This window comes from Helicobacter sp. 23-1046, assembly GCF_053654635.1.
In genome coordinates, this window is record NZ_JBSIUS010000001.1 from 171935 (window position 1) to 229605 (window position 57671).

Here is a 57671-nt window from a genome sequence, read left to right on the forward strand (position 1 = left end):
CGCGTAGTTTGCAGATTTGCTAAGTGATACAATGCACTTTTGCATTGTTCATAATTTGGGATATTGAGACGCATTTATATCCTTAACATCACTTCATAAGCGTTATGATTGCACTCATTCCCGCGCGAAATTCCCCGCTATTTTCTAGCGGTTTTGCTTGGATTTCAAAACTTCGCAAATCATATCCTTTAGAATTAGAGGTTGCACGCCAAGTGGCAAAATCACTCATCACTGAAACATAAGTTACTTTAAATTGCATTTCTTTTTGTAATGCTGGCAAAAATGCGCTAAAAGTAGAATCGAGCTTAAAGTCTTGCAAATATTCTTCACTAATTGCCAAACGCAACCACACATCGTTGGTATCAGCGAGCATTACCACAGGGAATCCCGTGGGGCTTAGCTCGCCCTCACTGAGTAAAATATTTGCCACTTCACCATCACTTGGTGCGTAGGCTTGAATGTCTTTAATATAAGCCTCCACTTCGCTAAGTTGTCCAGCTGCAGCGATTTCTTTTTGTTTGGCTGCTTCTTTTGTTTCTTGTGTCGCGCCGTCCATTGCTATTTTGTATTGTTGAAGTGCAGCATTTTCGTTATATTTTGCATTTTGAAATGCCGCATAGGCTTCGTCTCTTCGTTGCAAACTTGCCACGCCATTTTTGTATAAACTTTCAATGCGTTTATAGGTGTTTTCTGTGAGCTCACGCATTGCTTTGGCACTTTGATAAATATCCCTAGCCGAAATAATAGTCTCTAGCCTAGCACCTTTGTGCGTTTCCTCTGAGAGGGCTTTGGCAGCTTCGTAGCCAGCTTTTGCTTGGGTGAGTTTAGCCTCTAGCTCGGGAGATTCTATGGTGAAAATCAAATCTCCCTTTTTGACATTATCACCTCTTTTTACCAGCACCGAGCCAATACGCCCAGCGACTTTAGAGCTCACTTTGTATTCACGGGTTGCAATCTGTCCTTGAATCTGATGGGGTTTGGGCGCGTATGCTTTATAAAAGCTAATAATAAGCCAGATGCATAAAATCGCACTTATTACGACCACAAAGGCAATCTCAAATTGTTTTTTCATTTTTACTCCTTATTGTTGGTATTGCCAAAAACTCTCAATTTCATCACTTAGGGCAAGTAATTTTGCAAGCGCGACAATGGCTTTATAGGCAATCATTTTTTGCTCTATAAGCGCGCTTTGTAAGCTATTTTGCGCATCAATTACTTGCGTGCTCGTGGCTAAACCTTGTTTAAAAGCGATTTGTTGGAGTTTTAGATTCTCTCTTGCAAGCGCGACTGAGGAGGCAAGGCTTTCGTATTCCTCCCGTGCGTATATTGCTTCTTTGTAAGTGCGCCTCACAAGTAGGCTTAAATCCTTAGTGGCTTGGGTTTTGAGTGATTGCACTTCAAGTTCGCCTAACTTGGCAGCTTGATACTTTTGCAATCTTCCCTTTGGTGTGATGATTGGCACGCTTATGCCAATGCCTACATACCACGAGGGAAGTGATTTCATCATTAGAGAATCTTTATGATTTGTCCAAATATAACTTCCCATTCCAACCACTTGGGGCATAAACTTTGAAAACTCAATGCTTGTGAGTTGTTGCGCACTTTGGAGCTTTAAATCAAGTGATTGGAGGGCTGGATAGCTCGCAAGTGTTTTTTGCACATAATATTCCTCATTTTGAAGTTTTTTGTTTGAGAGTTCAAGCGTTGAGGTGGGCGTAACTTCATCTTTGCCTAGCGCAGTTTGCAAGGCTAAGTCCGCGCTTTCATACGAGTTTTTGGCTTCTTTTAGGCGATTGGCGTTTCTATCACTCGCTACTTGGCTTGCAAGCACTTCTAAGCGAGCTATTTGCCCGCTTTTTTGTAATCCTAGCGCATTTTGATAATGCAAATTTGAGGCTTCATAATTTTGAGCTAACACATCGACTAAATCCTTTGCTAACACATCGCCATAATAGACACTTATAAGCTCCTCAAAAGTTGCGAGCTTTTTTAATCGTAACATTTCATTGGCGTCTTTTTTGGTGATTTGTGCGAGTTTCACACCAGAATGACGCAAACCGCCCGTATAAATGGGATAGATGATATTTAGTGCGCCTAGCATTACATCGCGTTCTAATAGTGTAACAGGCTTGGTAAGACCACTAAGGGCTTGTGCGAGTTGTCCTGCGTTTGCTAGAGAATCTGGAGAGATAAATTGGTGCTTTTTGACATCATCAAAGTAAAAATAAGCAGCCGTAAAGTTGATTTCAGGGAGGTAGCTTAATTTCGCGCCAAGAGCAAGTTCATCGGCGCGTTGTAGTCCATAACGCTGTGCTTTTAATCCATCGTTATTTTGCACTACGATGTCCCAAGCACTCTTTATACTAAGGGCATTTGGCGCATTTTGATGGGAATTTGTTTTTGACAAAGAATCTCCATCTCCACCATCTTGTCCTAAAGCCACCGCACAAAAAACTGCATTGAGAAAAAACGCCATTAAGTAGCGAAACATTTGCACTCCTTGTTTATTTCTTTTATTTTACTTAAAGTTTTATAAAACTTTTAGAAATACGCCCTTATTCCTATATTTAAAGCACTTCTTGTTACAAAAGGCAAAAAATTTTGTTCCAAAGAAGCAAAGATTCCAAAATTATGGGCGAGATTTGCACTTGCTGTGGCATTGAGATAATGCCCAAAAGTGTGTAGATTGTATGCTTTAAATTTATATTCCGCGCTCAGTTTCCACCACGAATCATTTGAGAGCGAGAATCCAAGCACATTAGAGAGTAAAAAATCTCCTCTATTATACCTATCAAGGTAAAAAGTCGGCTCAAGTAAGTAATATGCAAAGCTGTATTGCGAGATTCCCACGCTTGCTCCACCGCCAAACATAGCGTAGTAACGCAAATTTGGGGATAAAAACTGGCGCGAGAAACCTGTCTCTAATCGATAAGAAAATGGCGCGAAAAATTTACTTATATTTCCAAACGAAGCGAGCGATAAAATTGTTGCATTATGCAGATAGATATTGCTTTGAGGCGCGATTTGTAAATGTGCGTTTGCCTTTAAAAACTCAATTTGGGCAACCTTAAGATAGCCCTTATCATTATCGCTAATATCGTGGTAAGTAAGGCGAAAATCAATCGCAATGCCTTGCGAGAGTGCTTTATGAGAATCTGTGGCATTGGCAAGGTAATAGCTTGGAGAGATTCTTAAGCCCTGATTTGCTTGTAGTGGTGAGGCTGGAGCGGGTGGAGTGAGCGTGGGGCTTTCCCCGATTGTGGCGCGTGCTTTGGCGAGGTTATGGGCGATTTGCGTGTAGTCCTCGTGTTCTAGCTTGCCTTTCATATAGCGATATTCGCTCATTTCGATACTAGATTCTAAAATGTATTGCTTTTGATGGAGGCTTAGTGTATCATTGTCTAGCACTTCGCTAGCTTGCAATGTGCCTTTGGCAAGTTTTTTTGCTTTTCTTACATCGCTTAGAGTCATTTGTTTTTCGTATTCTAAGATTTTAGCGCGCTTTGAAGGACGATAAATCTCATTACGCATAAGCCCTGCATTTGCAATGACAAAGAGTGTCTCAGGGGGATTTACTTGATAGATAAATTTTTTGCGCAATTCTAAACTCGGGCGCGCAACTTCTAAGAGCCATAAAATATTATACGAGCAATTTTCATCAAAGAAATAGTAATACGACCACGAATCGCCAAGCTCCCAAATGTGCCGATACATTTGCGCGACTTCCTCTTTGCTTAAATTTAAATCAAACTCCCAAATATCGCGACTTTCACTATCCACATATTCTTTGACTTTATCATAATAGGGCAAAATAGAGTAGCTTCCCGGATACATTCCAAGCAATCCCTTAAACGCGAATGCAAAGCCATTTTCGACATTTTCATCAGCGTTGGCTTGATAGTTAATCGCAAAGGACAGCAAGCGCGAGTCAAAGCCAGAATTAAGCAATAAAAATGTATGTCCAAATATCGAAGCAGGCGAGTTGATATGCGCAGAGGGGAAAATAAGTGTCGCGCTTATGGGATTGACATATTCTCTCATTGTGTGGAATTCTTCGCATTGAAGTGCGGGGAGATTCTTAAAATGCAAAAGAGAATCTAAATAATAAAAACGCGCTGGGAAGCGACAAATCGCGTGGTAATCCTCTTTGGCACTTGAGCGTTTTGGCAATGAAGTAACAGCGGCATCAAGCAAAGTGTTGGCTTTAGAGACTTTTTCCTCGAAGTCTTTAGGCACTGCTACGGATTCTACACTTTGATAAAAACCCTCAATAGTGGCAAGCAATTCTGCCTTAGCGTCTTTTTTTCCATTTGGTGCGAGGAAAAAATTTGGCGAGTCTATTTCACTTTTGCTCTTACGCCCAAAGCCAAAAAAGTTTCCAAAATGCAGTAAATCAAGCCATTGTTTAGAATTATAAATTTCTAACTCTAAGGCTTTTTGTTTGGCTTTTGTAAGAGAATCTAGCTCATTGGCATTTAAAAGTATAAAAGTGATAAGAGAAAAGAGAAGTGATATAAAAATTCGCATACAATCTATGTGCCTCTAGTTTGCTTTAAGGACAAACTAGAGCACGAAAGTCTTAGAGTGCATTCACACCGCTAAGCACATCTGCCATTTGAGCATCTTTGCTCGCATAGAGTTTATGATAGTTTTCTTGTAAAGCAAGTTTAAACTCCTCTTTTTGCTCGACACCTAAGAGCTCAACTAAAGTATCTAGTGATTCTCCCTTGCCTTGAGCGATTTCTTTAGAGAGAGTATCCATATTTGAAGCGACAAACTCCTGAGTTCTACTATCCATTACAAGACCTTCCCATTTACAGCCAGAAGTCCCTGAAGTGATACCAAAAGTTTGATTCCACAAAGTAGAGTTTGTTGTAAGTTGCAACAGATTCCATACTAACCCTTGCTTATCAATCAAATAGCTTCCAAGACCGCAACCTACATTGCTATTTGCTGCGCCAAACGCACTTGAACTCAAAACCGCCGCTAGAGCGACACTACCTAGAAGTTTTTTCATTAGATTCTCCTTAGAAATAAGATATTTGACAAAATTGTCTTTGCAATCATACCCTAATAAAAACAACAATACAAAAAAACCTTTTTTGTATTGTTGGGGGTTTTTGTTTGAAGTAAGTTTTGGAGCACATTTTGGCAGGGATTACATACATATTGCATTTGGATATATTATTGTTTTGTTGTAGAATCTTTTTTGATTGCATTTAGCCCTATAAGTGCGCCAGAGAGTAGGATTAGGGCGATTCCTATGCTAGGCAGGAGGTTTGGGAAACTATCGCCTAGCAACACGCCCAAAAACACGCTCCACACAATGCGCATATAGGTGATAGGGGCGACTACATTTGGCGAGGCAAACATATAGGATTTTGTCATTAGCCATTGCCCGATTGTCCCCACCACACCTGTCAAAATAAAGAGAATCCACGCAAAAAGCGAGGGAAAAATAAAGCCCCCCATTTTATCGATGCTAACACACATTCCTATGATTCCCACGATACACATCATTATGCCATACCACAGCACGACCGCCTCGCTTGTGTAAAATCGCTTAAGCGTGGGAATGGTAAGAAACGCGATAGCGGCAAAAATCGCGCCGATGATTCCAATCAGTGCATTAAAAAGCGGAATCTCGCTCGCTTCAGGGTTTGCTACCAAAAGCACGCCGATAAAGCCCACGATAGTCGCTATCAGTGCAAACACACTTGGCTTACTACGCGTGAAAAATGAGAGAAACACCACAAAAATGGGCGTGGATTGCAAAAATGCCGTAGCGATTCCTAGTGGGATAGTTGCGAAATTGTAATACGCAATGCTTACCGCCACCCCGCCAAAAAGCCCGCGCATAAGCAGTGAGGAAAATCCACCTTTTTGCTTTGCTTGCAGTTTGGGCTTTTTTATGCGCGGGGAAATGCGTGAGAGCGCGGGGAAAAAGAGGATTATGCTATAAAGCGTAAGCACCATAAAAAACGCGCGGAAAAAGACATTTTCCATCGATGAGTAGCCAAGCATAGTGAGGTATTTTAAAAGCGCGTTCATAAGGGCTAGGAAAATCGTAGAGAGGAGCATTAGCACAATACCCTTCACAAGAGAACTATGCGCCATTGTGAGAATCCAAAAAGCACAATAAAATATCCACGACAAATCCTTCGCTAAAAAATTTACAGATTCTAAAGTATAGAGAATAAAAATAAACTTCTTAAACTTCAAACATTTATTTACCTTTTTGGAAGTTCTCTTTGATATTTGTATAAAAATGTAACGATATTTGTATTGATTCTATGGTGTAATATGCTCAAAATAGCGTGCGGGGGGGGCAAATAATATATTTTTATAGATATTTGCTAAAAGTAAGCATAATCATTTAAGGAAACTCTAAGGTTACAATCTTTACAATTTACGCTGTATCAACAATTTCAATAAAGGAGGAATTTATGATGAGCAAGGTTGCAAGGGCTTTTATATGCGCTAGCGTAGCATTTGCTAGCATAGCGTTTGCAGAGGTTCTTTATAGCGACAAGGTTGTATCGTTGTATCTCAATGCTAAAGATACGAAGCCTGAGGGTAGGTTGTTGCCAACTAATGCTTTTGAGATTATCAAGCAAGATTCTAAAAAAGTGCTGGTGAGAATCTCAGGCTTTGTCAATCCCAAAGCTCCATCGGTGCTATACACAAATGACAGTCAACGCGTAATGGTGGCTGCGTTTGGTAAAAATACCAAGTTGGAGTTTAAAAGCAGAGTCGCTGGTAGCGGTGGCAAATGGGATAAGGTAAGCATTGAGGTGTGGGCGGATAAAGGCGAGTTTGTCAATGACCGCAAGCCAATGTTTGCAAAAGCAAAAACGCTGTATTCAGAGAATTGCGGAATCTGCCACGCTACGCATAAAGAAAGTGAGTTTGGTGCAAATCAATGGCAAGCAGTCTTTAACTCGATGGTAAATCGCACGGCGATTGACCAAGAGGACAGGTGGCTTGTGATTGAATACCTACAAAAAAATGGCAAAGACTACTACGAAAAGTAAAATAAAAGGAGTGTAAAATGAGTTTAGATAGAAGAAAGTTTTTGAAGGCAAGTGCTGCGATAGGTGTGGGAGCTGGTATTTTAGGGATTGGCTGTGATGACAAGAAAGCCACTTCTATAAAGCCCGGCGGTCTTATCCAAAATGGTAAAGTTACTACTGCTGCTCACTGGGGGATTTTAGACCTCACTATTAAAGATGGCAAGTGTGTGAAATCTGAGCCTTGGGAAAAGGTGCAAGAAACTGATAACCCGCTATGGTATGTAACACCTGATATGATTTATAAATCTCGTGTGCGATTCCCGTATGTGCGAAAGTCTTATTTAGAGAATCCAGATTCTCCAAAGCCAGAGCTTCGTGGCAAAGAAGAGTTTGTGCGTGTGAGCTATGAGGAGGCAATCAAACTCGTAGCAAAAGAGCTAAGAAAAACATACGATGCAAAAGGTCCAAAAGCAATTTGTGGAGGAAGCTATGGGTGGAAATCCACAGGGAACTTCCATAATGCGCGCGTGTTGCTTCATAGATTCTTAAGCGTTACAGGTGGATTTGTGGGCGTGCAAGGAGACTATTCTACAGGTGCTTCTCAAGTGATTATGCCTTATGTTGTGGGCTCTATCGAAGTATATGAGCAACAAACTTCTTGGGAAAATATCTTAAGCGATACAAAAGTTGTAGTATTTTGGGGGACAGACCCACTCTCTACACTACGAATCGCTTGGACAGCAAATGACCAACGCGCAATGCAATACTATGAAAAACTTCGCAAAAGCGGGAAGAAAATTATTGTCATTGATCCTATCCGCACGGAAACTACGAAGTTTTTCAAGGCAGATTGGATAGCACCTAAGCCAAACACTGATGTGGCGATGATGTTAGGAATGGCTCACCACTTAATTTCTGTGGGCAAGGTAAATACTGAATTTTTGGATACTTATACAACAGGCTATGATAAATTTAAAGCCTATGTAGAGGGCAAAGAAGATGGCGTAGCAAAAACTCCTGCGTGGGCAAGCAAGATTTGTGGCATTGAGGCGAGCGTTATAGAATCTTTGGCTGAAACTTTCTATGACAATCCTACAATGTTAATGAGTGGCTGGGCAATGCAAAGAGCTCATCACGGAGAGCAGCCTCACTGGGCACTCGTTACACTTGCGTGTATGATTGGACAAATTGGCACATCAGGCGGTGGATTTGGACTAAGCTATCACTACTCAGGCGGTGGTGTGCCAACTGCAAAAGGTGGCGTTGTGGGCGGTATCAGTGCTGGTAGCGTTGGCATTTGGGAAAATGGTAAGTTTAAAGGACTTGCGAAAAGCGATGGCGGTGAAGATGTGGCAGAATGGTTAAGAGACCCAAGTGTGGCATCATTCCCACTCGCAAGAATCGCCGATGCACTTCTTAATCCGGGCAAGACTATCGACCATAACGGGACAAAAGTAACTTACCCAGATATGGATTTCATTTATTGGTCTGGTGGGAATCCGCTCGTGCATCACCAAGATACAAACACCAACAAAAAAGCGTGGAGAAAGCCTCGCACGGTAGTCGTGAATGAAATCTATTGGACACCAACTGCAAAAATGGCAGACATCGTGCTTCCTGTTACGACTTCTTATGAGCGTGATGATATTACAATGGCAAGCGATTATTCAAATATGTTTATCGTGCCGATGAAGCAAGCCGTAGCACCTATCGATGAAAGCAGAGATGACTATGACATATTCTGTGATTTGTGTAAGGTGTATGGCGATGATGTCTATAAGGCATATAGCGATGGTGGTAAAAGCGCGAAAGATTTTGTAAAAGAATATTATGATGGTGCATACAAGCAAGTGCAAGCCTTTGGTGAAGCATTTACCACACCTATGCCTGTATTTGAGGAGTTTTGGGCGAAAAATGAGCCAATCCAATTTGATGTCCCTGCGGAAAATTATAATTGGGTGCGCTTCGCTGAGTTTATCGAAGACCCTGTGCTTAACGCACTTGGCACAGATTCTGGTTTATTTGAGATTTACTCACAAAAAATCGCAGGCTATAAATACAACGATTGTAAGCCACACGCGACTTGGTTTGAGCCTGCTGAGTGGCTAGGCAATGCAACTGAGAAGTATCCACTTCACTTGCTCACTTCTCACCCAGCAGATAGATTGCACTCTCAGTGTTGCCACACTTCGTTGCGTGAGCAGTATGCAGTAAATGGTAGAGAGCCAATCCTTATCAACAAACAAGACGCAGAAGCACGCGGTATCAAAAATGGCGATGTAGTGCGTGTGTTTAATGATAGAGGTGAGATTCTTGCGGGTGCTGTGGTAAGCGATGATATTCTACCAAGCGTAGTTCGCGTGTGTGAAGGTGGTTGGGTAGACCAAGATGAAAATGGACTATGCAAATATGGTAGTGCAAATGTGCTTACACTTGACATACCAACTTCAAAACTTGCGAATGGTAACTGCGCGCACACAGGGCTTGTGAATGTCGAAAAATACACAGGCACACTCCCTGAAGTTACAGCCTTTACTCCACCAAAAGGTGCAGAGGGCTAAGACAATCTGCCTTAACAGATTCTATAACCTCTAAAAGGTTATAGAATCTCACTTTAATCTTTTTTTCTACTCGTTTGTATTTTCTTTTTGAATTAGAGCAGTTTGACAAACATTTGGCTTTGGGATTTTGGGACATTTTTGGTTGTTGGGAGCGCGAGCACTTCGTATTGCTTTTGACTTTCCAAAAAGTTTATAGTGATAATGTCGCCTATTTTGACTTCTTTGCTACTTTTTGCTTTTGCACCATTTATGAGCACGACACCATTTTCACACATATCTTGCGCGAGTGTGCGTCTTTTAAGCACATTTGTAGCATTTAAAAACTTATCAACACGCAACTTAGATTCTCTTTTATTGGGGATATGCTACATCAAATACAGGATACCATTTTTTATCTACTTGCACGAGTGGCACAGCCATAGGAATCCCCGTCTCGTCATTAAATATCAAAGTTAAATACACAACACATATAGCATTGTCTTGGGGGAGTTTTTCGGCGCATTCATTATCATATACTGATATTTCTTTGATTCCATTGTTTTGCTTTGAAAGGACGCGATACTCCTTGCTGGCATATTGTCTATCTTGGATAAAGAGCTCTTTTTGCGTTTCGTTGAGTGCTTGACCATCTTGTGTTTTGGCATTTTTTGCTATTTGTGCTACATTGCCAGCAAGCATATCATTAGCATAGTCAAAAGCACTTTGTTCTGCGCTTTTATCGCCACAAGCCACAAAGCAAAGCATTAAAAATCCTAACGCGATAAATTTTTTCATTGTATGTCCTTTTTAGTTGTATTGCAGAATCTAACCATTATAATAGAGCAACGCAGAACCCCAAGTCATACCACCACCAAAGGCATCTAAAAGGAGCAAATCTCCATTTTTGAGTTTGTTTTGTGTGTGGAGTTCATCAAGTGCCATTGGTATGCTTGCCGCAGAAGTATTACCAAATTTATTTACCGTAACTACGATTTGATTTTCCTCGAAATCAAGCATATTACCAACAGCTTGGAGAATCCGTAAATTCGCCTGATGAGGGACAAAATAAGTAATGTCTTTAGCATTGAGCTTGTTGTTTTGCAAAATTTCTCTTACATCATTGGCGAGTGTTTTGACTGCGAGTTTAAAGGTTTCGTTGCCTTTCATTTGGAGGCATTGTTTTATTTTGGTGCTATCTTGTCCATTTTGCACTCTTGGCGTGAATAAAAAATCACCATACTTGCCATTTGCACTGATATGCACATCAATGATAGATTTATTTTTGTCCTCCTCCGCGCTTATCACTGCCGCTCCTGCCCCATCGCCAAAAAGCACGCAAGTGCTCCTATCGCTAAAATCAAGCAAAGAGCTTATTTTTTCCGCTCCTATGATTAGGACATTTTTATAGGCTTTTGATTCTATAAAGGATTTCGCTACTTTGAGTAAATACACAAAGCCACTGCACGCTGCACTTATATCAAACGCTGGGACATTTTCTATGCCGAGTTTTGCGCTTAGTAGGCACGCAGTGGAGGGCATTGTAATGAAATCTGGGCTTAATGTCGCTACAATTACAAGTTCAATGTCATTTGGCGTTAATCCTGCGCGTGAAATTGCAAGTTTGCTCGCTTCATAACCCAAATCGCTTGTGCTTTGAGAATCTAGCGCGAAGTAGCGTGTCTTTATCCCTGTGCGCTTACTTATCCATTCATCGCTTGTGTCAAGCGTTTTTTCAAATTCAGCATTACTTACACATTTTTGTGGCACAAAAGAGGCGATTGAGCGCAAGGAAGCATAGACATTACCCACGATTATCCTCCTTGATTTGGGGTAGATTCAAAGACTTTTTGGATTTTTTCACATACTTTAGAATCTAGAGCATTGAGTGCTTGATATACAGCACATTCAATAGCGCGCTCATTAGAGCTCCCGTGGCTTATAATAACGACATTTTGCACCCCTAGAAGTGGTGCGCCACCATATTCAGTGTAATCAACCTTTTTCTTTAATGCCTTAAAGGCTGGCTTTAAAAGCAGTGCGCCAAGTATGCTTAAAGGTGATTTGACATTATTTTTGATGATTTTTGAAATCGCCATCGCCACACCCTCAGCGGTTTTTAACACGAGATTCCCAACAAAACCATCGCATACAATTACTTCTACACTTCCATTGAAAATATCGCGTCCCTCGACATTCCCCTTGAAAAACGAAAATTCTTTCAGCAGTCCAAATGCTTCTTTTGTAAGTTCATTGCCTTTAGTGTCTTCTTCGCCATTGGAGAGTAAGCCTACGCGTGGATTCTCATAGCCCATCACACTTTTAGCATACTCATAGCCCATAATAGCAAAATCCACGAGATATTTCGCCTTGCAATCCGTATTTGCACCTGCATCAAGGATTACGCTTGGTGTGTCATTTACGCTTGGCATAGCTGTGCAAATGGCTGGACGAGACACACCTTTAATGCGTCCTAGTCGCAATGTCGCCAAACTCATAGTCGCTCCGCTATGTCCGGGTGATACGAGTGCGTCTGCCTCGCCGTTTCGCACAAGCTCTGTGGCGATGTAAATGGAGCTTTGTTCGCGCTTTGAGGCACTCGAGGCAGATTCTTCCATTCTTATGTAATCTTGGCAATGGACGATTCGCACACTCTCACGCAAGTTTTGAGGCACAAGCGGGGCTATTTGGGCTTCATCACCCACAATCAAAGCTTTAAACTTCCTATGTTTGAGGGCTTCTAGCACGCCAAGCACAATGGGTTTCACACCATTGTCTGCTCCCATTACATCAACGGCAACGCGTTGCATTGTTTGCTCCATTATTTATATGTGCCACTAAATTTGTTAATGTGGTGGGGCATTTTCCAGCTCCCATCTTTGTCTTTGATAGGCTTTGCCAATGTTACCTTGTAGTGTGTTCTACGCTTTGCTGCGCGTGTTTTACTTACTCTTCTCTTTGGGACAGCCATTTTATTCTCCTTTGATATGGTAATCGTTTTTTATAGATTCTATCTCGCTAAGCAAAATACAATCTAAGTCAATAAAGCCATCAAAAAACTCAATAACCTCAAAGCTACCGAGTTTGCTTTGACTTTGTGTATCCCACAAACCATCTGAGATATACAAAACCAAAGGTTCATTGTATTGCTTTATGAATTCCTCGCCACTTCTATCACAAATAAGCTCTATCGTGCCACTTAAAGTTGCTTCTAGCTTTATTATGTGAGAATCTATGCGTTTTAAACAACCATTTAGCACCATATCGTCATTTTGTAGGTTAAAGGTTTTTTGCGCCGAAGTAATTTTTTTAAACGCAATTTTCACCTTTAGCCCCGCTCGCAGAGATTCTCATTTTGCGTGTTTGGATAGCACCAAAGCAACTTCTAAGCCAAAGTCTAGCAAATTTCACGCGTGCCAAAGAAAAAGGCAACCTCAATCTTGGCATTTTCTATGCTATCACTCCCGTGCACTGCATTTGCATCAATGCTTTGGGCGAAGTCAGCGCGAATTGTCCCTGCTTTGGCTTCTTTGGGGTTTGTTGCTCCCATAAGTTCGCGATTTTTCGCCACAGCATTATCCCCTTCTAAAACCATCACCACCACAGGACCACTCACCATAAAATCTACCAAATCTTTAAAAAACGGACGCTCTTTATGGACTGCGTAGAAGTTTTGCGCATCTTGTCGTGTAAGCTGGATTTTTTTAGCGGCAGCGATTTTTAAGCCATTGCTTTCAAACCTATCAATAATTTTACCAATAACACCCTTTTGGACGGCGTCTGGCTTGATGATAGAGAGAGTTTGCTCCATTGTGTTCTCCTTTGCCTTAATTTTCGTGTTTGTCGTTTATCTTATTAAGAAACCTGCGATTATAACTTAAAATCTCTAAAATCCTTATAAAATTCATATTTTTGCGCGAAAAGCAAAATTTTTAGCAATGTGTTTGAATGATTGTTTGTATTTGCGCAAAGGCTTCTTGTAAATTTTGCGCACTGACTTTATAATCGTAAGGTTGGCGTTTGTAGGCGTTATCATAATATTGTGTGAGGAGAATCTCTGCCGTTTTTACCCTATCTTTATAAAACGCTTCTTTTGCTTCATTCCAAGCATTCTTTGGCATAAAGCGTGAAATATTTTCCATAGCTGTGGTGAAAAACTCCTCGCTAATGTGTTTATAATACTTTAATGTTCGTTCTATGCGCACATCAAGTGGCGTATCGATAAAGATTTTTGGTGCATTTTGGTAAGCGTTATAAAGTGGTGTTGGCAAAATCACATTACCAAGTTTTTTGCTCTCGCCCTCTATAAGCACACATTTATTTTCTAACTCCCTTAAACGCGTAAAGATGAGATTCTCAAACATTGCATTGCTGGGCTGAATGCCACATATCGCGCCAAAAGAAGAGCCAAAGTGTTTTGCAAGAGATTCTATATCTAGTGAATCTTTATACATTTTAATAAGCTCGCTTTTTCCGCTACCTGTGGGACCTATGAGTGTAAAAAACTTCATTTTTGGTGGTTGTTGCAAATATTGCAAAACAGCGTTGCGATAGGCTTTATAACCATTTTGCAGGCGTGTGGTGCGGTAGCCAATGTTTTGTAAAATACTTAGCAATGAGAGACTTCTAAGCCCACCTCTTGCGCAATAAATATGAATGACTTGCGCGGGAGTAATGTTTGAGCGAGCAAGAAAGTCTTGCAAATGCTTTCCCACATTTGCACAAATAATGCTTGCGCCCATAATGCGCGCTTGAAATGGATTTTCTTTATAGAGTGTGCCTATTTGCTCGCGCTCATCATTATTTAGCACGGGGAAGTTTAGCGCACCCACAATATGAGATTTTTCAAACTCACAAGGCGAGCGCACATCAATAATTAAAGCACCTTGTAAAAATACATCTACTTGAGTGTCTTGGCTGTTACGCATATAACTCCTTGCAATGTTTAAGATAAATATAATTATAGAATCTTACTCACTAAAAATGTAATAAAATACAAAAAATCCATAATCTCATAGTAGCGCGTTATTATCTTTGAAAGACTACAATTTTTGTCAAATTTGTCGCATTGGCGATGCGTGATTCTAGCAACAAACAATGTAAAGAGAGAAAATGAGAATAAGCGATAAGATTTTTTGGCTTAATGTGGTATTTTTGATTGCTATCACACTTAATTTGCGCGCCCCTATCACTTCGCTAGGACCAATCATAGAATCTATAAAAGACGCATATAATATAAACTCTGCGTTAGGCGGACTTTTGACTTCATTGCCACTTATTGCTTTTGGGAGTGTGAGTTTTTTGGTAGCGTATTTTTCGCCTATGCGTGCGATAGTTGTTGGGATTGTGCTTATTATCATAGGTGAAGTGTATCGAAGTTTTGGTGGAAGTGTGGGGCTTTTCGTGGGAATGGCGTTGTTAGGGAGTGGTATAGCTATCGCTAATGTGTTGTTGCCAAGTTTTGTCAAAGAAAAATTCCCGCGCAAGATTCCCTTTATGATGGGTGTGTATAGCCTAGTATTAAATCTCTCTGGCATTTTTGGAATCGTATTTGCCCTGCCACTTTTGGCATTTTTGGGATTGCAGTATTCATTGCTTTTTTGGTTGCCTTTTGCGTTACTCGCGTTTTTTGTATATATACCACAAATGCGCAATGGTAGGCTTTTTCGCACGATTAAAAAATCAAAGAGCAATATCAATATTTTTACCCAAATAAGTGCGTGGAAAATCACTCTATTTATGGGGGCTCAAAGTTTTGTGGCGTATGCGATGTTTGCGTGGCTCGCGCTTATAGTGAGTGAGATGGGCTATGGAAGCGAGTTTGGTGCAAATATTTTACTTTTAGCTCAAGCCATAGCCGTGCCCATAGGATTTATAGGTCCTGTGATTTTAGGCAAACTCAAAAATACATATCGCGCTGTGTATATGGCTTGTTTGTGTGGGTTGTATGTGGTGGGGTTCGCGTGCTTGATATGGCTGGATTCTAAAGTTGGTGTAGTGCTTGGAGCGATTTGCATTGGAATCCCAATGGGTGGTGTGTTTGCCATAGCGTTGTTGTTTATTTCTACCAAAAGTGCTAATTCACTTATTGCAAGCAAGCTTTCCTCAATGGCACAGGGCTTTGGCTACCTCATTGCGAGCACCGCACCTTTTATCATAGGGCTTTTGCACGATTATTTTGAGAGCTTTAGCCAAGCATTATATTTGCTCTTAATTGTGGGGGTAATCGTGAGTATTTTAGGGCTTATTGCTTATAGGGCAAAAGTGATAGAGTGATTGTTTTACGCATAAATTATTGTGGTTTTTATAGCTCTATAAAGTTTTGCAAAATTTTTAATCCTACATTATGGCTTTTTTCTGGGTGTGGTTGGATTCCTAGCACATTGTCTCGTCCTACAATGGCTGGAAACTCATAACCATACACACATTTTGCTAAAATATCGCTACTATCCTTGCACTGGGCGTGGAAACTATGCACGAAATAAAGATATAAGCCCTCATTTTTTGGCGAAATTTTAGAATCTGTGTGAAACAAGTTTTTCAGCAATGGATTGTTTTGTCCTTCTTGCGTGAGGAGGCATTCATTCCAGCCTATGTGTGGGACTTTGAGCGTATTTAACCTTGCCTTATCAAAACCCACTACCTCGCCACGCAACAGACTAAGCCCTTTGTGCTCGCCAAACTCGACACTTTTTTCAAAGAGCATTTGCGCACCCAGACAGATTCCAAGCAAGTATTTACCACTTTTAACGAAATCTTTTATGTCCTCTTCAAATCCAAGTGTGCGGAGATTTTGCATAGCATCGCCAAACGCTCCCACACCGGGCAAGATGAGCTTGTCATAATGTGCGATATTTGTTGGGTTAGATTCTATGGATATTGTGAGAGATTTGCTACTTTTGTGGGCGACAAATTCAAGCGCATTTTGCACGCTTGCGAGATTCCCAATGTTGTAATTTAAGATTGCTATATTCATATAAGTCCCTTTGTGTTAAAATTCTAGCACAAATCCTCTATCAAAGCCACTTAAATCAGTATAAAACTCTAGCTTTTTGGGTGAGAGTGGAGCGATAAACTCGCTTAATCGGGTCTTTTGGTCATAGCCCATTTCACAACACATAATAAGTGGTCTTGCTTTTGCGCAAGCGGTGATAAGTGATTCTATGATTTCACTGCCTCTCTCTCCGCCAAACAACGCTCCTTTTGGCTCATAGCATAATGGCAAAGGCAGGGGATAATCATTGGCAATGTAGGGGAGATTTGCCACCACAAGTTCTAAAAAATCAAGCATTTGAGTGGAAAATGGCTCTAGTAGCGAGCCTTGTAAAGTGCTAATGGATTCACACTCAAAGCGAGCGAAATTTTTCCGCGCACACTCAAGCGCAAGAGAATCTATGTCGGTTGCATACATTCGCAAGTGTGGATTGTGTCTAGCGATGATAGTGGAAATCGCACCGCTACCTACGCCAATTTCTGCCATTACGCTAATTTCTCGTTCTTTAATGATTTGAAGTGCCTTTTGCACGAGAATCTCACTCTCTGGGCGTGGGATAAGCACACCTTTTTGGATAAAAAACTCACAAGAATAAAAACTCGCCTTTTGGGTTAAGTATTCAATCGGTGTGCCTAGTGCGCGTTCTTTAACTTGGCTAAAAAATGTATTTTCTTGATTTGTGGGTAAAAAATCATTACTATGAGCGTGCAAAAAGGTGCGGGGCTTTTGCAAAATCTCACAAAGCAAAATCTCGCACTCAAAACGAGGGCGGAATGCCATTAAATGTTTTGATTCTATATTTTGCTCTAGTCGTTCAAAGTCCTTTGCCAAAGGGCTTTGCTCTAAAATTTCGCAACCGTGTGCTATGGCAGTTTGAATTGTGGTTGCCATTTATTTTAGGGCTTCATAATCAAGGGCTTTTAATCGTTCCAATAACGGAGGGTGTGAGTAATAAAAGAAGATATATAAGGAGTGTGAGCTTGGAAATGATTTGTTTTCTTCTACAAGGCGCACAAGTGCATTGGCAAGATGAGATTTAGAGCTTAAAGACGCGCCAAAGGCATCAGCACCATATTCAGCCTTGCGCGAGAAATATCCAATGATTGGCATAAACCAAAACGAAACAATGGGAGAAAGTAAAATAGCGAGGGCTAAAATGCACGCATTTTGCTCTGGGAGATGACTTTGGCTAAAAAAACTTTCAGGCAAATGCGAGGCTAAAAAGAACAACAAAAACAAAAATACGCCCATAATGGCTATATTTTTTATAATGTCTTTATGCTTAAAATGCCCAAGCTCGTGCCCTAAAATTGCCAAAAGTCCATCTTGGCTAATCTTTTCTAACAAGGTGTCAAAGAGCACTACACGCTTGGTTTTCCCAAGCCCACCAAAATACGCATTAAGCCTACCATCGCGCTTGCTGGCATCCATTACAAAAATCCCGCTTGATTGGAATCCTACTTTTTGCATTAGGGATTCTATGCGTTCTTTGAGTTGTGTGTCTTGCAAGGGGGTGAATTTATTAAACATTGGGGCAATAAGCGTGGGGTAGATGGCGTTTGCTAAGATAATAAAACAAAAAAGCAGCACAAAGCCTCCAATCCACCAAAGAGTAAAACTATCCATCACCCACAAAAGCAAAAAGACAATGCTCCCACCAATCATAAGCCCAAGCAGGCTAGATTTAAGTGTATCAAGCAAAAATAAAGCTGGAGTTTGCTTGCAAAATCCATAGCGTTTATCAATACTAAATGTCTCATAAAGTGCGCTAGGTAAGCCAACAAGCGAGCCAACAAGCACGATAAGCACGACAAATGCGACATCGCGGTAATACCCGCTAAGCATATTGAATCCATCATTGTAGAAAAAATCCAAACCAAAGAGAATCCAAAAAGCAAAAAGCGCGGATTCTGTGATTTTTGAGAAAATGTTTAATTTGAGTTTTTCTATGGAGTATGAGCCAGCTTTGATGTATTCTTTGGTATCCAATAGGAGGGCTTTTTGTGTGATAGCTTTTTTGATATGTCGTATTTGCAGACAATCAAGTATAATCACAGGGATAGCATAGGCTAGCAAAAACACGCTAACAAGTAGCATTTCTCTCCTTTGTGGCTTTATTTTAGATTTTTGACATTAAATTTGTTAATAATACCTTGCAAAACAAACGATAAGTAAATGCTTTTTGTATGCGATATATTTTTGCAAAGAAACATTGAATCTTGTGGGTTTATTGCGCCATAGATTCTAAAAAATTATAAAAAATTGCACGAAACATTCTTAAAGGCGATTTAATAAGATTATAATTGCAATTTTTTTGTAATATTGTAATAATTTTAGAGTGAAATTTAGGGATTTTGATAGAGTGAGTTTTAAATGAAAGCTAAACAAACGCGGTATATTTTTGTTACAGGTGGGGTGCTAAGCTCTCTTGGTAAGGGCATTACCTCCTCTTCTATTGCCACACTTTTACAGCACAGTGGATTTGAGGTAGGTATTTTAAAAATCGACCCCTACATCAATGTAGACCCCGGCACGATGAGTCCATTAGAGCACGGAGAAGTTTTTGTAACAAGCGATGGTGCAGAGACAGATTTGGATATTGGGCATTATGAGCGATTTTTAAACAAAAATTTTTATAAAACAAACAACTTTACCACAGGGCAAGTTTATCTTTCCGTGATTGAAAAGGAGCGCAAGGGCAAATATTTAGGCAAGACGATTCAAATTGTCCCGCATATCGTTGATGAAATCAAGCGCAGAATTTACCTTGCCGCGCAAGATAGCGATTTTTTAATCGTGGAGCTTGGTGGCACTGTGGGCGATATGGAGGGTATGTCATATTTAGAAGCAATGCGCCAAATCAAGCACGAGCTAGGGGGAAAAAATGTCCTAAGCGTGCATATAACACTGATTCCATTTGTGCGTGCTGCAGGCGAATTTAAAACCAAACCAACACAACACAGCGTCCAAGAGCTTCGCAGAATTGGAATCTCCCCGCAGATTCTTGTGGTGCGTTGTGAGAGCGCGCTTGATAAAGCACTAAAGAAAAAGCTCTCATTAAGCTGTGATGTTGCGCTTGATAGCGTCATTGTGGCAAAAGATTCTGCAAGTATTTATCAATGTCCGCTTGATTTTTTACAAGAGGGTATTTTAGAACCTATCAAAAGGGAATTCGAGTTGGGTAATTTAGAGCCAGATATGGAGCAATGGGACACTTTAGTTAAAAAGATTATCGCTCCAAAACAAAGCATTACCATTGGCTTTGTGGGGAAATATCTCTCACTTAAAGAATCATATAAATCTCTCACTGAAGCCCTTATACACGGTGGGGCAAATATCAATACGCGCGTAAATATTCGCTGGATTGATAGCGAGGATTTAGAACGCAATAATAGCGAGCTTGATTTGGTAGATTCTATTCTCATACCCGGTGGATTTGGTGAGCGTGGAGTTGAGGGGAAAATCCGCGCAATCACTTACGCGAGGGAAAATCAAATCCCATTGCTTGGAATTTGTCTAGGAATGCAACTTGCCATTATCGAGTTTGCGCGCAATGTGCTAGGGATTAAGGAGGCAAACTCGAGTGAGTTTGATGCGCATTGCAAAGAGCCTGTGATATATCTTATTGAGGATTTTATTGATTCGTGTGGAAAAAAGCAAATCCGCACGCATAATTCTCCAATGGGCGGGACAATGCGACTTGGCGAGTATGAATGCAAAATTACAAAAGATTCTAAACTTTACAAAGCCTATAAGCAAGAAATTATCAAAGAGCGACATAGACATCGCTATGAGGCAAATCCCAAATATAAAGATGCTCTGCAAAAAGCAGGAATGCGTATAAGTGGAGAATCTCAAGGGCTTATTGAAGCTATTGAATTACAAGGACATCCGTGGTTTGTCGCCGTGCAGTTTCACCCTGAATTTACTTCAAGGCTTAAAAACCCAAATCCCATCATCTTAGAATTTTTAAAGCAAACACTCCATCACAAAAGAGTCCAATAAATGAACACCAAACATTATCCAAAAATTACCAAACGCGATTTAGAGCAGATTCTCCAAGCGAGAAATTGTGCGCAAGGTATCCAAAGCCTCAAAGATTTACCACCTCCAAATAAACTTAAATGTGTCAATGAAGCAGGGGAACTCGTGGCAAAAAAAATGAGCGAGGGTGGGAAAATCATTGTTGTTGGGGATTATGACGCTGATGGTGTGTGCTCTAGCTCGCTAATGTTTAGGTTTTTTAAGAGTTTAGGATATACAAATTTTGAGATTTTTATCCCCAATCGTTTTAGCGATGGGTATGGAATCTCACCTAGCATTTTAGAACGCGTAAATGCGGTGCAAAAAAATGCTCTTGTTATCACGGTGGATAATGGCATTAGCGCGTATGAGGCAGCAAATTATTGCAAGGAGCACAATATCGAGCTTATTATCACTGACCATCATACGCCTAGCGAGACATTGCCCGAAGCGAGCTTTATCATCAATCCAAAACAGCAAGATTGTAATTATCCATTTAAGGAGGTTTGTGGCTGTGTGGTCGCGTGGTATTTTTGCGCTGGGATTAAAGTCGCACTTAAAAGCGACATAGATTTAAAGGAATTTTTGCCACTTTTGGCACTTGCCACACTTGGTGATTTGATGCCTTTGGTCGGGGTGAATAGAATCCTTGTGCAAAAGGGATTAGAGGTTTTACAAACGAGCAAATCCCCAGCCTATAAAGTCATTACACAAAAACTTTTGCGCATAAGCTCACAAGAAATTTCTTTTAACATCGTGCCTTTGTTGAATTGTGCAGGGAGAATGGAAAACGCTCAATTAGCGGTGGATTTTTTATGTGCGCAAAATATGCAACGCGCTTATGAAACTTTTAACGCCTTAGAATCGCTTAACAAAGAGCGTAAGGCAATCCAAAAAGAAACTTATGAAAAAGTCCAATTAGCGTGTGTGGAGAAAGATAATCTTGTGTATGCTATCGGTGAGGGTTGGCATATTGGCGTGCTTGGTGTTGTCTGCTCACAACTCGCACGAGAATACAAAAAAACAGCTATCGTGCTTGGCGTAGAGACGAGAAATGGCGTGAAGATTCTCAAAGGTTCGGGTCGGGCTTTTGGCAGTGAGAATCTCATCGGCACAGCACAAAAGGTGCAAGGCATAAAGCCACTAATGCTTGAGTTTGGTGGGCATAATGGTGCGTTAGGGCTAAGTTTGCCTATCGGTAGCGAGGGTGAATTTTTAGAGCTTTTTTCTTTGTATTTGGAATCTATAAATGCCAAACACGATGAAGTGTTAGGAGAGATTAGTGGCGATGAAGTTGATATGGATTTATTACGCCTGATAGAATCTTTTGAGCCCTATGGAGAGGGTAATGTTTTACCACATTTTATTTGCAATGATTTAGAGATTGTTACCTCAAATGTTTTTGGCAAGCAACAAAACCACCTTAAATGTTTGCTAAAAAACTCCAAAGGCAAAAATATCAATGGTGTGGCATTTTTTTGCACTCAATTAAGTAAGAGTTTTATTTTTTGTTTATCACGCGATTTTAGACAAAACCTGTGTTTGCAAATGCGCGTGGTATAAAATGCCATTTGTGAAAGAGACTTTTTGTGTGCCTGCGCCAAAAAAGGCGTATGCGTTTTTGGAGGATTTGGGCTTTAGCACGAAGCAATCCCAAAAAATTATCGATAAGGGGAGGCTACGACATAATGGCAGTGTGGTGAAAAAATCTCAAATTGTGCAAGGAAATGTGGAGCTTACGCATTTTAAAGCACAGCATTTTGGCTTAGAGCCTCTTTTTTATAATGATGATTTTTGTGTGTATGATAAACCCCATAATTTGCTTATTCACCCAAAGGGACTTTTCACTCATCATAGTCTTAATGATTGCCTTAAATCTCGCTTTGGAGCGCAGGCTAATCCTATCCATCGCCTTGATTATGAGACGAGCGGGCTTGTGTTGTGTGCATTGCATAAAAATGCCGAAGCGGAATTAAAACATCTTTTTGCCAAGCGCAATGTTACAAAGACTTATACGGCGATTGTGCGAGGCATTATCGAGCGAGATGAGATTCTCATTGATACGCCTATTTTAACTTGCAATAATGGTAGGGATTTAAGCATTCGTTCGCGTGTCTCATCGCAGGGCAAGGACGCGCTCACACGACTAAAAGTGCTGGCACGCGATAAGAAAACAAATCAAACCCTACTTCATCTCACTCCAATCACAGGACGCACTCATCAGCTACGCGTACATCTAGATTCTATTCATCACCCTATTGTTGGAGATTTGCTCTATGGTGTGAATGATGAGTGTGCGCGGGAATTTTTAGAATCTAAGCGTGTGGCAAGAGATAATCGGGCGCAGATTCTCACTTCGCGTTTATTGCTTAATGCAAGTTCTATCACCTTTAGCTACAAGCATACACATTTTTGTTTTTTTTCAATGTTGCAAAACGATATTTTACACACTTTTTATACAGCACAAAGTGTGGATTGCTAAATGAATGCCCTAAGAGATACGCTTATAGAGCGCACGATTTTACCTCGTAGATATGGCATACCAAGTGGGCGCACATTTGTATATGGTGCGCCAAAGGTTGGCAAGACTTCGCTTGCTCTGCAGTTTGCCCTTAGTTTTAAAAAGCCTTTTTATATTGATTTAGGTGATATGCGTGTGAAAAAAGATGAGGCACAAGCGCATTTGCTAAAAATTTATTTGGAAAAAGAACTTGATGTATTGGTGCTTGATAATTACAAAAAAGATATGTTTGGGAATTTTTTAGGTGTAGATTCTCATCAGTTTTTACCAAATTTGCAAGATATTGTGCTTATTGGAAATAGACAAGAATGCCCAATTGGCTTTGTGCCAAAGTGTATTTTGCCTTTGTGTTTTGAAGAATTTGTGAGTTTTGATACAAAAAATTTTTCACTTAAAAATCTTTTTACACTCTTTTTAAAAGAGGGCAATCTCGCCCAAATGTTTGAGACAAGCGCGTATAAAAGACTTCAAACAAAAAGAGAATTCTTACAAAGTGCTCTGCAATCTCAAGCGGAATTGTTTTTTAAAATCTTACCATTTCAAGCGCAAAATATCGCTCCAAACGCTTTGTATGAGCGACTTAAAAAGCAAATGAGAATCTCAAAAGATACTTTATATGCTACGCTTAGGCAATGGGAAGAAAACGGAGTGATTTTTTATGTGTCAAATGCACTTCATAAAGGAAGCAAAAAATTGTATTTTTTTGATTTTAGTTTGCCATCGCTTGTTTGCTTTGAGAAAAATCTCTCTACACAATTAGAAAATATGCTTTTTTTAGAGTTGTGTAAAATATGCGAGCAAAGTGCGTTAAAAGAATGGAGTAATGAGGTGGTTTGTGGTGCAATGGGGGAGTTTTATATGCGCGATTGTGCGTATATCTTTATTCCTTTTGCTACGCGTGAGCTTATCGCTCAAAAAATACCACACATAGATTGTAAAAATATCGCTATTATTACGCTAAGTTTTGAAGATGAGGGAGTTATAAGTGGCAAAAAATATAGAGCGATGCAATTTGTAGATTTTGCACTTGGAGAGGCATATTGGTAAAAACATTATACAATCTTACAAGACTAACGCTTAAAGTATGAGGAGGGGAAATGCTAGAGCAAGTAAAAGATAAGGAATTTATGGTAGATTTATGTATAAAGGTAGCGCACCATTCAACCGCAATAGAGGGCAATACACTTAGCATTGATGAGGTGGCAAATATCTTGCGTGAAAACTACACACCGCGTCAAATGAGCCAAAAAGAATTTTATGAAATTAAAAATTATGGCAAGGCGTTTGCACTTTTGTCTGATTCGCTTATCGCTAAGCAACCACTTACCCCAGAGTTAATGAAAGAGTTTCACGCACTTTTGCTTGATAATTTGCTCCAAAGTAAAGGCGAGTTTAAAAAATCGCGCAACCCAAAGCCAGATTATGACACGCTTTCGCCATATCAAGCTGATTATATTTTACAAGAATGGTGTGAGAGTTTGTATTTTGTATTTACCAATGCAAGAGACGATGAACACAAACTTGAAATGATTTTGCAATCACATATTCATTTTGAGAGAATGCGTCCATTTAGTGATGGCAATGGTAGGGTAGGGAAGTTACTCATCGTGTATTCGTGTTTAGAGCAGGATTTGCGACCTGTGATTATCCCAAAGGATTGCAAAGAACATTATATTGAAATTTTGCAAAAGCACGATGTAGATGAGTTTTTAAAGATTGTCCAAGCATTGTAAGTTTTGGATTGTAGATTTTCAAGTCTCAATACACAAACACTTAGAATCTATCCCCCTCTTTTGGTTTATAGAATCGTTGAAGTTTATCATCAATAGGTGCGAGGAATCGATAAAACACAGGCACAATCAACAATGATAAAAGCATCGAAACAATAAGCCCGCCAATCATCGCAATGCCTATTGGATTTTTCATAGCTTCTCCCGCACCACTTGCAATCGCTAGAGGCAACATACCAAAAACCATCGCTATGGTTGTCATTAAAATTGGTCGTAAGCGTAACTCGCCCGCAGTGATAATCGCACTATCTATATCCATTCCTTCCTTGCGTTTTTCATTTGCTACATCGATAAGCAAGGTGGCATTTTTCCCCACGATTCCCATTAGGAGCATAAGCCCCATTAGCGAAAACATACTAAATGGCTCTCTTGTGATAAAAAGCGCGAAAAATGCCCCAGAAAAGCTCAATGGCAGGGTAACCATAATAATCAAAGGTTGTAAAAAACTCTCATACAAAGCAGCCAAAATAAGGTAGATAAGCACGATTGCCGTTACAATCGCCGTAACAAATGCCACTAGCGTTTCTACCATATTTTCAGCATCGCCCTGTAAGCGATAGCTTGCTCCTTCTTCGAGCCACTTTGGACGCCCTGTGTCTTTATCTGGTTCAAGCACTGCAGATAGCACTTCACCTAAACTTGTGCTTTCCTCATTTGTCGCATACACCGTGATACTTCGTTGCCTGTTAAAGCGAGTAATAGTGCTAGAGGTTTTTGTTTTGTGGATTTTTACTAAGCCCTCCAAAAACATAAGTTCGCCATTGCTATTTTTCACTTGGAGTTTTTTAATATCCTCTAAAAACTTTCGAGAATCATCGGGCACACGGACGGTAATGTCATATTCCTTGCCAGATTCTTTATAATATCCCACCGTGTATTCTCCAGAAAATGCCGTGCGGATAGTGTTGCCTATTTCTTGTGAGCTTACGCCATACCTATTAGCGTTTGCACGAATAATTTGGAATCGATATTCAGGCTGGTCTTCAGACTTGTCTGTGTGTATATCTCGCACTTTGTCTGCTAGCTCCTCTTTAAAAAACTTATACAGATTCTCTTTGCTTTTTTCTACAAGTTCTCCACTATGGGATAAAATTGCAATTTGCAATGGCGAAGTATCTCCCCCGCCCATATCGCTAATTTCTACTATTGCTATGTTCATTCCCTCAGCTTCTTTGGAGGCTTTGAGTGATTCGCGCATTTGATTCATTATGGCGAATTGACTTTGCGCGCTTTTGCGTTTGTTTTTTGGTATCATTTTGGTGTAAATTTGCGCTTTAAAGATATTTTTACGACTATCATAGCCAATTTGTAAAGTCGCAAATTCTGTGGTCTCATCTTGCAAGATAATATCTTGGAGCACTCCTGTGCGCCGTTTCATCTCTTCCATACTAATGCCCGGAGCAATTTCTATAAACACATTGTATTCGCCCTTATCCTCTTTTTTCATAAAAGCAAACCCAAGCGTAGAGGCAATCACTAATGATAAGATAAAGATTCCCAACACACCAAGCAATACTCTTTTTTTGTTAGCAAGCACAAAAAACAGGGTCTTTTTGTATCGTGCATCAAGCTCGATGAAGTATTTTTCTGTCTTGCGATAAAAGTTTGAATGCTCTGGATTTACCACAATAGCACTAATCATTGGGACAATCGTAACAACGACAATGTAAGATAGCCCAATGGCAAGCGCAACTGTGATACCAAAGCTCTTAAAAAACTGCCCTACAATCCCACTCATCGTCCCAACAGGGATAAACACAGAAAGCAACATAGCAGAAATAGCCACAATAGCAAAGCCAATTTCTCTCACGCCTTCATACGCTGCTTCACGCTTAGGCAATCCAGCCTCAATTTTTTTATGGATATTTTCAATCACCACAATGGCATCATCAATGATGATTCCAATCGCAAGCGTTAAGGCAAGGAGGGTGAGCATATTTATGGTTAAATCAAAATAGTGCATAAGTGCGAAAGTGCCAATGATTGATACAGGCAACGAAAACGCCGCCACCATAGTAATGCTTGTGGAGCGTAAAAATAAAAATACAATACTCACAGCCAAAAGCGCGCCTAAAAAGAGGTCAAACTTCACATCAGCAACAGAATCTTTAATGTATTCTGTGGTGTCTTTAAAGACTTGCACATCGTAATCTTGACTTACTGCTTTAATCTCTTTTTCAAAAATTTCTTTGATAGAATCTGCGATTTTAATATCATTTTGCCCAGAGATTTTTTGCACTTCAAAAATTACGCCCGGCGTCTTGCCATAGCTCGCATAAGTCCTATCTTCCTCAATAGAATCTTCAATAAGAGCAACATCTCTTAATCGCACACCTTCAGCTATGCGTAATTCACCCATTTCCTCAACCGTGTAGCTATTAGCGTCAGTGGTGAGTGCCCACTCTTGCGTTTCGCTCACAAGTCTCCCGCCATCAACTTCCACATTTTCGTTTCCAATAAGTGTGCTTAAGCTAGAAAAAGTAAGTCCATATTTATTCATTAAGGTTGGGTCTGGATAGACTCTAATTTGTCTTTTCCTATATCCACGCACACCCACACTTCCTACACCATCGACTTTTTGAAGCATTGGTTTGATGGTATTATCAGCAAATCTCATCATTTCGCTCGGTGGCACTTTGGTGCTGGTTAAAAAGAGTGAAATCACAGGCGAACTACCCGTATTAAGTTTATATACTGCTGGAGAATCTATACCACTTTGGAGTTGCACCGTGCCTACTTTATCGCGCACATCAGCCACAGCGACATTGACATCTTTTTCAAGTTGAAATTCTATAAATACAATGCTTGTGTTGCGCACGGATTGCGAGGTAACTTTTTTTAGTCCATCGATTCCTAGCACGGCTTCTTCGATTTTATCAGTTACTTTTGTTTCTACCGTTTCAGCACTCGCACCCGGATAGTTTGTAATGACTGTAACAAATGGAAAATCGACATTTGGGAAGAGTGAGACAGGCATTTTATTTACCGATAAAATTCCAAAAAACATTACCGCTAAAGCAAACATTAGTGTGCTTACAGGGCGAGTTATGGCGAATTTATACATATTGTTCCTTATGCCTTAATTGTTGTTACTTTTATGCTTGCTTAGCGCGTTTGGATATATCCATCACCAAAAGTGCCGGGTATGATATTTTCTACCAATGCTTCGGCTTTGACTTTGCGGTTTGTCTCTCCTGCCAAAGGATAAATTTTATAAATAGTAGCTTTTTGCTTTTCGCCATCATCGACACTAAATTCAAATGTATCACCCACACGCACTTTGTTAATGTATTTAATGTCAAATTCAAGCACGATTTTTACTTCTGCACTCACAAGCCTAAAGAGCTTTGTGTTGTTTGCCCCCACACCATCGCCGAGTTCAATGTCTTTTGAGGCGATGATTCCATCAAATGGGGCGAGCAAAATAGTCTTACTAAGCAATGCTTCTTGGTAAGCTAAATCCGCTTCATATCGCTTAAAATCAGCAAAATATCTATCCAGCGAGTTTCTATCTACTGCGCCAGCAGAGCGTTTGTATCGCTCATATTGCTTTTTGTTAAAGTTGTATTGTTGGCGGATAGATTCCACTTGGGCTTGCACATCAAGGTTAAAGAGCGAGAGAAGTTTATCGCCCTTTTTTACCACACTTCCTACATCGACATCAATCTCCGCCACAATCCCACTAGAGCCAAGACTTAAATTCGCATCTTGGATTGCCTTTGCATTAAAGATAGCATAGACTCTTTCTTGTGCATTTACGCTTAAGAGAAGAGCAATGCCAAGCACGCAGATTCTGTTGATTGTTTTCCACAATACCTTCATTGTATGTATCCTTCGATTTCTTGCCCACTATAATAAATATAGCGTGCTTTTTGGATTTCATAATTATCAATGCTTTGTTTATATTTCGCTTCTGCTTCAAATTTGCGTGTTAAAGATTGCAAAAAATCGCTGAAGTTTAGAATCTGTGCGTTGTATTTTTTTTCTACATTATCAAATGACACGGTCGCGCTTTTTAGTGCGGCTTCTGAGCTTTTAATCTGCGCTTGCGCAATCTCTAAACTTTTGCGATAGAGCTTTTCATCTTTTGCTTGTTCGTGTTTTTTGTATGCGAGTTCCTTTTCTCTTTGTAATGCGGTGTAACGAGCGGCTTGTCTTTGTTTCCAAATATTTCCAAAATCAAAGATTCTCATACTGACATTTATGCCGATGACATTTTGGTTTGGTGGGTAGCTCATTTTCATAAAGCTCGACCCACCAAAAGCTCCGCCACCAGCTCCAAGTAAATCATTAAGCGCAGGTTTGCTTGTGCTATCTAGCCCCCAATTCCACCCAAAAGTATCACTAACGCTTATGGTTGGCAAGTAAGTGATTTGTCGTGCTTGGAAAAGCGCGCTTTTTGCTTGCTCGCCTAGCGCGATAATATCCTTTCTATCTTTGACTTCTTGGGTTGGTGTTTTGATTGTTACGCGCTCAAGATTCTCTACTTCTAAGTTTGTAAGCAAAGAGAGTAGAAGTTTGTTGTTTTCAATGTCTAGCAACTTACTAGCCAAATCGTGCTCGGTGGTGAGGTATTCTGCACGCAGAGATTCCACATCGTCAATAGTCGTAAGCCCCGCTCTAAAGAGCTTTTCAACGCGCGCGATATTGACTTCTAGCTGTTTTTTCTTTTGCTCTAGGGCATCTTTTAGTGCAAGATTAGAAAAGTATCCATAATATTGCTCGATGACATTCAAAAAGAGCTGTTCTTTTGTATTTTCTCTATCAGCGACACTCGCGCGGTATAATGAACGCTGTGAGCGGAGCTTATTGGTCGTTTTAAGCCCACTAAACACTTCCCACTCAGCTTTTAGCTGTGCGGCATTAGAAATCGTTTTCCTATAAGTGTTATCTGCATTTTGATAGGAGTAGTTTCCATCAAGAGTTGGGAGAAACTCTGCAAACGCAGCGAATCTGCTTGCTTTTGCTTGGAGGATTGCAATGTCTTTTGCCTCTAAGTTATAGTTGTTTTTTGCTCCCTCTAAAAGCTCAAGTAGAGTGAGACCATTTTGCTTAGAATCTTTATTAGATTGATTTTGGTTTGATTGCGTGGTATTCACTTCTAGCGCACTATAATCATATACATTTGCACTGAGATTAAAGACTAACACACCAAGCATTATCAAAAAACGCATCTTTTCTCCTTAATTTTAAAATGGATTGGAATTATAGTATATTTTTATTACTATCTCATTTACTTTATTATATTTTTTAAGGATTTATAAAAATTTACAAATCTATCATTGCTAATAAAGAATGAAAAAATGTCTTGCAAAATATATGCCACAATTTCACAATGAACTAACCCCATCGCGCCCATTGTATCCAAGCATTCTTTAATCACATAACAATACTTGATAAAAGATACATTTTATTTTTTACTCTATTAGTCGATAGCTTATTTATGGGTGTTTTTTTTTACTAATAATTCATTAAGCCTTATTTTGTCTTATTGCCTTAGTTTCTTAGTTTTTGGATTTTTGATGTTGTTTGTGAGGAGTGGGAATGTTTAAGAGTGTTTGTTTTAAAATTTTGGGGATTGTTGTTGGCATTTTTGTTGTCGTAATTGGCATTACGAGCTTTATGAATTACAAGCGCACAGCAAGTGAGACCATTGAAGTCTATGAGGGTTTGCAGCAGCTCGCGCTCAACTCCTCTTATACCACCATAAACATCACAATGGGAATCGAAGCAAAGCAACATTTAACCGAGTTGCAAAAATTCCTAGCAAATGTTGATAGAAACGATATTATCGCCCATCGTAGAATCTTAGGACATTTAACCAAATTTGTCCAATATGATGCGGCATTTATCGTGTATGACGATATGGGCGGGAAAATGATTTCAGAGACTTTACGAAGCGGTATCACGCATTATACAAATGCCCCTGATGATACGAATTTTGACTTTAGCACGCGAGGGTATTATGAAGTAGCAAAATCCACGCAAGACTTTTATGTAACCACTCCGTATGAAAGCGCGGTGGTAGGAATGGAAAAAACCATTTCAGCGACTGCGGCAATGCCCTTTTATCGCAATGATAAATTTGCAGGCGTGATTGCGGTGGATATTTCAGTAGGTGGATTTCAAGATAGGTTTAAAAATTTCGAGCGCAAAGAGTTGCCAAGCTTGCAAATCTTTTTAACCGATTCAAATGGTGAGGTGTTTTCTCACAATGACTTAGAAAAGCTCGGTAAAGAAAGGCTAAAACCGCTAGGTGAAGCAGTAGCAAAAGCTGTCCAAACAAAGCCAAATGGGAGAATGGAGTTTAATTTTGAGGGCAAACACAAGGTGATTTATTATCGACAAATGCCATTTGGCTGGATAATCGCAGCAGAAGCGAATGACGAGGATTTCACAAAAGCAGTCAATGAAAGCCTTTTTGCGTCTATGAGCATTGCATTGATACTGCTAGCACTTGGTAGTGTGGGATTGTTTTTTGTTATTGTGCATTTCTTTAAACCGCTAAATGCCATTCAGCGACAACTGAATGATTTTTTTGCTTTTTTAAATCACAAAGTTTCTCAAGCTCCTAAATTGTTGCAACTTAAGAGTAAAGATGAGTTTGGGCTAATGAGTAAAGTCATTGATGAAAACATAGTGCAAACCGAAGAGATGCTCAAGCAAGATTCTAAGCTTGTAGTAGAAGTGGTAGGTGTGGTTGATGAAGCAAAGCAAGGGCGGTTTGGCAAGTCAATCACACACGATAGCCCAAATCCGCAGACAAACGAACTAAAAAACGCACTCAACGAAATGGGTAATGCACTCTGTCATTTGGTTGGAAATGATTTGGCTAGGGCTTCAAAAGTCTTTGCCTCTTATCAGAGAAACGACTTCACACAAAGAATCGACAATCCTCAAGGATTAGAAAAAGGTGTGAATCAATTAGGAGATTCTATCGTGCAAATGCTCCAAGATTCAGCGGCGTTTGCCAAAGAACTCGGCGAACAAAGCAAAGTGCTCGAAGAATCAATGCAATCGCTTATGGAGCGTTCGCAAAAACAAGCTACTGCATTAGAGCAATCGGCTTCTGCTGTGGAGCAAATCAACTCCTCTATGCACGCTGTAAGTGAAAAAACCAATGATTATGCCCACCAAGCCCAAGATATTAAAAATATCGTAGGAATGATTAAAGACATCGCAGACCAAACAAACTTGCTGGCATTAAATGCCGCCATTGAAGCCGCACGAGCGGGTGAGCACGGGCGAGGATTTGCTGTGGTGGCTGATGAAGTGCGAAAACTCGCAGAAAAAACCACAAAATCATTAGGAGAAATCGAGGCAAATATCAATATTTTGGTGCAATCTGTCAATGAAATGAGTGAATCTATCAAAGAGCAAACTGATGGATTAGGACAAATCAATGAAGCTATAACACAACTAGAGAGCGTAACGCAAGAAAATGTCGAAGTGGCGAATACTACTAATGAAATCACCAAGCGCGTAAATGGTATCGCTAATGAAATTTTAGAAGATGTCAATAAAAAGAAGTTTTAGGCAATCTTACACAAATTTAGAAGTCCCAAAAGGAACTTCTAAACAAAAATTATAAGAGTGTGATTAAAAGGCTGGGACGATTTCACCCTCGAATTTTTCCTTGATAAAATCACGCATTTTTTCACTTTGTAATGCCTTTTTGAGTTTGAGAAGTTTCTCATCGTTTGCGTTGGCACTCTTTGTAGCGATGATATTGGCATAAGGAGACTTTTCATCTTCGATGAAAAGCGCGTCTTTTGCGCGTTTGCCAGCTTGCAATGCAAAGTTTCCATTGATGACTGCTCCCTCATAATCTCCAATCACGCGTGGCAACAAAGCAGCCTCCACAGGCACGATTTTGAAATTATGTGGATTCTCAACAATGTCAGTTTCATTGCTTGAGAGATTATTGACATCTTTAATTTTTAATAATCCTTGATTGTGTAGCAAAATTAGCGCGCGCCCACCATTTGTAGGGTCGTTTGGAATCGCTATGCTATCGCCATCTTTTAGCTCATCAATGCTTGCAATCTTATCAGAATAAAAGCCGATAGGCTCGATATGCACCTGTCCGATTGAAACCAAATCAAGTCCGCGCTCTTTGACAATAGAATCTAAAAATGGCTTATGTTGCAAGAAATTTGCATCTAAGCTTCCATCATTTAGGCTTAAGTTTGGTGTTACATAATCGCTAAACTCTACAATTTTAAGTTCCACGCCATCGTTTGCCAAATCTTGCTTGATAAATTCAAGCATTTGAGCGTGTGGGACAGCAGTCGCACCCACGACAATGAGATTGCCATTTTTTTCTTCGCCTTGCGCATTTGCCTGAGAATCTTTAGGCTTATCGCCACACGCACTAAAAAAGCACAGCGCACTAAAAAGCGCACCAAAAATAAACAACTTAGACATTTTCATACGAAATCCTTTATAATGAATTTTAAACGCGACATTCTAACCAAAAAATTCTAATTCTTAGCGATTCTTTCGTAACATTTTTACCCATAAATCCCCGCCACTTTGCAGGGCTTGCACGAGCACGATGATGACAAGCACTGAATACACCAAAATATCATCGCGAAATGAGTTAAATCCTAAACGATAAGCCAAGTCCCCAAGACCTCCACCACCTACGATTCCAGCCATTGCAGAGTAGCCTACAAGGCTAATGGCAGTGATAGTGATTGCATTAGCAAGAGCTGGTTTCGCCTCGCCAATCATTGCTTTAGTAATATCCCAATAGTTCGCTCCACACGCTTGCATAGCCTCGATTAAGTCTTTTGAGACTTCAAGTAATGCCCCCTCAAAAAGGCGTGCGATAAAAGGAATTGCCGCGATTGAGAGTGCGATAATCGCTGCGCTTGAGCCTGTGCTCACGCCAATGAGCGCACCACAAAGTGGCAAAAGAGCGATGATAAGCACCATAAATGGAAATGAACGCACGATATTAACCAACCAGCTAAGGGTGGCGTTAAATTTTGGTAAAGGTTTAATGGAATCTGGACGACTAAAAACTAAAAGCACACCCAAAGGCAAACCAAACACACAGGCAAAAACAAGGCTAAAGCCCACCATATACAGCGTCTCTATAAGCCCACGAATAAGTAAAAATGCCACATCATTGCCGACAAGTGATTGTAAAATATCGATAAACGCTCTATCTGCATTGCGTAAAAATTCTTTCATTGAAGCCTCCAAATGCAAAAGTGTGAAAGCATTATAACAGGGTTGTTTAAATGGGAATCTCCCTTAAAGATTCCCAAAGATAATCCTTAAAATTTCCAATCAAGGCTTACAAACAATCTTCGTCCGGGTAATCCTCCAGCAGTGGCGTTAGTCGTGCTGTAATTGTAGTTTTTATCAAGTAAATTATACGCACCCAAAGAGAGTCGCAAAGAATCTGTGATGAAGTAGTTCCCCGCAATGTCAAAAAATACCACGCTTGGTAGCCACGCATAATCATATATTGGGGTTTGTTGTGAGCCTACATTGATTTGAGCATAGCGTGAAGTTTGCACGCTTCCATTAAAACTTATATTCCATTCTTTTTGCGGAGCAAAGAGAACATTGAAGTTGATAAGCTGGCGGGGGTGTGTGATAAATTCACTTGTATATGTGAGACTCCCATCAGGGTTTCTGTTGAAACTTTTTCTTTGCACATAGCTCCAATTAAGTCCTAAAGTGAGTATATCATCAAACAAACTCTTTTTAGCATAGATTTCACCACCGATTGAATGCCCGCTTGCAGCATTTTTATAAATTAAGCAATAAGTGGATTGCCCCAAGATTCCCTTTTCGCACAAACTTGTATCGGCTGTTTGCACGCTAATAAGCATAGCATTTATATCGTTGTAAAATACATTTGCACCCACTTGTGCGCTTACCCAAGTAAAGTCTGCGCCGAGTTCATAATTTATCGCAGATTCTGGGCTGATGTTAGAGCTTGGTGCGTTAAACCCCCAACCTGCGTTATGAGAATGGATTGTCGCCATATTGGGTATATTTGTCTTTTTGCCGATATTTGCGTGCAATAGAGTGTGTTCGCCCAAAGTCGCATAGAGGATTCCTTGTAGGCTAAAGCCTTGCATATGGAGTTTTGCTTCGCGTCTTGGCTCGCTCCAAGTTGTAGGTTGCCCCTGATTTCTCATTTTTGCCATTGCGTAGAGCTCATCGCTTCTATCATAGCTTGCAGAGAGAGCGAAACGAAACACAGAATTAAGTCTTAGCGCATATTCAGCAAAAGCGGAGGCATTTAGGGTTTTAAATGCTCCTCGCAAATCATTCTCTCCATTATCTTGGCGTTTGTGGTCGTTGTATTTGAGATTTAGCCCAATTTTTAGGTTTTGATTCTCACTGAAGTTGAATTTACCCGTTTCAATAAGTCCTGCGGTGAAGTCATCATATTTCGCAGAATCTATGGTTTGATTAAGGTTGCTATGATAATACACGCGTGAGTTGAGTGAGAATAGTTTGCTAAATTTTGTATCTCCTAAAGCATAAAGTGTGGTCGCATCATAATCCACAAAATTCCATCCACCATTAAAAGATTGATTTTGGTAGTGGAAGTTTAGGCTGTATTCATTGTTTTCATCTGGCTGGTAGCCGTATTTTCCGCGTAATACCTGCGAGCGTCTAGCGGTATTTGGTATATCCCTTGAGTTCATCGCACCATAATCATACGAGTATTGTAGGGATTTTCGTTCCATTTGAGAGTAGGTAAGCTGATAATAAGTCTTGCCAAGATTGCGTCCTATTGCAGCATCTGCGCGGTTTTCGTTATCCGTGATAAACTGATAGCGCAAGGCGATTTCTAAGTCATCTTTTGGTTTTGAAGTTACCATATTTATCGCTCCACCGAGCATATCTGCACCAAATGACGGCGAAATATAGCCTTTTGATACAGAGATTTCGCTTAGTCCAAAAGTGGTAAATGCGCTTGTATCGGTGTAACTACTTGCATTCCCGCGAAAGGTATCATTCACAGGAATCCCATCAAGATAGTAGCCGATTTCGTATTCACTAAATCCGCGTATATATATCGTATCTTTTGTCGTAGCATTAGGCATATAAAACACACCCGGTGTGAAGCGCAAAGCTCGTCCCATATCGTTTGAAAGAGTGTTTTGCATATCTTGGGAATCAACGATAGATGTCGTAGCATTATAATCAGCCGAGTTTGCCTCCGCTGTGGCTTCGATTTGCCCTAAGTCATAAATCACAGAGCTTTTAGAATCAGTGTTTTGTTTTTTGCCAAGTAATTTTTCTAAAACAGAGGGTTGAGATTCTATGTTTTGAGGACTTTGTGCGTTTTGTATGCGAGAATCTACACGAGATTCCAAGTCCTTAGCACTTATTACCCCACACCCTAATAGAAAAACGCCTAATGCAATCGCACAACGACCATTAAACAATATGTTTGTATCCATTCTAATCCTCCTTAAGACTACAAAGTAGTGTGAGGATTATAATAAACTTTATATAATATGTCAATATTTATATAGAGTTAGAATCTATCGCATTTACACTTAATCCCTGTGTTTGAAGCCACGCGATTGAATCTGCAATCGCATCTTGTTTGCCTACAAATTTTAATACCAAATGCCCGATTTCTCTGCTTTGCACAGCTTCGATATTTCCACTTATGATATTTACATCAATATTAAATTTTTTAACCATTTGGCTAATAAGCGGGTTTTGGACATTTGCACCTGTGAAAAGCACGCGATAGACATTGGTGGTATCTTGCAAATGTAAGAGTGCTTCTTTTGTATCCTCTGGTAAAAAGGCGATAAGCTCTTTTGTGATTGCCTCTTTAGGATTAGCGAATATTTCCTCCACGCTTCCACGCTCTACAATTTTTCCATTGCTAATCACGCAGACTTTATCGCAGATTTGTTGCACCACTTGCATTTGGTGAGTGATAAGCACCACGCTAAGAGAGAGCTTGCTTTGAATATCTTTAATAAGAGCGAGGATAGATTCTGTTGTCTTGGTATCAAGTGCGCTTGTGGCTTCATCGCAAAGTAGGACTTTTGGGTGGTTTGCTAATGCGCGCGCGATTGCTACGCGTTGTTTTTGCCCACCGCTAAGCTGACTTGGGTAGAAATGTGCTTTATCCTCTAAACCTACGAGAGCTAAAAGCTCTAGCACGCGTGGCTTAATATCGTTTTTTTTCCAATGCGCCACTTCTAGCGCATACGCCACATTGCCAAAAACATCACGCGCGCTTAGTAGGTTAAAATGCTGAAAAATCATACCAATTTTACGGCGCATTTTTTGGAGCTCTCTATCGCTAAGCGCGAGCATATCCACACCATCAATATGCACACTCCCGCTTGTGGGTTCTTCTAAGCGATTTATCGTGCGGATAAGCGTGCTTTTCCCCGCTCCAGAGTAGCCAATGACGCCCATAATCTCGCCTTTTGCCACCGCCAAATCAATATCTTTAATCGCACAAAATCCATTTGGATAGACTTTAGTAACCTTTTGTAAATGTATCAAACTCTGTCCTTTATGCTTTGTATAAATGTGGAATCTTAGCAAGTTTTTGGGGATTTTTTGAAAGATTTAGGATTTGTGTGTTTTATTGTGCGATGAGTGCGCGGATTGTGTGGGTCTTTGTGTTTTTGCAAATGATTAAAATACTAAAATCTTAGCTGGTTTTTCTAAAATACCCAAGTGCAAGTAGCAAAAACGCGCTTGCACTTGCGATGATAACAGGAAAAAATAGCCCAAATTCTAGCCACGATTTTGCAAACTCCTCCAAAAATGCAATGTATTTCAACGCCACAAATGGTAGAATTGCCAGCACAAGAAATACCCCAAAAAATAGCGGCACAAAGACTTTTGCAACGCGCTTTAGTTTATCTTGGCTCTCTTGGTGCAATTTATATTCATTATACACGCCTCCAAGCCCCAAAAAAACGCCCATAAAAAGCGCACTACTAACAAGCGAACCCCTGCGCTCTCCTTGTCTCATAAGAAAGTCAATCTCAAAGATTCTGCCCACAAACGCCTCCAAATAGGACAAAATAAGCATACCGATAAAAGCAAAGATAAACACAGGAAAAAACGCTTTTGCAAAAATTTTAACTGATTGTTTATTCATCTTAAAACCCCTTTAATATACTTCCACCTTTCCAAATTCCGCCGAGTATAAGCCCATCCATTGCGCCTTCTATACCAGCATCAAAAGCACCGTTCCAATCAAAAGTCGCGTAAGGGTCAGCAATCCAATCCTCATAAGTATAGGCAGCATATTTTCCAAATCCCAACACAAAACCTCCAGCTACACCATAAACAAACTGCGCCCACATTCCCTTTGTTTCCTCTAGCTCCTCTTTAGATAAAACTCGCATATTGAGATTCCCTGTGCTGCTCGTGCCAAAGAGAAACTCTATATCGTTTTACGAGAGAGTTTGTGCTGTGCTGGATTTTGGATTCACAGATTCAATGTCAATGCTATTTGCAAAAATCCCGCCAATGCTAACAACGCCACATAAAGTAAATATTACAACAAGTTTATTCATTGCCCATCCTTAATTTTAAGTAAAATATAAGATTTCGCTATTTTTAAGAGCATTGATAAGAATACCTTTTAAAATTAACTTTTTAATACTAGCAGTATTTCTTGCTATTATCAAGTAAAATGATTATATTTTTCATAATTTGGATAGAGTTTTTATGTGGTAGTTTTGGGAGGATTTTGCGTGGGTTTATGTAGGATTTTGCGGGCAAAAATTGTGATTTAAGAGAATCTAAACGCATAAAAATTGCCACGCAAAAAAAGTGCATTTAGATTTTGGTTTTTGCTTTTTATGTGGCTTTAAATTTTAAAATTTAAAGTTTTTTTACCAAAAAACTAACTTAATTAAGAATTTCTTTTAGTTTTTTAATTAACAATACTTTTCTTGTCTCAAAAAATTCATTGAAATTTTCTAATGATAAATCAAGATCTGGGATTAAATGTCTTTCCAAAAACCCTTTTCTATCGTTTTTACAATTTTCTTGCACCCACAGTTCTAATGATTTATCTTGCTTTGACATATTTTCATTGGCATCAAGCATTTGTAAATTTAGTAAAGAATCATACAATTTTATATCTAACCCAAAATCTTTGCATAATATCTCTGGGTGTAAATGGTCTTTATGAAAATCATTGTTTTTGTAGTCCAAATTTGGATATAAAAATGAGAGGATTGCAAATGCTTCTGCACTGTCTTTTCTGCGCCACATTATTTCATTTTCTAAAAACTCATCATCAACTACTTGGCTATATTTTGCTTCTTTTTCGATTGCTTCAAGCGGAAAAGTATCTGTGCTTTCATCAAAATACTTTTCGCCATTTTGCTTAAAGTCTTTTACAAATGCTTTTCGCATATTTGTTAGCACTGTATCGCCACTGCCACCAAATGGTCTTAAAATCAATGCCCGCAAAAGCCACTTTTTAATCAGCTCTCTATTTTGTTTTTGAGATACAGAATCCACAATTTGTTCTGTTAAATTTTTATGATAGATAAAATACAAAATAGGCAGGATAGCGTTATTTGATGATAGTGTTTTTGCTTCTAGTCCAAAAGTTCTTAATAATCTAAATGTTTCAATAAAACAATTCCTAATGCTCTCCCATTTCGTTTCAATAGACTTTATAAAATCTTTATCAAAACTATTGATTTGAAATTTTACACTATTGTGAAAGAGATATAAAAATCCTTTAAGTATCAAATCTTTTTTTACATTAAAATCTTGGTTGATTCTATCAACCAAATCATTGATTTCTGTTCTTGCATCAAGTTTTTCCCAATTTGCAATCGCTATACTAAACAAAATGTCTGAATAATCCAAAGGCTCGCCATTTGAATTTACGCGAATAAAAATATTTACTGCTTTATCGGGCTTTTGCTCTGTCTCAAGGTAGAAATTGATTTTAGATTCATCTTTTGTGTTAAAAATTAGAGTATGAAAATCACACAATCTTTTTCTCTCATCATCTGTAAAATTGTTCTTTTGAGAAAAATTTATTATCTCATTTATATCGCCTATGCTATAAATCGCACTACATTTAAACCACTTTTGCTCTTGTTTTTGCTTATTTCTATCCTCATATTTTTCTATGTGTATGTCTTTTTCTTCGGTCTCTCTTTTGTCTAACCACAAAAATTCGTATTCTACATTTGGGTTTTCAGGCTCTCTGCTTTGAGTAAGATTAAAATATAGATTAGAAACATAAAACCATCTCTCATCATTTTCGCTCTGCCATTTTGTTTTTCTTATGCCCTCATCATAGTGTCCAAATAATGCTATATATAAAGAAGTTAAGCGTTGCTGTCCGTCCAAAACAGCCTTAAAATCTTTATGTTGTCTTGTATCGACTAATTCATTATGGGTATTATGCTTTTCTCTATAAAATTTTAAAAAGCGATAAAATCTCCAAGCTGTCTTGCTCTCATCTCTAACCTCCCAAAAAAGCATAGAGCTAATGGGATAGCCTCTCATCAAAGAATCGAAAAGTTCCTCAATTTGCCAACCCTCCCACACATATTCCCTTTGAAAGGCTGGTAGCAAATACTCGTCATTTCGTATTCTTTGCATTGCCTCGTTGATTGTTATTGCTGGTTGAAATCCTGCCATTTTCTACTCCTTAAATTTGTATTTTTACATTAGTTATATTTACACCAAAAATCATTGCCCTGCATTATAGTCAAACTGCACAAAAACAATCGAAGTATTTGCAGATTTTGCAATACAAAAGTGATTTGGCGCGGAAGTAGTTTTAGGTAATTTTATGAGTTTTCAAGCGCGAATCTATGAAATAAGACAGACAGTCTATCGAATAGTTGAGTGCGCACAAACTCGCAAAATTACCAAAGAAACAACGCGCCTATTTCTTAGCGATTTTTTCGATAATCGCGTTAAATGCCTTGCTTGGGCGCATTATGGCGTTGCATTTGTCGTCATTGAGTTTGTAGTATCCGCCCAAATCCACTTTAACGCCTTGTGCGCCGTTAAATTCTGCGCGGATAGATTCTGCGCTAGATTCTAGCTCATCTGCGATTCCACCAAAAAAGCTAGAAATCACAGAATCTTCACCTTGATTTGCCAACGCGCGTGCGAAATACATCGCTAAATAAAAATGGCTTGTGCGGTTGTCATCCTCGCCTACTTTGCGTGAGGGGGCTTTGTTGTTATCTAGCCATTGCCCGATTGCGCTATCTAGAGCGCGTGAGAGGACTTTTGCTTTAGCGTTAGTATTGCGCTGTGCGTAAAATTCTAGGCTTGCTTGCAATGCCAAAAACTCGCCCAAACTATCCCAGCGCAAGTGATTTTCCTCCACAAGTTGCTCGACTTGCTTTGGCGCACTGCCTCCCGCACCTGTCTCAAACATCGCCCCGCCATTTAGCATAGGCACAACTGAAAGCATTTTCGCACTCGTGCCTAATTCGAGAATCGGGAATAAATCGGTAAGATAATCACGCAACACATTGCCCGTAATGCTTATGGCGTTTTTGCCTGCGCGGATGAGTTTTAGCGATTCTAAGCACGCCTCTTTGGGTGCTAAAATCTCCATAGATTTGCCCTTTTCTTTTAAGCGATTGCGCACAATATCAGCCATTATTTTGTTGCTCGCCCGCTTCTCATCAAGCCAAAAAATCGCTCTATCGCCCGTGAGCTCGGCGCGTTCAATACCTAAATCTATCCAATTTAGCACCGCGTCAATTTTAGCTTGATTAGCACGATAAATATCGCCCTTGCGCACTTTGTGGCTTAAAAGCGCGTTGCCACTCTCATCTACTATGCTAAACTCTCCATCGCTTGGCGCGATGAAAGTTTTATCGTGGCTGCCGTATTCTTGTGCCTTTTTTGCCATTAGCCCGACATTGCTGACACTGCCTAGTTTGCTAGGCTCTAGCGTGCCATTAGCGTGCAAATCCTCTATCACGGCTTCATAAATCGTAGCGTAAGTTTTATCAGGGATTACCGCGTTTGTGTCGCATTCTTTGCCATCTTTGTCCCACAATTTCGCGCCATTTTTTAGCATAGCGGGCATTGAGGCATCGACAATCACATCGCTTGGGATATGCAGATTTGTGATGCCTTTGTCAGAATTTACCATTGAGATTTTGGCGGATTTTGCAAGGATTTCGTTATAAAGCGCAAGGATTTGGGCTTTTTTAGGGCTTGATTCTATCTTGCTTAAAATCTCTGCCACGCCGTTATTTGCATTGACACCAAGCGCGTTTAGCTCATCGCCAAATCGCTCAAAAATCTCGGCAAAATACGCTTTTACCGCGTAGCCAAACAGCACAGGGTCGCTTACTTTCATCATCGTGGCTTTGAGGTGGAGGGAGAATAAAATATCTTGCTTTTTGCAAACCTCAATTTGTGCTTTATAAAAGTCATAGAGCTTCGCGCTATCCATAAATGTGGCGTCCAAAATCTCATCTTTTTCTAATTTGAGATTTTCTTTTAAAGTCGTGGTCGTGCCATTTGCGTCTTTAAAGATGATTTTAGCGTTTGTGGGCTTGGCGATAAGCACCGCTTTTTCGTTGTCGAAAAAATCGCCATCTTTCATATAACTCACAATGGTTTTGGAGCTTTTATCAAAGGGAATCACGCGGTAAGGGTTTTTGCGTGCGTAGTCTTTGACTGCCTTTGTGCTTCGCCTATCGGAGTTGCCTGCGCGAAGCACGGGATTTACCGCGCTTCCTAGCACTTTTTGGTATTTTTCTTTGATTGCTTTTTGGGTGTCATCTTTGGGCTCATCGGGGAATTCTGGGACATTATAGCCTTTATTTTGTAGCTCTTTTATCGTTGCTTTTAATTGCGGAATGGAAGCGGAAATATTGGGCGTTTTTATTAAGTTGCAGTCTTTTTCTTGGACAAGTTTGCCTAGCTCTGCGAGCGTGTCAGCGACTTGTTGATTTGGCTTTAGATTTTGCGGGAATTGCGCTAAAACACGGGCGGAGAGCGAAATATCGCTCGTAGCCACCTCAATATCTGCGTGGTTGCAAAATGCTTTTGCGATAGGCAAAAACGAATAAGTCGCTAGGGCTGGGGATTCATCGGTTAGTGTGTATGTGATTTTCATTGTGTGTCCTTTGGGTTAAATTTTATCTTTAGGATATAACAAAAATTCTAACTCAAGGCAAAATTTGTTTTACTTTTTGTGTGTATTAGTGAGATTTTCTCACATTGGTATGAAGATTGGAGGTCGCTTGGCATATTCTTACAACGCTAGATTCTAAGCATTGCAAGAATATGTCTATACATTAAAAGTCCATTTGCATAGAGACAAAGTATCGCCGACCTTCACGGATAAAGTGGTAGTTGTTTTCATAAGTTGGCGTTTGTGTCGCACCATTAGTGCCACTATAAGTGGTATAAGAGAAATAATCTACAAAGTTAAAATCAAGTAAATTATACGCAGCAAAATTGAGTTTTATATTTTTGTTTGGCTTTATATACAATCCTAAATGTAAGAGATAGTAGGGCTTGTAAAAGTCGCCATTGCCGTTTGTGCGAATGGAATTATTAGTTAAGGTTTGATTTGCATTAGAATCTATTAAGTTGCGATTTATCCCACTTTTTGCCTCCCCTCGAAAATACGCGCCAAAATACCTACTATCATAATGCAGGCTTGCATTAAAGTTATGCAGGGGAATATCTGCTAAGCTTAGTCCTATTTCACTTTTATCCTCTGCTTCTACAATCTCGCTTTTATTAAGTGTATAGGCTGTTTTTAGGCTTATGTCTCCATAACCCACACTTATAGGTTTAAGTTCTGCAGAGATTTCTAGTCCGTAGAGATGGGAGCGTGAGACATTCTCATAGAAATTGCATCGTCCATTATTATTTGTGCCCGGGTGGTTGGCGAGATTACACAACACACCATTTGGCATAAGCACTCCAGCAGTAGTGGCATCAAAGTTTGTAGGGTATCTATCAATGCGGTTTTTAAAGTCAATAAAAAATCCCGTGAGGCTTGTAGCCACATAGTCATTATCGCTAATGAGTGAGAGTTCGTAATTAAGTGAAGTTTCGGGCTTGAGATTCTCATTGCCGTAGTTGTAGTTGCGCCCACGCCCGCTGATATTTACCACACTATTTGAGAGGTAGCTTAAATTTGGCGCACGGTATCCGCTAGATACACCCCCTTTAATTACAAGCCAATCATCGATAGCATTGACACTAAGGTAGATTCTGGGGCTTAGATTTATTCCATAGCGTGAGTTGTAATTCACTCGTGCTCCAGCAGTTAAAAATACTCTATCATAGAGCATTAACTCACCCTCGCCAAAAATCGTGCCTGTGTGCTGGTCTAACAATGCTTCTCGTCCTAGTGCTTGGGCTGCTCTGTCGTTAAAGGCGTTGTAAGTGTAGTTTGTTCCAGCAGTAGCGTTTAGTCCCAAGTTCTGCGTAAAGGCAAAAAACATATTAGTTGTGTGTTGTGCGATTATGTCTGTATTTTTTAACTCTCGGCTATCGCCTTGCACTACGCCATTATTTTGTTTTAACCCATTGGCATTACTTGGTGTGCCAGCAGGAAAGAAAGTTTCTGCTAAATAGCGATTTGGATTTGTTAAAAGATTGTATTGTAAGGAATTATTGATATGCAGGCTTTGCAAGATTCCACTAAAGCGCGAAATATAATGCCCATCGTGGTTAAGCAAGGCATTAAAGCGATGAATATTATAATCTTTGGAATATCCGTTGGTTGTAGGGCTTGGCGTTTGGTTGCCTATCATTCCTAGCGAGTTATCATTAAATAATCCATAATAATCTACATCAACATAAATGCTATTAAGTGGATTACCTTGAGGGGTATATTCAGAATCTTGCATAGATTGTGGGAGTTGTAATGTGTTTTGTGCCCAGCTAAGCCTAGCACCAATGTTATATTGTTCGCCCTCTGTTAGTCCAGCGATTTTTACGCGTGTGCCTTCAGCATTATCAGGGAAACTTGTGAGATTATGTGGGCGCACCAGATTTTTATGTGCTACTCTACCACGCAGAGCTAATCCCCAATTTTTTGCGTCATTTAGCGGTCCTGCAGTGTAGAAATTAACGCCTTGCGTGTCTCCAAAGTATTTAGATTCTTGGAATGTGTAATCTAGTCCTATGCTTGCGCCCCATTTGGTATAGGATCTTTTGGTGATGATATTTACTACGCCACCTAGTGCATCTGAGCCATAGAGCGTAGAAGCGGGACCCCTTATGACTTCAATCCTTTCAATCGCGCTTAATGGAGGCATAAAACTCGCAGTAGTATCGCCAAACCCAGCATTTGGGATAAGCGCGTCTCTATTGGCAGGATTTACGCGTTTGCCATCAATGAGGATTAGCGTATATATCGTGGGTAAGCCACGAATAGAGATTCCATAACCACCGACATTAGAAGTCGCTACTTCAGATGAAACTCCCGGGATATTTTGGATAGCTTCACTTAAATCACGGATAGGGCGCGTAGCGATTTCTTGTGGAGTAACTACGCCAATACTCGCAGGTGCAAGCGTGTATTCTTGCTCGTGTCCGCTGGCTGTAACGACTGATTTTTCTAATCGCACTTTGTCTTTTGGTAAAGTTGGCGTAAGGGTTGAATAAGATTGTAAATTAGGAGAATCTAAATCGTTTTGAGAGAGCACGAGTGAGGCATTATCTAATATCCCCCCCCCCATAAATGCTTTTTACTAAGGTTTTGCTTTCTTCAGCAAAGGCAGAATTTATAAAAATAAATGCTAATATAGCATTTATCAATGCTTTTGTTTGCATTGTTACTCCTTTTAATGATTGATTTTGTATGTTTGAAATTATCATTACAATAAAATAATGATAATGACTTGTGAATTATGTATGGAATTGTATAAGTTTTATTCTTAATAATTGCTTAGAAGTGCAATTTTTATACGCTGTATGTATAAAAATAATAACGATTGCGCGCAATGGATTAGAAAAGTTTTGATAGATAATCCTAGTAGATTTTATGAGAATCTACTAGGAAAAGAGTCTTATTCTTTGTTTGTGAGAAGACCTTTGATTTTTTCTTGGAATTCTGATGAAACTATGTCAAGTCCCAATGTGTTTGCATCATCAAGTGTAACATTATAAGTAATGCCACCCAAAACTTCGTTGCTTGCTCCACATTTTACTATTTTTTGAGCTTCGATAGTAATGAAGTTGCTTAGTTTTTCTACTTTTGCTTCATCACTCACAGTTGCTCTAATAGCTTCTACATCGATACCTTCTGCAGCTTCGCTTGCGACAGCATCAAAATCTTTGCTTGCTTGCTCTGCTAGCGCACTTGCCAACAAGCCCTTTACCTCTTGGCTATCGCACTCTGGGAGAGATACCTTTTCAACTTCAGCAGCAGGAGCGTTCTCATCTTTTTTTTCTTTATCGCCACAAGCCACAAACAAAGCCATAAAGCCAGCCAATACAAACAATGTAACCTTTTTCATTATTTCTCCTTTATATAATGAATATAATCGTGCCTTTGCACCCAAACTACTTGCCTAAGCAAGAACCTCTAACCTATAAAAAAATGTATTGTAGCATATTATAGCAAGATTTCAATAAGTATTATTTATTTTTTTGATGTTATAAAGATTGTAAATCGTCTAAAACCTTTTTGGCGTGGTCTTTGGCGCGGATATTGTAGTAAGTTTTGGCAATATTACCATTGCTATCAATGATAAAGGTAGAGCGAATAATGCCTAGCACTTTTTTACCATACATCATTTTTTCCCCATACGCACCATAGGCAGTAGCTACGCGTTTGTCCTCATCACAAAGTAAAATGTGTTTGAGTGATTTTTGATTGATAAATTTTTGATGAGAGTTTTGGTTATCAGGGCTTATGCCAATTACCACACAACCAAGTGCTTCAAAGCTCGATAAAAGTGCTGTGAAATCTTGCGCTTCTATTGTGCAACCGGGTGTATTGTCTTTGGGATAAAAGTATAAAACAATGGTTTTGCCAGCAAAATCATCAAGCCCAACTTCGACGCCATTAGAATCTAGCGCACGGAAACTTGGGGCAGGATTGCCAACTTTAAGGGTTGGCATTAGTCTCTATTTCCAAGAATACCAAAAATTTGGAGGAGCGAGACAAAAATGTTATAAAAATCAAGGTAGAGCGAAATCGCAGCATCTACAGGGCTAGAATATAATCCACGAATGATGTTTTGTGTATCATACGCCACATACATACTAAACAATATCGCTGCAGCTCCCGCGATAATTGCTTGGAATCCCATATCCATAACAAAAATATTCACAATCGAGCAAACCATCACAACAATAAGCGATATAAAAAGCATTTTGCCCATACTTGCTAAATCTCGTTTGGTCTTAATGCCATAAATGCTCATCACACCAAAAATAATGGTAGTCATAGCAAACGCTGATACCACACCAGCTGAGCCATTTACCATAAGCACGAAGCCAAGCAAAGGTGTAATTGCAAGCCCTGTAAGAAATGTGAAAACAAAGAGCATTGCAATATTAAGTCCGGGCTTAGAGCGAGAAAACATAAGCCCAAAGAGAGCTGCGATTTCTGCGATAAAAATCACCATTCTATTTTGGACGACCATTTCAAAGTTCATAAACCCAACAAGTGCACCGATTGTAGCGATGAGCAAGCTCGCACCAAAGAATTTGTAAGTGGTTTTTACAAAATTTACCAACGCAGAATCTCGCGCTTGAGCTACTGCACCGACATCAACTCCTGTGTAATTTCTATCATATAAAGCCATTTTTAACTCCTTAATAATTAAAGTTACGCTGTCATTGTAATGTATTTTTGTAAATGACGCGTCATTTTGCATTCCTAATGATAAAGGCAATGTTTTGCTTTAATAGATTCTTAATTTTTTCATCATCTATATGTTTTTTCCCCTCATCAAAGCCAAAGTATCTATCCACTCTCACTTTAAGTTCGCCATTTGAGTGTTGGGTAAGCGTTTTATTCCCCTCCACAAACTTAATAACAACTTTAGATTCCAAAATAGCTTCGTCTTCGCTTTTTATGACATTTATGTCCTTTGTCCCGCTTGCGAGGCTAAGGGCATAGCTCACTTCAATCTTTGCTACTCCTTTTGCATTTTTAGAATCAAACACAAAACAATTTGAACGCTCTAAGCTCTCTTTTACAAGATTTTTAAAATCATTAAGCGCGTAGTATTTTTGTGCATCGCTAATGGCTGTGATGTTTTTTTCATCAAAAGCAATACTACGCACAGGATTCTCGCAGGTTGGGATTGTTACTTCTGGGAGTGTGGGCTCTTTTGGCGTGCAAGCACCAAAAAACAATGCACCAAGCACGCAAAGGCTTAACGCAGGCAGTGTGATATGTTTCATCGTAATCTCCTTGTTATGTAAATTTAAAAGTGTATTATACATCAAACTAGATTAACCCCACAAGTTTTTTGGCTTTTGTATAAGTGGCTTGTGCGATAGGGCGCACTTTATCCGCGCTAGATTGGAGGATTTGCTTGATATGCGCGGGTTCTTTTATGAGGGCATTGTAGCTTTCTCTTATGGGGCGTAGAGATTCTATAATGAGCTCACTAAGCGCGTTTTTAAGCACACCATATCCCTTGCCTGCGAAATCCTGCGTAATTTGCTCTCTTGAGCATTTACTAAAAATCTCATACATACACAGCAAGTTATACAATCCAGCGCGCGACTGGTCAAAAACTATTTCACTTAGAGAATCTGTCGTAGCTTTTTTAATTTTACGCGTAATCACTTCGGGGCTATCAAGCAAGTAAATAGCGTGGTTTTCCCCCTTGTGTGATTTACTCATTTTGACTTGTGGGTCATCTAGTCCCATTATCCGTGCGCCAACCTTTGTGATAAGCGGGTTTGGAATCTTAAAGCATTCTCCAAAGTCGCGGTTAAATCGCTCTGCCACATCGCGCGTAAGCTCTAAATGCTGTTTTTGGTCTTCACCCACAGGGACAAAATCCGCATTATAAAGCAAAATATCCGCCGCCATAAGTGCGGGGTAGTTAAATAACCCAACGCTAATGGTCTTGCTTTTCGCACTCTTATCTTTGAATTGTGTCATTCTGCTCATATCGCCCATTGGGATATTGCAATCTAAAATCCACGCTAGCCCTGCGTGCTCATCAATTTGGCTTTGAACAAAAAGCATAGATTTATTTATATCAATCCCACAGGCAAGCAACATTGCAGCAAGTGCGTAAGTTTTAGATTCCAATTCTTTTGGGTTTTGGGGCATTGTTATGGAATGCGAATTAGCGATAAAAAAGATGTTTTCATACATTTCTTGGGAATCTACCCAATGCTTTATCGCTCCTAAATAGTTCCCTAGATGAATGTCGCCTGTGGGCTGAATGCCTGATATAACGCGTTTTTTACTCATTGATTTACCCCCACTTTAGCGTAATGCCACGCAAGCAACGGCATATTTGCTTTCGTGCGTGATACTAAGTGCAATGTGGCTAAACACAATCTTTGCGCTAAAATGTGCATTTGCTCTATCACTTAAAGTAATGTGCGGCGCGCCTTTAGAATCAATGTGTATGTGCATATCTAAAAATCCTAATTCCTTGCTAATCCCGCAGCCTAGTGCCTTACTTAGAGCTTCTTTGGCGGCAAAAAATCCAGCAATACGCGAAAAATTATATGATTTCACGCTGTCTTTATGTTTTAGACAGAGTGCAACTTCCTCATCACTTAAAAATCGCTTCAACCCTCGCAAGCCAAACTTAGATTCCAAGTTTTTTAAGCGAGAGATTTTCACTATGTCAATGCCTAGCAAATATTACCCTTAAAGAGTTATCCAATTAAAAAATGCGTGAAAAAGATATTTTTGATACTTCCATCAATGAGAAGTTCGTTTAGTCGTTGCACGATTTCATCTTTTACTCTATTTTTGCCCTTTGTTGTGGCGACTTCCTCTACGGATTTAGAAGAGAGAATCTCAATAATCGTATCAGAGATTATAGGGAGCTTTGTCTCTACTTCTGGCTGTGTTTCTGGTTTATCAAGCTCGATACTTACTTTGACGATAAGCACTTTTTTGCCCGTTTGTGTGAGGAGATTTATTTTGAATCCATCTTTATCGCCTACTTCAAGGATTGGTCCAATCTTGCCCCAATCCGAACCTCTTCCACTTACCACACTGCTCGTAGCGACTTTTGTCCCAGCTTGTTTGTTTGGCTCTGGTTGTGGTTGGACTTCCTCCACGACAGCTTCGTGCTCCGCTGGTGGATGAGATTCTTTGTTTTGTGAGAGGACGAGCACTATCAAAAGCGCAATGAGCAGTATAAGGACTACCGCTACACCAATAACCACAAATAAAATGGTTTTGTCTTTTTTAACAGCTTGAGTTGCCGCTTGTTCTTTTTGCTCTTCAGCCATAATGTCTCCTTAAACAAATTTGAGTGTCAATGTGTCGTGTGCAAACTATCAAATCCCATTCCCACAAGCACATAATTTGGATAAAGTAGTGTGATTTACATTAAAGTGTAGTATGAAATCGTGCTTTTTCCAAATTTTTTAGCGCGAATTTTAACATACTTTCCTAGATTTTTTGGCAAATTTATAATGCTAATGTGCTCAAAAGCAATTAAAAAGATGTGAGGATTGTGCAATGCAGTGATACATTCAAAGCATTGTTGCTCTAGCTCTTGCATTCCTTTGCGCGTGAAAAATGGCGGGTCTAAATACAGTAGGGTTTGACTTTGCGTGTTTTGTAGCATTTCAAACGAATGAAAGAAGCTTTGTTGGATAATATGTGCGCTTTGGGTTTTTTGTGTGAGATTCTTAGTATGTATGGAATCTAATCGCGCCAATGCTTTATTAAGATTAAGCTCTAGGATTTGGGTGATTTGTGGATTGATTTCATAAAACACCACCTTTTTTGCACCACGACTAAGTGCCTCTATGCCCATTGAGCCACTTCCACCAAAACCCTCGATAAATACGCAATCTACAACTTGATGTGCGATAGTATTAAAAAACGATTCACGCAAAATGCTTTTTGTTGGGCGAGTGAAGGCTTTGGGCGGGAGTTGCAATCGCAAGCCCTTTAGCGTGCCTGAATGTATGCGGATTGTTTGTATATCGCAAGATTTGAGCTTTTGGTTGCGTTGTGTGAGGGGTTTTTTAGATTCTAGGTTCATTTGGTTTATACCTTATATCGTGCTTAATGGGTCAATATCAATCTCAAAAGGGAATCTAAGGGCATTACTCATATGTCTTAACGCACTTAAGAGACTCTTTATAGAATGCGTGCGTAATAAAATATTATGGCGAAATTTCCCCCCAATTTTGATAATATCAGAGGCTTTCGCACCTACAATCTCAAAAGAATCTTTATGGTTAGCAAGATAGTTTTCTAAAAGTTTTTGTGTTTGTTGCATTCGTTGTAGGGAAGTTTGTTGTGCTTTATGTGAAAAACTGATATTTGCTAGTCGCATAAATGGTGGATAGCACTTTGGGCGTGTGTGTAATTCATATTCTAAAAATGTTTCATAATCATCTATAAAGCGTTTAAAAAATCCTTCATTAAGCGTTTGGATAAATACTTCGCCATTTTCCTTGCGCCCCGCTCGTCCTGCGATTTGCTCTAATAAGCTCATCGCCCTTTCATTTGCGCGGAAATCAGGCATATTAAGCACATAATCAATCCCCACAACTACGGATAATGCGACATTATGATAGTCGTGTCCTTTTGAAAGCATTTGTGTGCCAACAAGAACATCAAGTTTATGTGCGTTAAAGTCTTTTAATATACTTTTAAGCTTTGTGTGCGTGGTAATGCTGTCCCTATCAAATATCCCAATTTTTGCATATATGGCAGAATCTGCAAGATTTTGTTTGAGCTCTTTAGTGAATTCTTGCGTGCCGATTCTGCGACTTTGTAGATTTGTGCTTTGGCATTGTGGGCATTGATTGGGGATTGTTGTCGTGTAGCCACAATAATGGCACATTAGCGCGTTTTTGTCTAAATGTAGGCTCATATTGACACTGCAAAAGGCACATTGCACGCTTTGCGCGCATTCTTGGCAAAAGAGTGTTTTAAAATGAGCGCGAGTAGGGAGAAACACAATAACTTGTTGGTTACTTTTAAGTATTTGGGCAATTTTTTGGACCATAGATTCACTAAGTGGTGGGTGGTGGCTAAAAATATAGCTTTTGTGATTTCCAAAATGTCGCCCCTTAAGGCGAAAGAGCGTTTGTGATTTTTTAGCATTGCTATAAGTGCTAAGGCTTGGTGTGGCAGAACCAAGCAAAACTTTGATTTGACTATGCTTGCCAAGATAAAGACAAATATCGCGTGTGTTGTATCGTGGCGCACTTTGGGATTTATACGCATCATCGTGCTCTTCATCGACAATAATAAGCCCCAAATTATTTATTGGCAAAAAGAGCGCAGACCGTGCGCCTGCGATGATTTTTATCTCATTAGATTCCAATTTAGCTAAAATCTCTTTTTTGTTTTTTGTGTTTATTTTTGAGTGCCAGATTCCTACCCGTTCGCCAAATACGCTCTTTAATCGCATTTCAATTTGTGGCGTGAGTGAAATCTCAGGCATTAAAAAAAGCGCGGTTTTTCCTGCTTGTAGCGTTTGAGCGATGAGGTGCATATACACTTCTGTCTTGCCACTGCCTGTATCGCCAAAAAGCAGGGCATTTTGATTGTTTTGTGTAAAGTGGAGGGCTTGGAGTTGCTTTGAAGAGAGTGCATTTAAGTGGGTAAAATCTTGTTTGATTGCTTGTTTCGTGTGGGAATCTGCGTTTGCCAATGGTGTAAAAAGCGAAAAACTTTGAGAAAAAGAACAGCAATAATACTGCTCTATAAATCGTGCGAGGATTTTTTGGTGTGGCAAAAAGTGTATATTTGCTTTTATAGCTTGTTTGCATTCAAAGTCTGCACTCTCACAAGGTGCGACAAAAACCCCCAAGCACGAAAAATCCTTAATCTCTATATGAAAAATATCGCCAAATTCAGCATCCGTGGAGACTTTATAAGTTAGTAGTGGAGAGTTTCTGCCAAGTGGTGCGATGAATCCAAGTGATTGCACAAAGTTTCAACCTCCTTACATTACTCAAATATTGAGAGTTAGGAAGTTTGTGCGTTTTGATTCTTTTTAAGCACAGATTCTAAGGCTAAATCAAGAGACTCCATAGGGTCTAGCTCCGCAGAATCGATTTCATCGAGGGCATTTATAGAATCTTTAAATTCCGATACATTGAGAGGCTTGAAATCTTCCATATTGGTCGCGGGTGTCAAATGTTGCAAATCTGTTTCATCGTAAGGCATTTGATAACCTCCCATATCTCGTGTATAAGATACTCCAACTTGTGTGTTTTGATAAGATTCTTGAGTGTTTTGCAACACATCAATCTCACCACACAAGCTCTCCAAAGTATCGCGGATTCTCGCGTGCTCCTGAGTTTTCCACACATAGGCTTGAAGCAAGTCGAGTATATCGACTGAGCGTCTGCGCCCATTAGTGTAAAAAAAGTTGTATAACTCATTTTTCACACTCAACGGATAGTTTTTAATCGTAAGCGCAAGCAAGCTATTATCCAACAAGATAGGGAGCTCGTCTTCGTATTCGTCCTCGCGCCTAGCGTTGTGTGTGAGAGAATTATACGCACCAGATTCTGTAAAATCACTCATCTAAGACCCTCTTCAATTCTACTAAAAAGCTCTTCGATATTCGTCTTTTGCAAGCCAATACTCTCATAGAGATTTGAGATTTGCTGTTGCTTTGACTCATTTTCTGCACGAAGTTTGCTTACTTCAAGTCGCAAAGATTCTATCTCATCTTTTTGAGAGGCTATTTTACGGAGCATTTGCTCGATTTTCTGTGAAAGCCTATCCATAATTTGAGAATCCATTCTTTGTCCTTAAAGTTTTTTAGTAAAATAGCAAATTATAACACAAGCAATCAATTTTGCAACATAAAGTTTTAATTTTTGTGAGGATATTATGGAAAAGTTTCATTTACAGGCAAGTTTTTCCCCATCAGGCGACCAGCCACAAGCGATACGCAAAATCACGCAAAGTTTCTCACAAGGGGCGCGATATGCCACGCTTTTAGGCGTTACGGGCAGTGGCAAGACATTCACTATGGCAAATATCATCGCCACACTCAATATGCCAACACTCATAATGACGCACAACAAAACCCTTGCAGCCCAGCTTTATAGCGAGTTTAAGGGCTTTTTCCCGCGCAATAAAGTGGAGTATTTCATAAGCCATTTTGATTACTACCAGCCCGAAGCCTACATTCCGCGCAGGGACTTATTTATCGAAAAAGATTCGAGCATAAATGACGATTTGGAGCGATTGCGACTTAGCGCGACTACTTCGCTTCTTGCGTATGATGATGTCATCGTGGTGGCGAGCGTGAGTGCGAACTACGGGCTAGGCAACCCCGCTGAATACCTCACAATGATAGAAAAAATCGAGGTAGGCGAGTCGCGCAATCAAAAAGAGTTTCTCATAAAGCTCGTAGATATGGGCTACACGCGCAATGACACGGCGTTTGAGCGTGGGGAGTTTCGCGTGAGCGGGGAGGTGGTGGATATTTTCCCAGCCTACAATGAGAGCGAGTTTATCCGCATTGAGTTTTTTGGCGATGAGGTGGAGCAAATCGCGGTGTATGAGGCGATAGAGCGACAAAAGCTAAAAGTGCTAGATTCCTTTGTGCTGTATGCGGCAAATCAATTTATAGTCGGGGCAAATCGGCTAAGCGAGGCGATACATAATATCGAAGTGGAGCTTGATTCTCGGCTTTCAGAATTTAAAGCGCAGGGCAAAGAAGTGGAATACCAGCGACTAAAAGGACGCACGGAGTTTGACTTAGAAATGATACGCGAAAGTGGAATCTGCAAAGGCATCGAAAACTACGCAAGACATCTCACGGGGAAAAGGGCAGGGGAGACGCCTTATTGCCTACTAGATTATTTCGAGCAAAAAAACAAGCCCTATTTAGTCATAGTCGATGAGTCCCATGCGAGTTTGCCACAATTTGGCGGAATGTTCGCGGGGGATAGAAGTCGCAAAGAAGTGCTTGTGGAGTATGGATTTCGCCTGCCTAGCGCGCTAGATAATCGCCCGCTAATGTTTGAGGAATTTATCCATAAAGCCCCGCATTTTCTCTTTGTTTCAGCCACGCCCGCACGGCTTGAGATTGAGCTTAGCGGGGCAAATATCGCCGAGCAGATTATCCGCCCCACAGGACTGCTTGACCCGCTTTATGAAGTGCGCGATAGTGGCAATCAAGTGCTTGATTTGCTCGATGAAATAAAAGAGCGTGTAGAGAAAAAACAGCGCGTTTTGATTACCACGCTTACCAAAAAAATGGCAGAAGAGCTGACAAAATATTACAGCGAGCTAGGCATAAAGACGCGCTATATGCACAGCGACATTGATGCTATCGAGCGCAACCACTTGATACGCGCTCTGCGGCTTGGCGAATTTGATGTGCTTGTGGGGATAAATCTTTTGCGTGAGGGGCTTGATTTACCCGAAGTCTCGTTAATTGCGATATTAGACGCGGATAAAGAGGGGTTTTTACGTAGTGAAACAAGCCTTATCCAAACGATGGGGCGGGCAGCACGAAATGTGGAGGGCAAGGTGATTTTATACTCGGCTAAAGATAAAAATGGCAATCTTACTATCACGGGTTCTATGAAGCGAGCGTTTGAAATCACAGACTATCGCAGGGGCAAGCAAGAAGCCTACAACAAAGCGCATAATATCACACCAAAGGGCGTCTCACGCAATGTCGAGCAGGAGCTAAAGATTGAGTCAAGCGGACTATCCCAACTCTATGAATCAGGGCGCAAAAAAGGTGCGAAAATCCCCAAAAGCGAGCGAGAATCTATCATAAAAGAGCTAAAAAAACAAATGCTACAAGCGGCTAAAAATTTAGAATTTGAAGAAGCCGCACGACTACGCGATGAAATCGCACGCATCAAGGCGATGTAGTGGCATTGAGGCTATTTATTGATATTAAACAGCTGATTTTTTGGTAGAATGTTAATCTTAAAGCTATATGTCATTATTAAGGATTAAGGAGCAATGACAATGAATCTATTATCGTTATTTTCGGGTTGCGGTGGAATGGATATAGGATTTGAGGGCGGCTTTGAGTGCCACGCTAAATCCATAAACACAATTTTACATAACGATTGGGTTGATGATTCTATTAGCGGGGGGGGGGGGGAATTGGCTAAAGCTAAAAAAGACAAAATTTAAGACAATTTTTGCAAACGATATAAAACAATCCGCAAAAACCGCTTGGGTAACATATTTTAGCAAGTCCAAACAAAACGCAGATAAAATCTTTTTCACTGAAAGCATCGTAGATTTAGTAAAAGCACATAAAAATGGCGCAAAGATTTTCCCAAATAATATTGACATTCTCACAGGTGGATTTCCCTGTCAAGACTTCTCTATCGCTGGTAAAAGGCTAGGATTTGATTCACAAAAAAATCACAACGGCTCAAAAATAGAAATTGACGCACCGACAAATGAAAACAGAGGGCAACTCTACATTTGGATGCGTGAAGTTATCGCAATCACTCGCCCAAAAATCTTTATTGCTGAAAATGTAAAAGGACTAACGAATCTAAAAAATGCAAAAGAAATCATAGAGAGAGACTTTGCAAATATTTGCAATGGTGGATACATTGTGATTTCTGCAAAGGTGCTACAAGCCGCAGATTATGGTGTGCCACAATCTAGGGAGAGAGTGATATTTTTTGGATTTCAAAAAAATGCGCTAACTAAAAAAGCATTGTCCGCACTCGCACAAAAACATATTCCACTCAAATACGACCCATATCCGCCTCCCACACACGCGCATAAAAGGGTAACCTGCGCCGAAGTGTTAAGCGACTTAAATGAGCCCGAAAACGAGCCTATCGATAAATCACAAATGGCATATTCAAAGGCAAAATATATGGGAGGACATTGTCAAGGGCAAAGTGAAATCAATATGCAATCAGTTGCACCGACAATTAGAGCGGAACATCACGGTAATATCGAATTTAGGCGTTTGAGTGCAGAAAATGGTGGCAAAAATGTAGGCGAACTAGCGCAAGGGCTAAAACAGCGCAGATTAAGCGTGAGAGAATGCGCTAGATTACAAAGTTTTCCCAATGATTATGAATTTATTTTAGATAGCGGTAATAAATTTGGGAGTTTAAGCGCATCAGAGGCATACAAACTCATAGGTAATGCCGTCCCTCCACTTTTGGCATACTATATCGCCAAAAGATTGGAGACAAATTGGGAATTATACTTTGGGGGCAAAAATGATAGTTGCCACAAATAATAAACCTACGATTGATGATTTCGCATCGTTAATGAAAAATGCGGATATTTTGCTAAACATTGAAGCAAAATCTAATAGCAGAATAAAACAATTTGATTGGGAGGATTTAGAAAAATTTGTATGTAAAACGCTTGAAATTTGCGCAAAAAACACAACATTTGAAAATAAAATCACACTAATGTCAGGGAAGTATTTCCCAGATATTGTCGCAGAAAAATACTATGGCATTGAGGTAAAAAGCACCAAAGGCGACCATTGGACTACCACAGGTGGCAGTATTTTAGAGGGCTCTAGAATAGATAGCGTTGAGCGAATCTTTTTGACATTTGGCAAATTAGGTGGCAAATGTGCTGAATTTTTAAGCAGACCTTATGAAGATTGCTTATATGAAATCGCAACAACGCATTATCCACGATACAAAATTGATATGCGACTAGAAAAAGGCAATAGC

General features: G+C 39.9%; 55 protein-coding genes (2 of these 55 running past the window's edge). 13 read left to right on the top strand and 42 right to left on the bottom strand.

Going from position 1 to position 57671, the window contains the following annotated elements:
- The 6 genes from ACWIUJ_RS00845 to ACWIUJ_RS00870 form a co-directional block, all read right to left on the bottom strand.
- On the bottom strand, positions 1-74 hold the start of the coding sequence (locus tag ACWIUJ_RS00845) for an ABC transporter permease (protein WP_454168335.1). The gene continues 1138 nt to the left of window position 1, outside the view; the window shows 74 of its 1212 coding nt (coding positions 1-74); it begins with the start codon at positions 72-74; its stop codon lies off the left edge, out of view.
- Between the two features lie 14 nt (positions 75-88).
- The gene (locus ACWIUJ_RS00850) at positions 89-1072 is read right to left on the bottom strand and encodes an HlyD family secretion protein (RefSeq protein WP_454152393.1); all 984 of its coding nucleotides are present in this window, start codon (positions 1070-1072) and stop codon (positions 89-91) included.
- Between the two features lie 9 nt (positions 1073-1081).
- Entirely contained in the window at positions 1082-2491 is a 1410-nt protein-coding gene (locus tag ACWIUJ_RS00855; RefSeq protein WP_454168337.1) for a TolC family protein, read from the bottom strand.
- 50 nt (positions 2492-2541) lie between these two features.
- A complete protein-coding gene (locus ACWIUJ_RS00860; RefSeq protein ID WP_454168339.1) occupies positions 2542-4527 on the bottom strand; it encodes an Lnb N-terminal periplasmic domain-containing protein in 1986 nt (661 codons plus the stop codon).
- Between the two features lie 52 nt (positions 4528-4579).
- The gene (locus tag ACWIUJ_RS00865; protein ID WP_454152396.1) at positions 4580-5017 is read right to left on the bottom strand and encodes a DUF3015 family protein; all 438 of its coding nucleotides are present in this window, start codon (positions 5015-5017) and stop codon (positions 4580-4582) included.
- Positions 5018-5184: 167 nt separating this feature from the next.
- Positions 5185-6117: a DMT family transporter gene (locus tag ACWIUJ_RS00870; protein WP_454168341.1), complete on the bottom strand. Its 933-nt coding sequence runs from the start codon at positions 6115-6117 to the stop codon at positions 5185-5187.
- Positions 6118-6446: 329 nt separating this feature from the next.
- On the opposite strand from ACWIUJ_RS00870, the gene ACWIUJ_RS00875 reads away from it, so the two are divergent.
- Both ACWIUJ_RS00875 and ACWIUJ_RS00880 read left to right on the top strand, forming a co-directional pair.
- Entirely contained in the window at positions 6447-7034 is a 588-nt protein-coding gene (locus ACWIUJ_RS00875) for a cytochrome c3 family protein (RefSeq protein WP_454152398.1), read from the top strand.
- Positions 7035-7051: 17 nt separating this feature from the next.
- Positions 7052-9574 carry a molybdopterin guanine dinucleotide-containing S/N-oxide reductase gene (locus ACWIUJ_RS00880; RefSeq protein WP_454152399.1) on the top strand — a complete coding sequence of 841 codons (2523 nt, stop codon included), beginning with the start codon at positions 7052-7054 and terminating at the stop codon, positions 9572-9574.
- Between the two features lie 92 nt (positions 9575-9666).
- On the opposite strand, the gene ACWIUJ_RS00885 is transcribed toward ACWIUJ_RS00880, so the two are convergent.
- From ACWIUJ_RS00885 to mnmH, 8 genes are all read right to left on the bottom strand, one after another.
- Positions 9667-9912 (bottom strand): RNA-binding S4 domain-containing protein, encoded by a 246-nt coding sequence (locus ACWIUJ_RS00885; RefSeq protein WP_454152400.1) that lies wholly within the window; start codon positions 9910-9912, stop codon positions 9667-9669.
- 13 nt (positions 9913-9925) lie between these two features.
- Entirely contained in the window at positions 9926-10348 is a 423-nt protein-coding gene (locus tag ACWIUJ_RS00890) for a hypothetical protein (protein ID WP_454168343.1), read from the bottom strand.
- A 30-nt stretch (positions 10349-10378) separates the two neighbouring features.
- On the bottom strand, positions 10379-11362 hold the full coding sequence (locus ACWIUJ_RS00895; protein WP_454168345.1) for a beta-ketoacyl-ACP synthase III: 984 nt from the start codon (positions 11360-11362) through the stop codon (positions 10379-10381).
- Between the two features lie 2 nt (positions 11363-11364).
- Positions 11365-12360: a phosphate acyltransferase PlsX gene (gene plsX, locus ACWIUJ_RS00900; protein WP_454168347.1), complete on the bottom strand. Its 996-nt coding sequence runs from the start codon at positions 12358-12360 to the stop codon at positions 11365-11367.
- A gap of 11 nt (positions 12361-12371) precedes the next feature.
- Positions 12372-12521 (bottom strand): 50S ribosomal protein L32, encoded by a 150-nt coding sequence (gene rpmF / locus ACWIUJ_RS00905; protein ID WP_454152404.1) that lies wholly within the window; start codon positions 12519-12521, stop codon positions 12372-12374.
- A gap of 1 nt (position 12522) precedes the next feature.
- Positions 12523-12876 carry a hypothetical protein gene (locus tag ACWIUJ_RS00910; RefSeq protein WP_454152405.1) on the bottom strand — a complete coding sequence of 118 codons (354 nt, stop codon included), beginning with the start codon at positions 12874-12876 and terminating at the stop codon, positions 12523-12525.
- A gap of 71 nt (positions 12877-12947) precedes the next feature.
- Positions 12948-13361 (bottom strand): nucleoside-diphosphate kinase, encoded by a 414-nt coding sequence (gene ndk / locus ACWIUJ_RS00915; RefSeq protein ID WP_454152406.1) that lies wholly within the window; start codon positions 13359-13361, stop codon positions 12948-12950.
- A gap of 121 nt (positions 13362-13482) precedes the next feature.
- A complete protein-coding gene (gene mnmH, locus ACWIUJ_RS00920; protein ID WP_454168349.1) occupies positions 13483-14478 on the bottom strand; it encodes a tRNA 2-selenouridine(34) synthase MnmH in 996 nt (331 codons plus the stop codon).
- Between the two features lie 184 nt (positions 14479-14662).
- On the opposite strand from mnmH, the gene ACWIUJ_RS00925 reads away from it, so the two are divergent.
- A complete protein-coding gene (locus tag ACWIUJ_RS00925) occupies positions 14663-15826 on the top strand; it encodes an MFS transporter (protein WP_454168351.1) in 1164 nt (387 codons plus the stop codon).
- 28 nt (positions 15827-15854) lie between these two features.
- Here ACWIUJ_RS00925 and hisH read toward each other — a convergent pair whose 3' ends face one another.
- From hisH to ACWIUJ_RS00940, 3 genes are read right to left on the bottom strand one after another with little or no spacing between them, the layout of a single operon-like run.
- Positions 15855-16526, bottom strand: coding sequence for an imidazole glycerol phosphate synthase subunit HisH (gene hisH / locus ACWIUJ_RS00930; RefSeq protein ID WP_454168353.1), 672 nt, complete (start codon positions 16524-16526; stop codon positions 15855-15857).
- 15 nt (positions 16527-16541) lie between these two features.
- Positions 16542-17435: a HemK/PrmC family methyltransferase gene (locus ACWIUJ_RS00935; protein WP_454152410.1), complete on the bottom strand. Its 894-nt coding sequence runs from the start codon at positions 17433-17435 to the stop codon at positions 16542-16544.
- The gene (locus ACWIUJ_RS00940) at positions 17436-18641 is read right to left on the bottom strand and encodes a M48 family metallopeptidase (protein ID WP_454168354.1); all 1206 of its coding nucleotides are present in this window, start codon (positions 18639-18641) and stop codon (positions 17436-17438) included. It lies immediately after the preceding gene.
- A 276-nt stretch (positions 18642-18917) separates the two neighbouring features.
- Between ACWIUJ_RS00940 and pyrG the strand changes: the two genes are divergently transcribed.
- Genes pyrG through ACWIUJ_RS00965 form a run of 5 tightly spaced genes read left to right on the top strand, consistent with a single transcriptional unit; the run spans position 18918 to position 24821 of the window.
- Positions 18918-20549 (top strand): glutamine hydrolyzing CTP synthase, encoded by a 1632-nt coding sequence (gene pyrG, locus ACWIUJ_RS00945; RefSeq protein WP_454152412.1) that lies wholly within the window; start codon positions 18918-18920, stop codon positions 20547-20549.
- Positions 20550-22130, top strand: coding sequence for a single-stranded-DNA-specific exonuclease RecJ (gene recJ, locus ACWIUJ_RS00950; RefSeq protein WP_454168356.1), 1581 nt, complete (start codon positions 20550-20552; stop codon positions 22128-22130). It abuts the gene before it with no gap.
- Between the two features lies 1 nt (position 22131).
- On the top strand, positions 22132-23049 hold the full coding sequence (locus ACWIUJ_RS00955; protein WP_454168358.1) for a pseudouridine synthase family protein: 918 nt from the start codon (positions 22132-22134) through the stop codon (positions 23047-23049).
- Positions 23050-24135: an ATP-binding protein gene (locus ACWIUJ_RS00960; protein WP_454168360.1), complete on the top strand. Its 1086-nt coding sequence runs from the start codon at positions 23050-23052 to the stop codon at positions 24133-24135.
- A gap of 50 nt (positions 24136-24185) precedes the next feature.
- Complete coding sequence (locus ACWIUJ_RS00965; RefSeq protein WP_454152416.1) at positions 24186-24821, top strand: Fic family protein; 636 nt, start codon at positions 24186-24188, stop codon at positions 24819-24821.
- A gap of 40 nt (positions 24822-24861) precedes the next feature.
- Here ACWIUJ_RS00965 and ACWIUJ_RS00970 read toward each other — a convergent pair whose 3' ends face one another.
- From ACWIUJ_RS00970 to ACWIUJ_RS00980, 3 genes are read right to left on the bottom strand one after another with little or no spacing between them, the layout of a single operon-like run.
- Positions 24862-27942, bottom strand: a complete 3081-nt coding sequence (locus ACWIUJ_RS00970; protein ID WP_454168362.1) for an efflux RND transporter permease subunit — start codon at positions 27940-27942, stop codon at positions 24862-24864.
- Between the two features lie 41 nt (positions 27943-27983).
- The gene (locus ACWIUJ_RS00975; RefSeq protein WP_454152418.1) at positions 27984-28700 is read right to left on the bottom strand and encodes an efflux RND transporter periplasmic adaptor subunit; all 717 of its coding nucleotides are present in this window, start codon (positions 28698-28700) and stop codon (positions 27984-27986) included.
- Positions 28697-30052, bottom strand: a complete 1356-nt coding sequence (locus ACWIUJ_RS00980) for a TolC family protein (protein WP_454152419.1) — start codon at positions 30050-30052, stop codon at positions 28697-28699. The genes ACWIUJ_RS00975 and ACWIUJ_RS00980 overlap by 4 nt, the downstream gene beginning before the upstream one ends.
- A gap of 370 nt (positions 30053-30422) precedes the next feature.
- Here ACWIUJ_RS00980 and ACWIUJ_RS00985 point away from each other — a divergent pair, with 370 nt between their 5' ends.
- A complete protein-coding gene (locus tag ACWIUJ_RS00985) occupies positions 30423-32414 on the top strand; it encodes a methyl-accepting chemotaxis protein (protein ID WP_454168363.1) in 1992 nt (663 codons plus the stop codon).
- Positions 32415-32477: 63 nt separating this feature from the next.
- On the opposite strand, the gene ACWIUJ_RS00990 is transcribed toward ACWIUJ_RS00985, so the two are convergent.
- From ACWIUJ_RS00990 to ACWIUJ_RS01095, 22 genes are all read right to left on the bottom strand, one after another.
- A complete protein-coding gene (locus tag ACWIUJ_RS00990) occupies positions 32478-33311 on the bottom strand; it encodes a MetQ/NlpA family ABC transporter substrate-binding protein (RefSeq protein ID WP_454152421.1) in 834 nt (277 codons plus the stop codon).
- A gap of 57 nt (positions 33312-33368) precedes the next feature.
- Positions 33369-33968: a methionine ABC transporter permease gene (locus ACWIUJ_RS00995; protein ID WP_454169708.1), complete on the bottom strand. Its 600-nt coding sequence runs from the start codon at positions 33966-33968 to the stop codon at positions 33369-33371.
- 197 nt (positions 33969-34165) lie between these two features.
- Positions 34166-36319 carry a TonB-dependent receptor plug domain-containing protein gene (locus ACWIUJ_RS01000; RefSeq protein WP_454168365.1) on the bottom strand — a complete coding sequence of 718 codons (2154 nt, stop codon included), beginning with the start codon at positions 36317-36319 and terminating at the stop codon, positions 34166-34168.
- Between the two features lie 67 nt (positions 36320-36386).
- The gene (locus ACWIUJ_RS01005; RefSeq protein ID WP_454168367.1) at positions 36387-37394 is read right to left on the bottom strand and encodes a methionine ABC transporter ATP-binding protein; all 1008 of its coding nucleotides are present in this window, start codon (positions 37392-37394) and stop codon (positions 36387-36389) included.
- A 151-nt stretch (positions 37395-37545) separates the two neighbouring features.
- Positions 37546-38001, bottom strand: a complete 456-nt coding sequence (locus tag ACWIUJ_RS01010) for a hypothetical protein (protein ID WP_454152424.1) — start codon at positions 37999-38001, stop codon at positions 37546-37548.
- A gap of 1 nt (position 38002) precedes the next feature.
- Positions 38003-38251 carry a hypothetical protein gene (locus tag ACWIUJ_RS01015; RefSeq protein WP_454168369.1) on the bottom strand — a complete coding sequence of 83 codons (249 nt, stop codon included), beginning with the start codon at positions 38249-38251 and terminating at the stop codon, positions 38003-38005.
- A gap of 48 nt (positions 38252-38299) precedes the next feature.
- Positions 38300-38422 carry a hypothetical protein gene (locus ACWIUJ_RS01020; protein WP_454168371.1) on the bottom strand — a complete coding sequence of 41 codons (123 nt, stop codon included), beginning with the start codon at positions 38420-38422 and terminating at the stop codon, positions 38300-38302.
- 88 nt (positions 38423-38510) lie between these two features.
- On the bottom strand, positions 38511-38660 hold the full coding sequence (locus ACWIUJ_RS01025) for a hypothetical protein (protein WP_454168373.1): 150 nt from the start codon (positions 38658-38660) through the stop codon (positions 38511-38513).
- 99 nt (positions 38661-38759) lie between these two features.
- Positions 38760-40523 (bottom strand): DUF262 domain-containing protein, encoded by a 1764-nt coding sequence (locus ACWIUJ_RS01030; protein WP_454168375.1) that lies wholly within the window; start codon positions 40521-40523, stop codon positions 38760-38762.
- 250 nt (positions 40524-40773) lie between these two features.
- Positions 40774-42981: an NADP-dependent isocitrate dehydrogenase gene (locus tag ACWIUJ_RS01035; protein WP_454168377.1), complete on the bottom strand. Its 2208-nt coding sequence runs from the start codon at positions 42979-42981 to the stop codon at positions 40774-40776.
- Positions 42982-43162: 181 nt separating this feature from the next.
- Entirely contained in the window at positions 43163-45568 is a 2406-nt protein-coding gene (locus tag ACWIUJ_RS01040; protein ID WP_454168379.1) for a TonB-dependent receptor domain-containing protein, read from the bottom strand.
- Between the two features lie 330 nt (positions 45569-45898).
- On the bottom strand, positions 45899-46348 hold the full coding sequence (locus ACWIUJ_RS01045; protein WP_454168381.1) for a hypothetical protein: 450 nt from the start codon (positions 46346-46348) through the stop codon (positions 45899-45901).
- 139 nt (positions 46349-46487) lie between these two features.
- Complete coding sequence (gene bcp, locus ACWIUJ_RS01050; protein ID WP_454168383.1) at positions 46488-46955, bottom strand: thioredoxin-dependent thiol peroxidase; 468 nt, start codon at positions 46953-46955, stop codon at positions 46488-46490.
- Complete coding sequence (locus tag ACWIUJ_RS01055; protein ID WP_454152431.1) at positions 46955-47644, bottom strand: Bax inhibitor-1/YccA family protein; 690 nt, start codon at positions 47642-47644, stop codon at positions 46955-46957. Before ACWIUJ_RS01055 ends, bcp begins: the two co-directional genes overlap by 1 nt.
- Before the next feature lie 61 nt (positions 47645-47705).
- The gene (locus tag ACWIUJ_RS01060) at positions 47706-48248 is read right to left on the bottom strand and encodes a hypothetical protein (RefSeq protein ID WP_454152432.1); all 543 of its coding nucleotides are present in this window, start codon (positions 48246-48248) and stop codon (positions 47706-47708) included.
- A 46-nt stretch (positions 48249-48294) separates the two neighbouring features.
- On the bottom strand, positions 48295-49278 hold the full coding sequence (trpS, locus tag ACWIUJ_RS01065) for a tryptophan--tRNA ligase (protein WP_454152433.1): 984 nt from the start codon (positions 49276-49278) through the stop codon (positions 48295-48297).
- 15 nt (positions 49279-49293) lie between these two features.
- The gene (gene acpS, locus ACWIUJ_RS01070; RefSeq protein ID WP_454168385.1) at positions 49294-49677 is read right to left on the bottom strand and encodes a holo-ACP synthase; all 384 of its coding nucleotides are present in this window, start codon (positions 49675-49677) and stop codon (positions 49294-49296) included.
- Between the two features lie 17 nt (positions 49678-49694).
- Complete coding sequence (locus tag ACWIUJ_RS01075; protein ID WP_454152435.1) at positions 49695-50279, bottom strand: flagellar basal body-associated FliL family protein; 585 nt, start codon at positions 50277-50279, stop codon at positions 49695-49697.
- Positions 50280-50374: 95 nt separating this feature from the next.
- Positions 50375-51043: a 16S rRNA (guanine(966)-N(2))-methyltransferase RsmD gene (gene rsmD, locus ACWIUJ_RS01080; protein ID WP_454168387.1), complete on the bottom strand. Its 669-nt coding sequence runs from the start codon at positions 51041-51043 to the stop codon at positions 50375-50377.
- Between the two features lie 12 nt (positions 51044-51055).
- Positions 51056-52948 carry a primosomal protein N' gene (locus ACWIUJ_RS01085; protein WP_454168389.1) on the bottom strand — a complete coding sequence of 631 codons (1893 nt, stop codon included), beginning with the start codon at positions 52946-52948 and terminating at the stop codon, positions 51056-51058.
- Between the two features lie 38 nt (positions 52949-52986).
- Positions 52987-53550, bottom strand: a complete 564-nt coding sequence (locus ACWIUJ_RS01090) for a hypothetical protein (RefSeq protein ID WP_454152438.1) — start codon at positions 53548-53550, stop codon at positions 52987-52989.
- The gene (locus tag ACWIUJ_RS01095; protein ID WP_454152439.1) at positions 53547-53771 is read right to left on the bottom strand and encodes a hypothetical protein; all 225 of its coding nucleotides are present in this window, start codon (positions 53769-53771) and stop codon (positions 53547-53549) included. The genes ACWIUJ_RS01090 and ACWIUJ_RS01095 overlap by 4 nt, the downstream gene beginning before the upstream one ends.
- Before the next feature lie 91 nt (positions 53772-53862).
- On the opposite strand from ACWIUJ_RS01095, the gene uvrB reads away from it, so the two are divergent.
- From uvrB to ACWIUJ_RS01115, 4 genes are all read left to right on the top strand, one after another.
- On the top strand, positions 53863-55869 hold the full coding sequence (gene uvrB / locus ACWIUJ_RS01100; protein ID WP_454168391.1) for an excinuclease ABC subunit UvrB: 2007 nt from the start codon (positions 53863-53865) through the stop codon (positions 55867-55869).
- A 99-nt stretch (positions 55870-55968) separates the two neighbouring features.
- Positions 55969-56139 (top strand): hypothetical protein, encoded by a 171-nt coding sequence (locus ACWIUJ_RS01105; RefSeq protein WP_454152445.1) that lies wholly within the window; start codon positions 55969-55971, stop codon positions 56137-56139.
- Positions 56081-57220, top strand: coding sequence for a DNA cytosine methyltransferase (locus tag ACWIUJ_RS01110; RefSeq protein ID WP_454168393.1), 1140 nt, complete (start codon positions 56081-56083; stop codon positions 57218-57220). The genes ACWIUJ_RS01105 and ACWIUJ_RS01110 overlap by 59 nt, the downstream gene beginning before the upstream one ends.
- A protein-coding gene (locus tag ACWIUJ_RS01115; protein ID WP_454168395.1) for a hypothetical protein crosses the window boundary here: on the top strand, positions 57201-57671 show its start. It continues 555 nt past the right edge of the window; only the first 471 of its 1026 coding nucleotides appear in the window; the start codon lies at positions 57201-57203; its stop codon lies beyond the right edge, outside the window. Before ACWIUJ_RS01110 ends, ACWIUJ_RS01115 begins: the two co-directional genes overlap by 20 nt.

Coding starts and splice junctions, on each gene's coding strand:
- ACWIUJ_RS00870 (WP_454168341.1), bottom strand. CDS start 6,117: ATGGCGCATAGTTCTCTTGTGAAGGGTATTGTGCTAATGCTCCTCTCT.
- ACWIUJ_RS00995 (WP_454169708.1), bottom strand. CDS start 33,968: ATGGTGGGCTTTAGCCTTGTTTTTGCCTGTGTGTTTGGTTTGCCTTTG.
- ACWIUJ_RS01025 (WP_454168373.1), bottom strand. CDS start 38,660: ATGCGTTTAGATTCTCTTAAATCACAATTTTTGCCCGCAAAATCCTAC.
- ACWIUJ_RS00965 (WP_454152416.1), top strand. CDS start 24,186: ATGCTAGAGCAAGTAAAAGATAAGGAATTTATGGTAGATTTATGTATA.
- ACWIUJ_RS00855 (WP_454168337.1), bottom strand. CDS start 2,491: ATGTTTCGCTACTTAATGGCGTTTTTTCTCAATGCAGTTTTTTGTGCG.
- ACWIUJ_RS01090 (WP_454152438.1), bottom strand. CDS start 53,550: ATGAGTGATTTTACAGAATCTGGTGCGTATAATTCTCTCACACACAAC.
- ACWIUJ_RS00980 (WP_454152419.1), bottom strand. CDS start 30,052: ATGCGTTTTTTGATAATGCTTGGTGTGTTAGTCTTTAATCTCAGTGCA.
- ACWIUJ_RS00875 (WP_454152398.1), top strand. CDS start 6,447: ATGATGAGCAAGGTTGCAAGGGCTTTTATATGCGCTAGCGTAGCATTT.
- plsX (WP_454168347.1), bottom strand. CDS start 12,360: ATGCAACGCGTTGCCGTTGATGTAATGGGAGCAGACAATGGTGTGAAA.
- trpS (WP_454152433.1), bottom strand. CDS start 49,278: ATGAGTAAAAAACGCGTTATATCAGGCATTCAGCCCACAGGCGACATT.
- ACWIUJ_RS01040 (WP_454168379.1), bottom strand. CDS start 45,568: ATGGGGGGGGGGATATTAGATAATGCCTCACTCGTGCTCTCTCAAAAC.
- ACWIUJ_RS01020 (WP_454168371.1), bottom strand. CDS start 38,422: ATGAATAAACTTGTTGTAATATTTACTTTATGTGGCGTTGTTAGCATT.
- ACWIUJ_RS01000 (WP_454168365.1), bottom strand. CDS start 36,319: ATGGATACAAACATATTGTTTAATGGTCGTTGTGCGATTGCATTAGGC.
- ndk (WP_454152406.1), bottom strand. CDS start 13,361: ATGGAGCAAACTCTCTCTATCATCAAGCCAGACGCCGTCCAAAAGGGT.
- ACWIUJ_RS01015 (WP_454168369.1), bottom strand. CDS start 38,251: ATGCGAGTTTTATCTAAAGAGGAGCTAGAGGAAACAAAGGGAATGTGG.
- ACWIUJ_RS01055 (WP_454152431.1), bottom strand. CDS start 47,644: ATGGCTTTATATGATAGAAATTACACAGGAGTTGATGTCGGTGCAGTA.
- ACWIUJ_RS00940 (WP_454168354.1), bottom strand. CDS start 18,641: ATGCTACTTGTTAGCGTGTTTTTGCTAGCCTATGCTATCCCTGTGATT.
- ACWIUJ_RS00990 (WP_454152421.1), bottom strand. CDS start 33,311: ATGAAAATGTCTAAGTTGTTTATTTTTGGTGCGCTTTTTAGTGCGCTG.
- rpmF (WP_454152404.1), bottom strand. CDS start 12,521: ATGGCTGTCCCAAAGAGAAGAGTAAGTAAAACACGCGCAGCAAAGCGT.
- ACWIUJ_RS01035 (WP_454168377.1), bottom strand. CDS start 42,981: ATGAAAATCACATACACACTAACCGATGAATCCCCAGCCCTAGCGACT.
- ACWIUJ_RS01075 (WP_454152435.1), bottom strand. CDS start 50,279: ATGGCTGAAGAGCAAAAAGAACAAGCGGCAACTCAAGCTGTTAAAAAA.
- ACWIUJ_RS00925 (WP_454168351.1), top strand. CDS start 14,663: ATGAGAATAAGCGATAAGATTTTTTGGCTTAATGTGGTATTTTTGATT.
- ACWIUJ_RS01105 (WP_454152445.1), top strand. CDS start 55,969: ATGAATCTATTATCGTTATTTTCGGGTTGCGGTGGAATGGATATAGGA.
- pyrG (WP_454152412.1), top strand. CDS start 18,918: ATGAAAGCTAAACAAACGCGGTATATTTTTGTTACAGGTGGGGTGCTA.
- ACWIUJ_RS00935 (WP_454152410.1), bottom strand. CDS start 17,435: ATGGCAACCACAATTCAAACTGCCATAGCACACGGTTGCGAAATTTTA.
- uvrB (WP_454168391.1), top strand. CDS start 53,863: ATGGAAAAGTTTCATTTACAGGCAAGTTTTTCCCCATCAGGCGACCAG.
- ACWIUJ_RS00880 (WP_454152399.1), top strand. CDS start 7,052: ATGAGTTTAGATAGAAGAAAGTTTTTGAAGGCAAGTGCTGCGATAGGT.
- recJ (WP_454168356.1), top strand. CDS start 20,550: ATGAACACCAAACATTATCCAAAAATTACCAAACGCGATTTAGAGCAG.
- ACWIUJ_RS00865 (WP_454152396.1), bottom strand. CDS start 5,017: ATGAAAAAACTTCTAGGTAGTGTCGCTCTAGCGGCGGTTTTGAGTTCA.
- ACWIUJ_RS00985 (WP_454168363.1), top strand. CDS start 30,423: ATGTTTAAGAGTGTTTGTTTTAAAATTTTGGGGATTGTTGTTGGCATT.
- ACWIUJ_RS00970 (WP_454168362.1), bottom strand. CDS start 27,942: ATGTATAAATTCGCCATAACTCGCCCTGTAAGCACACTAATGTTTGCT.
- ACWIUJ_RS01110 (WP_454168393.1), top strand. CDS start 56,081: ATGATTCTATTAGCGGGGGGGGGGGGGAATTGGCTAAAGCTAAAAAAG.
- mnmH (WP_454168349.1), bottom strand. CDS start 14,478: ATGCGTAACAGCCAAGACACTCAAGTAGATGTATTTTTACAAGGTGCT.
- ACWIUJ_RS01030 (WP_454168375.1), bottom strand. CDS start 40,523: ATGGCAGGATTTCAACCAGCAATAACAATCAACGAGGCAATGCAAAGA.
- ACWIUJ_RS00860 (WP_454168339.1), bottom strand. CDS start 4,527: ATGCGAATTTTTATATCACTTCTCTTTTCTCTTATCACTTTTATACTT.
- ACWIUJ_RS00955 (WP_454168358.1), top strand. CDS start 22,132: ATGCCATTTGTGAAAGAGACTTTTTGTGTGCCTGCGCCAAAAAAGGCG.
- ACWIUJ_RS01010 (WP_454152424.1), bottom strand. CDS start 38,001: ATGAATAAACAATCAGTTAAAATTTTTGCAAAAGCGTTTTTTCCTGTG.
- ACWIUJ_RS01095 (WP_454152439.1), bottom strand. CDS start 53,771: ATGGATTCTCAAATTATGGATAGGCTTTCACAGAAAATCGAGCAAATG.
- ACWIUJ_RS00975 (WP_454152418.1), bottom strand. CDS start 28,700: ATGAAGGTATTGTGGAAAACAATCAACAGAATCTGCGTGCTTGGCATT.
- bcp (WP_454168383.1), bottom strand. CDS start 46,955: ATGCCAACCCTTAAAGTTGGCAATCCTGCCCCAAGTTTCCGTGCGCTA.
- ACWIUJ_RS00850 (WP_454152393.1), bottom strand. CDS start 1,072: ATGAAAAAACAATTTGAGATTGCCTTTGTGGTCGTAATAAGTGCGATT.
- ACWIUJ_RS00890 (WP_454168343.1), bottom strand. CDS start 10,348: ATGAAAAAATTTATCGCGTTAGGATTTTTAATGCTTTGCTTTGTGGCT.
- ACWIUJ_RS00960 (WP_454168360.1), top strand. CDS start 23,050: ATGAATGCCCTAAGAGATACGCTTATAGAGCGCACGATTTTACCTCGT.
- hisH (WP_454168353.1), bottom strand. CDS start 16,526: ATGAATATAGCAATCTTAAATTACAACATTGGGAATCTCGCAAGCGTG.
- rsmD (WP_454168387.1), bottom strand. CDS start 51,043: ATGAACCTAGAATCTAAAAAACCCCTCACACAACGCAACCAAAAGCTC.
- ACWIUJ_RS01045 (WP_454168381.1), bottom strand. CDS start 46,348: ATGAAAAAGGTTACATTGTTTGTATTGGCTGGCTTTATGGCTTTGTTT.
- ACWIUJ_RS01060 (WP_454152432.1), bottom strand. CDS start 48,248: ATGAAACATATCACACTGCCTGCGTTAAGCCTTTGCGTGCTTGGTGCA.